Annotated in this window: 56 protein-coding genes and 1 pseudogene (1 of these 57 only partly in view); 25 read left to right on the top strand and 32 right to left on the bottom strand. The window is 71.7% G+C overall.

Going from position 1 to position 55,641, the window contains the following annotated elements; genetic code table 11:
* Positions 1-413 carry the 5' portion of a diacylglycerol/lipid kinase family protein gene (locus tag E1294_RS05835; RefSeq protein ID WP_132505319.1) on the bottom strand. It extends 484 nt beyond the left edge of the window, so the window shows 413 of its 897 coding nt (coding positions 1-413); it begins with the start codon at positions 411-413; its stop codon lies beyond the left edge, outside the window.
* Between the two features lie 129 nt (positions 414-542).
* Between E1294_RS05835 and E1294_RS05830 the strand changes: the two genes are divergently transcribed.
* The 4 genes and pseudogenes from E1294_RS05830 (at position 543) to E1294_RS55500 (ending at position 2,280) form a co-directional block, all read left to right on the top strand.
* Complete coding sequence (locus E1294_RS05830; protein ID WP_132505316.1) at positions 543-1,115, top strand: TetR/AcrR family transcriptional regulator; 573 nt, start codon at positions 543-545, stop codon at positions 1,113-1,115.
* Positions 1,116-1,172: 57 nt separating this feature from the next.
* A pseudogene (locus E1294_RS57945) lies at positions 1,173-1,295 on the top strand (TetR family transcriptional regulator); the annotation flags it as partial.
* 206 nt (positions 1,296-1,501) lie between these two features.
* On the top strand, positions 1,502-1,732 hold the full coding sequence (locus tag E1294_RS55505; protein WP_246082837.1) for a hypothetical protein: 231 nt from the start codon (positions 1,502-1,504) through the stop codon (positions 1,730-1,732).
* Positions 1,729-2,280 (top strand): hypothetical protein, encoded by a 552-nt coding sequence (locus E1294_RS55500; protein ID WP_132505313.1) that lies wholly within the window; start codon positions 1,729-1,731, stop codon positions 2,278-2,280. Before E1294_RS55505 ends, E1294_RS55500 begins: the two co-directional genes overlap by 4 nt.
* 52 nt (positions 2,281-2,332) lie before the next feature.
* On the opposite strand, the gene E1294_RS05815 is transcribed toward E1294_RS55500, so the two are convergent.
* From E1294_RS05815 to E1294_RS05800, 5 genes are all read right to left on the bottom strand, one after another.
* A complete protein-coding gene (locus E1294_RS05815; RefSeq protein WP_132505310.1) occupies positions 2,333-2,806 on the bottom strand; it encodes a carboxymuconolactone decarboxylase family protein in 474 nt (157 codons plus the stop codon).
* Positions 2,807-2,975: 169 nt separating this feature from the next.
* Entirely contained in the window at positions 2,976-3,326 is a 351-nt protein-coding gene (locus tag E1294_RS05810) for a DoxX family protein (protein WP_132505307.1), read from the bottom strand.
* 17 nt (positions 3,327-3,343) lie between these two features.
* Positions 3,344-3,475 carry a hypothetical protein gene (locus E1294_RS57045; RefSeq protein ID WP_281284373.1) on the bottom strand — a complete coding sequence of 44 codons (132 nt, stop codon included), beginning with the start codon at positions 3,473-3,475 and terminating at the stop codon, positions 3,344-3,346.
* 211 nt (positions 3,476-3,686) lie between these two features.
* Positions 3,687-4,955: an MFS transporter gene (locus tag E1294_RS05805; protein ID WP_246082836.1), complete on the bottom strand. Its 1,269-nt coding sequence runs from the start codon at positions 4,953-4,955 to the stop codon at positions 3,687-3,689.
* Between the two features lie 93 nt (positions 4,956-5,048).
* The gene (locus E1294_RS05800) at positions 5,049-5,831 is read right to left on the bottom strand and encodes an MBL fold metallo-hydrolase (RefSeq protein ID WP_132505304.1); all 783 of its coding nucleotides are present in this window, start codon (positions 5,829-5,831) and stop codon (positions 5,049-5,051) included.
* 84 nt (positions 5,832-5,915) lie between these two features.
* Here E1294_RS05800 and E1294_RS05795 point away from each other — a divergent pair, with 84 nt between their 5' ends.
* The 3 genes from E1294_RS05795 to E1294_RS05785 all read left to right on the top strand — a co-directional run bounded on the left by E1294_RS05795 (position 5,916) and on the right by E1294_RS05785 (position 10,117).
* Positions 5,916-6,512 carry a CGNR zinc finger domain-containing protein gene (locus E1294_RS05795; protein WP_132505301.1) on the top strand — a complete coding sequence of 199 codons (597 nt, stop codon included), beginning with the start codon at positions 5,916-5,918 and terminating at the stop codon, positions 6,510-6,512.
* A 1,232-nt stretch (positions 6,513-7,744) separates the two neighbouring features.
* Positions 7,745-8,968: an MFS transporter gene (locus E1294_RS05790; RefSeq protein ID WP_165977114.1), complete on the top strand. Its 1,224-nt coding sequence runs from the start codon at positions 7,745-7,747 to the stop codon at positions 8,966-8,968.
* Between the two features lie 153 nt (positions 8,969-9,121).
* The gene (locus E1294_RS05785; RefSeq protein WP_165977113.1) at positions 9,122-10,117 is read left to right on the top strand and encodes an alpha/beta fold hydrolase; all 996 of its coding nucleotides are present in this window, start codon (positions 9,122-9,124) and stop codon (positions 10,115-10,117) included.
* Between the two features lie 91 nt (positions 10,118-10,208).
* Here the strand turns inward: E1294_RS05785 and E1294_RS05780 are convergent, their stop codons facing one another.
* On the bottom strand, positions 10,209-11,135 hold the full coding sequence (locus E1294_RS05780; protein WP_181958458.1) for a LysR family transcriptional regulator: 927 nt from the start codon (positions 11,133-11,135) through the stop codon (positions 10,209-10,211).
* Between the two features lie 104 nt (positions 11,136-11,239).
* Between E1294_RS05780 and E1294_RS54340 the strand changes: the two genes are divergently transcribed.
* Entirely contained in the window at positions 11,240-11,596 is a 357-nt protein-coding gene (locus tag E1294_RS54340; protein WP_220447583.1) for an MFS transporter, read from the top strand.
* Entirely contained in the window at positions 11,587-12,450 is an 864-nt protein-coding gene (locus E1294_RS05775) for an MFS transporter (protein WP_220447582.1), read from the top strand. The genes E1294_RS54340 and E1294_RS05775 overlap by 10 nt, the downstream gene beginning before the upstream one ends.
* Here the strand turns inward: E1294_RS05775 and E1294_RS05770 are convergent.
* A complete protein-coding gene (locus E1294_RS05770; protein ID WP_132505292.1) occupies positions 12,410-12,703 on the bottom strand; it encodes an ArsR/SmtB family transcription factor in 294 nt (97 codons plus the stop codon). The two genes, E1294_RS05775 and E1294_RS05770, sit on opposite strands and share 41 nt — an antisense overlap.
* Before the next feature lie 20 nt (positions 12,704-12,723).
* Entirely contained in the window at positions 12,724-13,551 is an 828-nt protein-coding gene (locus tag E1294_RS05765) for a DUF5937 family protein (RefSeq protein ID WP_132505289.1), read from the bottom strand.
* A gap of 161 nt (positions 13,552-13,712) precedes the next feature.
* Here E1294_RS05765 and E1294_RS05760 point away from each other — a divergent pair, with 161 nt between their 5' ends.
* From E1294_RS05760 to E1294_RS57040, 3 genes are all read left to right on the top strand, one after another.
* Entirely contained in the window at positions 13,713-14,786 is a 1,074-nt protein-coding gene (locus E1294_RS05760) for a serine hydrolase domain-containing protein (protein WP_165977112.1), read from the top strand.
* Between the two features lie 354 nt (positions 14,787-15,140).
* On the top strand, positions 15,141-15,464 hold the full coding sequence (locus E1294_RS05755) for a hypothetical protein (protein ID WP_132505283.1): 324 nt from the start codon (positions 15,141-15,143) through the stop codon (positions 15,462-15,464).
* A gap of 285 nt (positions 15,465-15,749) precedes the next feature.
* On the top strand, positions 15,750-15,881 hold the full coding sequence (locus tag E1294_RS57040) for a hypothetical protein (protein WP_281284372.1): 132 nt from the start codon (positions 15,750-15,752) through the stop codon (positions 15,879-15,881).
* Between the two features lie 45 nt (positions 15,882-15,926).
* Here E1294_RS57040 and E1294_RS05750 read toward each other — a convergent pair whose 3' ends face one another.
* The 3 genes from E1294_RS05750 to E1294_RS05740 all read right to left on the bottom strand — a co-directional run bounded on the left by E1294_RS05750 (position 15,927) and on the right by E1294_RS05740 (position 21,753).
* Positions 15,927-17,153, bottom strand: a complete 1,227-nt coding sequence (locus E1294_RS05750; protein ID WP_132505280.1) for a cytochrome P450 — start codon at positions 17,151-17,153, stop codon at positions 15,927-15,929.
* Positions 17,154-17,302: 149 nt separating this feature from the next.
* Positions 17,303-18,508: an NAD(P)/FAD-dependent oxidoreductase gene (locus E1294_RS05745; protein ID WP_132505277.1), complete on the bottom strand. Its 1,206-nt coding sequence runs from the start codon at positions 18,506-18,508 to the stop codon at positions 17,303-17,305.
* An 80-nt stretch (positions 18,509-18,588) separates the two neighbouring features.
* Entirely contained in the window at positions 18,589-21,753 is a 3,165-nt protein-coding gene (locus E1294_RS05740) for an AfsR/SARP family transcriptional regulator (protein WP_132505274.1), read from the bottom strand.
* Positions 21,754-21,873: 120 nt separating this feature from the next.
* Here E1294_RS05740 and E1294_RS05735 point away from each other — a divergent pair, with 120 nt between their 5' ends.
* The 3 genes from E1294_RS05735 to E1294_RS05725 all read left to right on the top strand — a co-directional run bounded on the left by E1294_RS05735 (position 21,874) and on the right by E1294_RS05725 (position 25,024).
* Positions 21,874-22,761 (top strand): NAD(P)-dependent oxidoreductase, encoded by an 888-nt coding sequence (locus tag E1294_RS05735; RefSeq protein ID WP_132505271.1) that lies wholly within the window; start codon positions 21,874-21,876, stop codon positions 22,759-22,761.
* Complete coding sequence (locus E1294_RS05730; RefSeq protein ID WP_132505268.1) at positions 22,758-23,645, top strand: NAD(P)-dependent oxidoreductase; 888 nt, start codon at positions 22,758-22,760, stop codon at positions 23,643-23,645. Before E1294_RS05735 ends, E1294_RS05730 begins: the two co-directional genes overlap by 4 nt.
* A gap of 164 nt (positions 23,646-23,809) precedes the next feature.
* Positions 23,810-25,024, top strand: a complete 1,215-nt coding sequence (locus E1294_RS05725) for a M20 family metallopeptidase (protein WP_165977111.1) — start codon at positions 23,810-23,812, stop codon at positions 25,022-25,024.
* 12 nt (positions 25,025-25,036) lie between these two features.
* On the opposite strand, the gene E1294_RS05720 is transcribed toward E1294_RS05725, so the two are convergent.
* The 4 genes from E1294_RS05720 to E1294_RS05700 form a co-directional block, all read right to left on the bottom strand.
* The gene (locus tag E1294_RS05720; protein WP_132505262.1) at positions 25,037-25,951 is read right to left on the bottom strand and encodes a LysR family transcriptional regulator; all 915 of its coding nucleotides are present in this window, start codon (positions 25,949-25,951) and stop codon (positions 25,037-25,039) included.
* Positions 25,952-26,077: 126 nt separating this feature from the next.
* Entirely contained in the window at positions 26,078-26,746 is a 669-nt protein-coding gene (locus E1294_RS05715) for a response regulator (protein ID WP_132505259.1), read from the bottom strand.
* 4 nt (positions 26,747-26,750) lie between these two features.
* Positions 26,751-29,279, bottom strand: a complete 2,529-nt coding sequence (locus tag E1294_RS05710; protein ID WP_132505256.1) for a sensor histidine kinase — start codon at positions 29,277-29,279, stop codon at positions 26,751-26,753.
* A 391-nt stretch (positions 29,280-29,670) separates the two neighbouring features.
* Complete coding sequence (locus E1294_RS05700) at positions 29,671-30,261, bottom strand: TetR/AcrR family transcriptional regulator (RefSeq protein WP_132505253.1); 591 nt, start codon at positions 30,259-30,261, stop codon at positions 29,671-29,673.
* 68 nt (positions 30,262-30,329) lie between these two features.
* Between E1294_RS05700 and E1294_RS05695 the strand changes: the two genes are divergently transcribed.
* Positions 30,330-31,199: an alpha/beta fold hydrolase gene (locus E1294_RS05695; protein WP_165977109.1), complete on the top strand. Its 870-nt coding sequence runs from the start codon at positions 30,330-30,332 to the stop codon at positions 31,197-31,199.
* Between the two features lie 123 nt (positions 31,200-31,322).
* Complete coding sequence (locus E1294_RS05690) at positions 31,323-32,285, top strand: threonine ammonia-lyase (RefSeq protein ID WP_132505247.1); 963 nt, start codon at positions 31,323-31,325, stop codon at positions 32,283-32,285.
* A gap of 109 nt (positions 32,286-32,394) precedes the next feature.
* Here E1294_RS05690 and E1294_RS05685 read toward each other — a convergent pair whose 3' ends face one another.
* Positions 32,395-33,210: a class I SAM-dependent methyltransferase gene (locus tag E1294_RS05685; protein ID WP_132505244.1), complete on the bottom strand. Its 816-nt coding sequence runs from the start codon at positions 33,208-33,210 to the stop codon at positions 32,395-32,397.
* A gap of 310 nt (positions 33,211-33,520) precedes the next feature.
* On the bottom strand, positions 33,521-33,814 hold the full coding sequence (locus E1294_RS54335) for a nitroreductase family protein (RefSeq protein WP_246082838.1): 294 nt from the start codon (positions 33,812-33,814) through the stop codon (positions 33,521-33,523).
* A gap of 199 nt (positions 33,815-34,013) precedes the next feature.
* Here E1294_RS54335 and E1294_RS05675 point away from each other — a divergent pair, with 199 nt between their 5' ends.
* Positions 34,014-35,963 carry an aconitate hydratase gene (locus E1294_RS05675; protein ID WP_132505241.1) on the top strand — a complete coding sequence of 650 codons (1,950 nt, stop codon included), beginning with the start codon at positions 34,014-34,016 and terminating at the stop codon, positions 35,961-35,963.
* A gap of 113 nt (positions 35,964-36,076) precedes the next feature.
* Here the strand turns inward: E1294_RS05675 and E1294_RS05670 are convergent, their stop codons facing one another.
* The 5 genes from E1294_RS05670 to E1294_RS05650 are packed head-to-tail and all read right to left on the bottom strand — an operon-like array spanning position 36,077 to position 43,164.
* On the bottom strand, positions 36,077-38,830 hold the full coding sequence (locus E1294_RS05670; RefSeq protein WP_132505238.1) for a sugar-binding protein: 2,754 nt from the start codon (positions 38,828-38,830) through the stop codon (positions 36,077-36,079).
* A gap of 15 nt (positions 38,831-38,845) precedes the next feature.
* Positions 38,846-39,646: a carbohydrate ABC transporter permease gene (locus E1294_RS05665; protein WP_132505235.1), complete on the bottom strand. Its 801-nt coding sequence runs from the start codon at positions 39,644-39,646 to the stop codon at positions 38,846-38,848.
* Complete coding sequence (locus E1294_RS05660; RefSeq protein ID WP_132505232.1) at positions 39,643-40,539, bottom strand: carbohydrate ABC transporter permease; 897 nt, start codon at positions 40,537-40,539, stop codon at positions 39,643-39,645. The genes E1294_RS05665 and E1294_RS05660 overlap by 4 nt, the downstream gene beginning before the upstream one ends.
* Positions 40,536-41,933, bottom strand: coding sequence for an extracellular solute-binding protein (locus E1294_RS05655; RefSeq protein WP_132505229.1), 1,398 nt, complete (start codon positions 41,931-41,933; stop codon positions 40,536-40,538). Before E1294_RS05655 ends, E1294_RS05660 begins: the two co-directional genes overlap by 4 nt.
* A 4-nt stretch (positions 41,934-41,937) precedes the next feature.
* On the bottom strand, positions 41,938-43,164 hold the full coding sequence (locus E1294_RS05650; RefSeq protein WP_132505226.1) for a carbohydrate kinase family protein: 1,227 nt from the start codon (positions 43,162-43,164) through the stop codon (positions 41,938-41,940).
* 132 nt (positions 43,165-43,296) lie between these two features.
* On the opposite strand from E1294_RS05650, the gene E1294_RS05645 reads away from it, so the two are divergent.
* The gene (locus tag E1294_RS05645) at positions 43,297-44,049 is read left to right on the top strand and encodes a DeoR/GlpR family DNA-binding transcription regulator (RefSeq protein WP_132505223.1); all 753 of its coding nucleotides are present in this window, start codon (positions 43,297-43,299) and stop codon (positions 44,047-44,049) included.
* A gap of 10 nt (positions 44,050-44,059) precedes the next feature.
* Complete coding sequence (locus E1294_RS05640; RefSeq protein ID WP_132505220.1) at positions 44,060-45,403, top strand: 6-phospho-beta-glucosidase; 1,344 nt, start codon at positions 44,060-44,062, stop codon at positions 45,401-45,403.
* A gap of 100 nt (positions 45,404-45,503) precedes the next feature.
* On the opposite strand, the gene E1294_RS05635 is transcribed toward E1294_RS05640, so the two are convergent.
* A complete protein-coding gene (locus tag E1294_RS05635; RefSeq protein WP_132505217.1) occupies positions 45,504-46,904 on the bottom strand; it encodes an erythromycin esterase family protein in 1,401 nt (466 codons plus the stop codon).
* Between the two features lie 203 nt (positions 46,905-47,107).
* Positions 47,108-47,755, bottom strand: coding sequence for a TetR family transcriptional regulator (locus E1294_RS05630; protein ID WP_132505214.1), 648 nt, complete (start codon positions 47,753-47,755; stop codon positions 47,108-47,110).
* Positions 47,756-47,842: 87 nt separating this feature from the next.
* Here E1294_RS05630 and E1294_RS05625 point away from each other — a divergent pair, with 87 nt between their 5' ends.
* From E1294_RS05625 to E1294_RS05610, 4 genes are read left to right on the top strand one after another with little or no spacing between them, the layout of a single operon-like run.
* A complete protein-coding gene (locus E1294_RS05625; RefSeq protein WP_165977107.1) occupies positions 47,843-48,238 on the top strand; it encodes a nuclear transport factor 2 family protein in 396 nt (131 codons plus the stop codon).
* Between the two features lie 10 nt (positions 48,239-48,248).
* Positions 48,249-49,127, top strand: a complete 879-nt coding sequence (locus tag E1294_RS05620) for a TIGR03560 family F420-dependent LLM class oxidoreductase (protein ID WP_132505208.1) — start codon at positions 48,249-48,251, stop codon at positions 49,125-49,127.
* A 52-nt stretch (positions 49,128-49,179) separates the two neighbouring features.
* Positions 49,180-49,581 (top strand): helix-turn-helix domain-containing protein, encoded by a 402-nt coding sequence (locus tag E1294_RS05615; RefSeq protein ID WP_132505205.1) that lies wholly within the window; start codon positions 49,180-49,182, stop codon positions 49,579-49,581.
* Positions 49,582-49,629: 48 nt separating this feature from the next.
* Complete coding sequence (locus E1294_RS05610; protein WP_132505202.1) at positions 49,630-49,992, top strand: DUF4180 domain-containing protein; 363 nt, start codon at positions 49,630-49,632, stop codon at positions 49,990-49,992.
* Positions 49,993-50,013: 21 nt separating this feature from the next.
* Here the strand turns inward: E1294_RS05610 and E1294_RS05605 are convergent, their stop codons facing one another.
* The 6 genes from E1294_RS05605 to E1294_RS05580 all read right to left on the bottom strand — a co-directional run bounded on the left by E1294_RS05605 (position 50,014) and on the right by E1294_RS05580 (position 53,877).
* Positions 50,014-50,793, bottom strand: coding sequence for a TetR/AcrR family transcriptional regulator C-terminal domain-containing protein (locus tag E1294_RS05605; RefSeq protein WP_132505199.1), 780 nt, complete (start codon positions 50,791-50,793; stop codon positions 50,014-50,016).
* A 46-nt stretch (positions 50,794-50,839) separates the two neighbouring features.
* The gene (locus E1294_RS05600; protein ID WP_132505196.1) at positions 50,840-51,682 is read right to left on the bottom strand and encodes an LLM class flavin-dependent oxidoreductase; all 843 of its coding nucleotides are present in this window, start codon (positions 51,680-51,682) and stop codon (positions 50,840-50,842) included.
* Between the two features lie 101 nt (positions 51,683-51,783).
* A complete protein-coding gene (locus E1294_RS05595) occupies positions 51,784-52,050 on the bottom strand; it encodes a hypothetical protein (RefSeq protein ID WP_132505193.1) in 267 nt (88 codons plus the stop codon).
* A gap of 118 nt (positions 52,051-52,168) precedes the next feature.
* On the bottom strand, positions 52,169-52,807 hold the full coding sequence (locus tag E1294_RS05590; RefSeq protein WP_132505190.1) for a class I SAM-dependent methyltransferase: 639 nt from the start codon (positions 52,805-52,807) through the stop codon (positions 52,169-52,171).
* 52 nt (positions 52,808-52,859) lie between these two features.
* Positions 52,860-53,477, bottom strand: coding sequence for a GNAT family N-acetyltransferase (locus tag E1294_RS05585; protein WP_132505187.1), 618 nt, complete (start codon positions 53,475-53,477; stop codon positions 52,860-52,862).
* A gap of 28 nt (positions 53,478-53,505) precedes the next feature.
* Positions 53,506-53,877: a MerR family transcriptional regulator gene (locus tag E1294_RS05580; protein ID WP_132505184.1), complete on the bottom strand. Its 372-nt coding sequence runs from the start codon at positions 53,875-53,877 to the stop codon at positions 53,506-53,508.
* A gap of 80 nt (positions 53,878-53,957) precedes the next feature.
* On the opposite strand from E1294_RS05580, the gene E1294_RS05575 reads away from it, so the two are divergent.
* Complete coding sequence (locus E1294_RS05575; RefSeq protein WP_132505181.1) at positions 53,958-55,217, top strand: MFS transporter; 1,260 nt, start codon at positions 53,958-53,960, stop codon at positions 55,215-55,217.
* On the opposite strand, the gene E1294_RS05570 is transcribed toward E1294_RS05575, so the two are convergent.
* Positions 55,141-55,641, bottom strand: a 501-nt coding sequence (locus E1294_RS05570; RefSeq protein ID WP_132505178.1) for a hemerythrin domain-containing protein, incomplete at its 5' end; no start/stop codon positions are given. The genes E1294_RS05575 and E1294_RS05570 overlap by 77 nt on opposite strands.

The raw sequence follows: 55,641 nt of genomic DNA, 5'->3' as shown, positions 1-55,641 counted from the left end.
CCGACGTGCACGGCGTTCATCACGATCCCGCCCTCACCGTCGACCAGCAGGTCGAGCGGCCGCTCGGTGCCACGCAGCACCAGCAGCGCGGCCTTCTCCGGGTCGAGCGGGACGCCCAGGGAACGCGCCAGGTCGTTGCCGGTGCCCATCGGGACCAGTCCCACCGGCCGGTCGGCGAGCTCGCCGCGGGCGAAGAGGGCCGCCAGCACCGTGTGCAGGGTGCCGTCGCCGCCCAGCACCACGGGGTCGCGGTCGGGGTGCCCGGCCAGGACGCGGTCGACGCCCCCGTGCGCCGCCACGTCGGGGGCCACGACCTCGGCCTCGCTCTCCAGCGTGCGCAGCACCGCGTGCCGCGCCTCGTCGTCGTCGCCGCCCGCCGCCGGATTGCCGATCGCCACCAGCCTGCGCGCCATCGCGCCCGCCTCTCCATCGCCCTGGTCCGCCCCGGTTCCCCCGGCAGGCCCGGCGAAACTTCCCGGGGCTGGACGGTGAGGCGCACCCCGGCGGTGGACACATTATGTAGATCGATCTATTCTTTCCGTATGGCGATCAAGGGGGAGCAGACGCGGGCGCGGCTCATCGACGCCGCGCGCACGCTGGTCGAGGAGCGGGGCTACTACGGCACGGGCCTCAACGAGGTGATCGAGGCCGGCCGGGCGCCCAGGGGCTCGCTCTACCACCATTTCCCCGGCGGCAAGGACCAGCTGGCGGCCGAGGCCGTCGCCGCGTCCGGCCGGGAGGTCGACGCCCTCATCAGGAGCCTGGCGGACGAGGCCGCCAGCATCGGTGCGCTCATCAACGCCGTGCTGGACGCGCTGGCCGGCCGGATGGAGGCGGCCGGCTATGCGAAGGGGTGCCCGATCGCCACGGTCGCCCTGGAGGTGGCGGCCACCCACGACGCGCTCCAGCAGGTCTGCGCGGACGCCTACGACGGCTGGGAGCGGGCGTTGGCCGACCGCCTGGTCGCCGACGGTCACCCCCGGGGGGAGGCCGAGGGCCTGGCCTGCTCCCTGCTCGCTCTGATCGAGGGGGCCCTCGTCCTGGCCCGCACCCGGCGCAGCCTGGTGCCCGTCGAGCGGGCACGACGGTCGGCGGCGGTCCTGCTCGGTGCCTGAGCGGAGGGCGATGGCGAAAGGGTTGATTATGACTGACCAGTCAGTCATATCGGCCGGGTGACCCCGAAGAGAGTCGACAAGGCCGAGCGGCGGCAGCAGATCCTGGCCGCCGCCGTCCGGGTGTTCGCCCGCAAGGGTTTCGCAGCCACCCGCATCGACGACGTCGCCGCTGAGGCGGGCATCGCGAAGGGCAGCGTCTACCTGTACTTCGACAGCCGCGACGCGCTCCTGAAAGCCGCGTTCGAAGCGCACGCCGCCAGGGTCGCCGCGCTGCTGACCGCCGCGGGCGACGGCGGCGACCCGCTCGACCGGCTGGAGACGCTGATCGGTGCCACGCTGACGATGCTGGTCGCCGATGCCGACCTCGCCCGCGTCCAGCTGGACGTGTGGAACAGCCCTTTGGACATGGCGGGCCTCTACCGCGACTTCCGCACGACGGTCGCCGGCCTGCTGCGCCGGGCCACGATCCGTCCGGTCTCGACCCCGATCGCGCCGCCGCCGCCGCCATCGTCGGCGCGGTCGAGGGCTGCCTGGTGCAGTGCCTCGCCGACCCCGAGTTCGACCTGGGCGGCCTGGCCGAGCCGATTATCCAGATCTGCGTGCGGAGCCTGCGATGAGCCGTATCGACCACGTACTGATAGCGCCCGGCGCGCCCGGCGGCGATCGGCTCCTCTGCTACGGCGCCGCCTCGGCCGGTGCGGCGCTCGCGCTCCACCAGGCCTTACGCGCGGACTTGCCCTGGCGGGCGGTCGTGGTCGTCACGATCATCGCCCTCGACCTGTACGGCGGCGCCGTCGTCAACGCCACGGCGGCGGCCAAGCGCACATACCACGCGCCCGGCCGGACGGCCAGGCATCACCTGATCTTCGTCGGCATCCACGTCCAGCCCTTCCTCATGGCGTGGTTCGTCCCGGCGTTCACCTGGGACGCCGCCCTGACGATCTACCTGATCGCGTGGGGAGGGGCCGCCGCCCTGCAGTTCGCGCCGCCGGGCGTGCGCCGCCCGGCGGCCTTCGCGATCGCCGTGCTCGGCCTCACGCTCGTCACCGTCCCGCAGGCCGTCGCCTGGTTCACGCCGGTGCTCCTGATCAAGCTCCTGCTCTCCTACCTGCAGCCCGCCGAAGCGGCTTCGGCGCACCGGACCGCATGCGGTGCGCCACCGTGAACAAGGACGGCCTCGACCAGGACGTGCCCGCGCTGACGGGCTGCCCTTCTCCTTACCCGAACTGGCCGGGCTGGTAGTCGCCGGCCGGCTGCTGGGTGATGACGTTCAGGCGGTTGAAGGCGTTGATGGTGGCGATGAGCGTCACCAGGGCGCTGAGCTGCTCCTCGTCATAGTGCTTGGCGACGTTTGCCCAGACCTCGGCCGAGACACCGCCGGCCGCGTCCGCCATGCGGGTGCCCTCCTCCGCCAGCTCCAGGGCGGCGCGCTCGGCCTCGGTGAACACCGTGGCCTCCCGCCAGGCCGCGACCAGGTTGAGCCGCAACGAGGTCTCCCCGGCCTCCGCGGCATCCTTGGTGTGCATGTCGATGCAGAAGGCACAGCCGTTGATCTGACTGGCACGCAGCTGCACCAGTTCCCGCGTCGTGGCCGGCAGCGTCGAGTCCGCGACCACCTTGCTCACCGCGACGAAGTGCTTCATGGCCTTGGCCGCGAGCTGGTTGCCGAAAAGGTTCAGACGAGCATCCATGGTGGGCCCCTTGTCGTTATTGCTGGGCATACCCCACTGACGGGACAGCCCGGCGAAACGTGACAGGAACGCGTGTGACATGGGCCACCCCGCGCTTAACGCGTCGTCCAGGACCCCCGCGGGCGTGGTGTCCATGGGGTTTCGCGTTGGCCGATCAGCGGGAACATGGTCATTGCTGGAAGGCGAGGACGAGCGATGCGATGGCCAGCCCCAGGAACCAGCCCGGAATCAGCGTCTTCAGATAGACCCGAGCACGGAAGTGCACGACGATGGCGCCGACGAAGAACAGGACGAGGCCGATGGCGGCGGCAATGCCAACCCACGGGGCGCCCAGGAGCCCCAGCAGCAGCCCCACGGCTCCGGCTGCCTTGAGCGCTCCGAGCGTCGGCAGCCAGGATTGCGGGATACCAAGCTGGACTCCGTTGGCGAGCACGAAGTCGGCTTTGAGGAAGTCGGCGATCGCGGCCCAGGCGTTGAACACGATCGTGACGATGGTGACAGTCGCGTACGCAGTGAACATGGCGCGTTCTTCTCTGCTCAGCCGGACATCCGGTGGCTACCGAGGACGTCGAGGGGTTGCGGTGCCGCCGCGAAGGCCGTCCGAACCTCCGCGACACCCTTCCCGACACCTTCGTCGGCCACCTGGTGGCGGGTCGTCGTCACGGGCACGCCGGCTCCTTCCCCCTTGATCGGCCCTTTGAGCGTCCCAGCCTGGTGGAGCCGCCTAGTTGGTGTCCAATACCTGCTTCAATAACCGGTTGGCATGGATGTCGGCATCCGGCGCTCGTACGTGGTTTGCACCCGTTCCAGGGGGTCCATCAGAGCGGAGACACCAGAACGGTGACAGCGGCTCGCCCTGTGGCGCGAGGTCCGGAGGCGCTCATCGGCTGCGCGCTGCGGCGACGACCGCGGGCACGATGGCCAGGGCCAGGATGCCGCCGCCGATGGCCAGGAGGGGGAAACCGGAGGCGGCGACGACGAGGCCCGATGCCATGCCGCCGGTGGCGCCCGCGATGGCGATGGAGACGTCGACCAGGCCCTGCGTTCTGGCACGGGTGGCCAGCGGGACAGCGTCGGTGACGATCGTGGTGCCGGCGACGAGGCCGAGATTCCAGCCCAGTCCCAGCAGCGCGAGGGCCACGGCGAACAGGGCGACGGAGTCGCCCGGGGCGTTGGCGGCAACGATTCCGGCGGCCAGCAGGACCAGCGCGGAGGCCGCGGCGATCCTGAGAGGGCCGAAGCGGTCGACGAGCCAGCCGGTCAGAGGCGAGGGCAGGTACATCGCGCCGATGTGGATGGCGATAACGAGGCCGGACGCGGCGGTGCCGTGGCCGTGGTCCTGCATGTGGACGGGCGTCATCGTCATGATCGCGACCATGACCACCTGGGTGAACACCATGACCAGCGCACCGGCCGGCACGCCGGGCCGGCGCCTTCCGCCCGTCGGGCGCGACCGGCCGCCGGCACCGTCCGCTTGCGCGTGGGCCGCGGCGGTGCGTTCGGCCTCAAGGGCGCGGGCCAGCAGCAGGGGGTCAGGGCGCAGCCAGCCCGCCAGGACCACGGTGGCCATCGCGTAGGCGGCGCCGGCGAGAAGGAAGGGCCCGGCCAGATAGGGAATGCCGAGGGCATGGGCGAGGTCGCCCGTGGGCGCGGCCAGGTTGGGACCGAGCACCCCGCCCAGAGTGGTGGCGACCAGCACGGTGGACACGGCGTCGGCACGGCGCCCGGGGGCCGCCAGGTCGGCGCCGGCGTAGCGGGCCTGCAGGTTTGTGGCCGTGCCGGCGCCATAGACGAACATCGCGACGAACAGCAGGAGGGAATTGCCGGCGATGGCGGCAACGACGACGCCCGCGCTGCCGGCGGCGCCGGCCAGGTATCCGGCGGCGAGGCCGGGGCGGCGGCCGTACCCTTGAGAGATGCGCCCGACGGCGACGGCCGCCAGCGCCGAACCTGCGATGGACAGCGCACTGACCAGCCCGGCAAGACTGGTGGAGCCGAGCATGTCCTGCGCGAGCAGGGCGCCGACGGTCACGCCGGCCGCCAGCCCGGCGCCGCTGAGGATCTGAGCGGTGACCAAGGCGATCAGGACGCGGCGCTGCGCCTGAAGGCGCGGGAGGTCCTCGGGCCGGGCGGGCACGACGGTCTTCACGAGTGAGCTCTCTCGATAAGCATGAGTCTGATCACAACGAGCCGACTGGTCTCTCAGCGGTAGCGGTCGCTACCCGGAGTGCCGGCTACGGGGTCAGCCCCGGTCACCGAGGTTCAGGCGGTCGGCCAGCCCGGCGTCGGTGAAGGCGGTTACCAGTTCGTCACGGCCCTCGGTGAAGTGCGCCCAGCTGTCGTAGTGGACGGGGATCACCCGGCGGGCGCCGAGGATCTTGCCTGCCTCGGCGGCCTGCGCGCTGTCGAGGACGATCAGCGCGCCGTCGAAGAGGACGGGGAAGCGCGGAGCCCCGGCGAAGAGGATGGCGGTGTCCACCGGGCCGAAGCGTTCGGCGATCTGCTTGACCAGGTCGAGCGAGGCGTTGTCGCCGCTGACGTAGATCGTGGGCAGGCCCTCTCCGGTCAGGACGAATCCGACGACTTGGCCGGTGATCGGTTCGACGTCCTCGCGTGCGCCGGGTCCATGGATCGCAGGCACGCCCGTGACGGTGATCGTGCCGCCGCCGGGGCGGTCCAGCTCGATCGACTCCCAGTCGGCCAGCCCTTTGGCCCCAGGCCCCAGGCGCTCCCCGCCACCTGGCGTGGTGAGGGTGAGCGGGACGTCGGCGAGTAGCGCTCGGCCGGAGTCGTCGAGGTTGTCCGGATGCTCGTCGTGGGAGAGCAGGACCACGTCGATACGGCCGATGCCGGTGGGCGCGACGGCGGGGGGCGCCGTCTTGGTCAACCGGCCGCCCGGGACGTGGTAGTCGCCGGGAGCGTCGAACGTCGGGTCGGTCAAGAACCGCAGGCCACCGTACGCGAAAAGGGCGGTCGGCCCGCCGAAGACTCGGACGGGGACGTGCTCGTTGTTCGTACTGGCCATCCCGGCACCTCACGGATGAGTAGGGGTTTATCCGTGAAAGGTAGCGGTGCCTCACGGCTGAACGCAAGCCGTACCATGAGAGTCATGAGCGAGACCCTGACCGCACCGTCTGTGCTGCCGCCCGCGCCGGGAGCGGAGGACTACCTCGCCCTCGATTTCGTCAACAGCGCCATCGCGCTGCCTGGAGGGCAGGTCATCGATGCCCTCCGCACTCCTGGGGCGACGAATCAGTGGCTCACCGAACGCGGTCTCGCTCCGGCCGACGCCGGGGTGCAGGAGATGTGCACGATGCAGCTGCGCTCGCTGCGCGAGCACCTCAGGGCGTTGTTCGCCGCCCGCGTCGCCATGCTGCCCGCCTCGCCTGCGGCTTTGTCCGCCGTCAATGACGCCATGAGCAGGGTCCCCACGGCCGCCCGGCTGCACTGGGACGAGAACGGCCCCTACCGCGCGGTCCCGTGCCCCACCAACGAGGTCCTCGACCATGCTCTGGCGACTCTTGCGGCCAACACGGCCGATCTCCTCGCCGGCCCCGACGCCGAGCGCCTCACCGCCTGCGGATCCGCCCCCTGCAACCGCTACCTGCTGCGTCACGGCCGCCGCCACTGGTGCTCCACCCGCTGCGGTGACCGCGCCCGGGCCGCCCGCGCCTACGCCCGGCGCACTCAGCCCAAGGCAGGCTGACGAACCCCGCACCCCATCGGGCTGCCAGACCGCTGTCCGTGATGACGCCTGGTGAAGAGTCGCTGAGCGCCATCAGCCCGGGGAGCCGTTGCGAGCGGACCGGGCTCGATCGATCTCCGTAACCGGGGACGCACCACATCCGCGGTCTCCGTGTGCGTGACCTCCGCCTTGCCCCGGGCGCGCGACAGCGGGCGTAGCCCGATCATGGTGGTGTCCGCCCCCGGATGCCCTCCGCTGGAGGAACGTACCTCGTGAACTCGCAGGTCAAGGGGCCGGTGCGGCTCGGGTGGGGCGTACTCGTGCTGGTCGTGGTGGTGCTCCTGACGATGGCCATTCCCATGTGGAATGTCAGCAGGTATTGGTCACCGGGCCGGCGGCTCGGTCAAGATTCCGTCATGGGATGGCCCCAGAGTGATGATCGTGCGGCGCTCGCGTGGCAGACGTCAGGTCGGTCCGTGCAGGGGGACTCCCCGTCACAGCACGAGGCGCGCCAATGCTCCCTGTCGCGTGCACACCCCACCTATCTCCGGAAAGGAATGCGATGCAGAAGACGATGCGGGCGGTCGCCGGGGTACAGGGCCACTGCATGTCTCCGGTGGGCACCTCGTATAGCACCGCTTACCTTTGAATGCCGCAGCGCGGCCCTCTCGGGCAACCCACAGGAACGGTGGTAGGCAGGCGACCACACCGCGTCAACGGCAGGAGCCAGGCTGTCCGGTGTCGACGCCGAGGCCGCGGCCGATGCCACCTGAAAGACGTCGTATCGACGCGCTGAGAGATTTCGAACCGGGTGGCGTTCTCCCAACGGCACATACAGCCGTTTGAGCGGCACCGTATCGGCGCCGGCCCGCGTGCCGGAATTCCCCGTGGAGGCCGCGATCAGGCAGGGGCGCCGAACCCACTGGAACCCGTCCGCCCCGGAATTCAGTGCTGGGCCACACGGCGCGATGTGCGAAACATTCTCATCGCGCTGCCGGGTGAGATTCCCGGAATCCCCGGGGCCGGGTGAGACGACATAAAGGAGGTGACCATGCGCACATCCGGATGGGACTAATACGAGCCAGGTGAGGGCTCCGCGCCCACGCAAAGGAAGGGTACGACGCGACGACAAAGGAGGTGACTACGAGCATGAGCAGATGTAACTGATGCGAGGTTTATCGTGGCCGGGGCGGAGTGCACAAATGTGCCGCCCGCCCCGGCCGCCTGAGGATGAGAGTTCAGAGATCTCAAGAATGGTCACCTATACAAGCCTGTTCGCCGCACGCGAGTTCCGATACCTGTATGCGGGCTATGCGCTTTCGTATGCGGGGGATCAACTGGCCGCGGTGGCGGTGGCCGTGCTGGTGTTCGAGCGGACCGGATCGAGCATGCTCACCGCGATCGCGTTCGCCTCGGCGTTCCTGCCCTCGGCTCTGAGCCCTTGGCTGGCCACCTTTGCCGATCGGCTGCCGTGGCGGCGGCTGCTCATCGTGTGCGACCTGGCCAGGGCGGCGCTGGTGGCGGCACTCGCGATACCCGGTGTGCCGATCGGTGCCGCGATCGCGGTGCTGTACCTGGCCCATGCGTTCACCCCGCCGTTCAAGGCGGCCAGGGCCGCGCTGATGCCGCAGGTGCTCAGCGGCGAGGCCTACATCGCCGGCAACGGCTTGACCAACCTCACGTACCAGATCAGCCAGGTCGCGGGGTTCGCGATCGGCGGAGCCGTGGTGGCGGCGATCACGCCGGCGGGGGCGTTGCTCGTCAACGCGGCCACCTTCGCCCTCTCCGCGCTGCTGATCCACCGCGGTGTCACCCCTCGCCCGGCACCATCGAATGGCGGCACGGCCTGGGCGCCGTTTCGCGAGGCTCGGGACGGGCTGAGATACGTCTTCGCCGACCCCTGGCTACGCAGCTGCCTGTTGCTCGTGTGGACAGTCCCCGCCTTCGCCCTGGCCTTCGAGGCCATCGCCTACCCCTTCGCACGGGAGTTGGGCGGAGGGCCGCCGCTGGCCGGGGTGCTGCTGGCGATGGGCGCGCTGGGCTTCGCCGCCGGTGCGTTGCTGCTGACACGATGGGTGCGCCCGCCAAGGCGGGACCGGCTCCTGGTGCCGCTGGCGATGCTGGCCGGCGCCGCGCTGCTGCCGCTGCTGGCCGATCCGCCCGCCCCCGTGGTGCTGGCCGCGCTGTTCGCCTCCGGATTGGGTTGCTCGTTCTCCACGCCGCTGAATGCGGAGTTCATCCGGCGCGTGGCCGCCGGGTTCCGGGGCCGCGCCATGGGAGTGGCCATCGCGGGCATCGCCGTGGGGAACGGCGCGGGATTCCTGACGGCGGGCTGGATCCTCGAATTGGGGTTGTCAGCCTCGGTCACCGCGGGCCTGTGCGGACTCGCGGCGCTGGTGGCGGCTGTGGTCTTCGGCCGCACCTGGCAACGCGACGCACCTGACCAGCCCGGGAAGAGCACGGCGGATGAAGCCTAGCTGTGTCGTCGCCGTTCCACGGCGACCAGTTCGCCGCTGCGGGCGCTCTTCCGCGACAACGCCTCCCGCCCGTTCGGGCTCGAAGGGCCGCGCACTGATGTCAGGCCCCCTCCGCCCGCCATGTCGCTGAGACCAAGGATGATCATGGTTCGCTTGGACGACACACCTCACTCCTCTGCCGGGCGGCCGGCGCGCAAGAAGCGGCGCTGGCGCCGCTGGATGGCGGCGTCGATCGTGCTGGTGGTGGCCGCGCTGCTGTTCGGCGCGTACGGCTGGCAGCCGGCCGAGGACGGCCGCGCCTTCCGCTCGCCGTACCTGGCCCAGGTCGGCTCCCGCTACGCCGACACGCCCATCGCCCGCTTCCACTACGTCCAGGCTGGGTCCGGCACCCCGGTGATCCTGCTCTCGCCCGGCGGCACCTCGGTCATCGGCTGGAAGGACCAGCTCGATGCCCTGGGCCGCGACCACACCGTCTACGTGGTCGACCTGCCCGGCCAGGGGTATACCCGGCTCAAGGACCACGACTTCGCCTTCGACCTGGACGCCATGACCGCCGCCGTCGGCGCGTTCATGGACGCCGTCGGCGTACGGCAGGCCGCCCTGGCGGGCAATTCCTGGAGCGGCGGCTGGGCTTTGGCCTTCGCCCAGCGCCACCCTGACCGCGTCACCAGGCTCGCGCTGCTGGACGCCACCGGGCTGGATCTGCCGGGCACACCGATGTGGGAATCCCTGAAGATCCCGGTCGTCGGCGAGCTGGCCGTCAAGTTGTCCACCGGCAAGTCCACCGTCCGTGGCCTGGCCGAGGGCATGATGGTCAACAAGCGGCTGGTCACCGACCAGTTGCTGGAGGAGTGGTGGGCGCCGATGACGTTCCACGACAACATCCGCGCCACCTACCTGCTGGAACGCCGCCTGGACTGGGCGCCGACCGAACGCGCGCTCCCTGCCACCAAGACCCCGACCCTGGTGCTGTGGGGCAGGCAGGACACCATCCAACCTGTCGAGCGCGCCCATCGGTTCGCCGCGTTGCTGCCCAACGCCCAGCTCCAGATCCTGAACGGCTGCGGCCACGTCCCTCAACTTGACTGCCCCGAACCGGTCAACCGCCACCTCCAGGCATTCTTCGCCGACTCCCACGGAACGCGCTGAGACAGCCGAGGCCCGGCGGCCGGGTAACCCCTGATCAAGGAGATCGGGCTCTGTCCCCGCTTCGGTGTCGGGCCTGGCGATGGTGGGGCCCTCAGAAGCGGGTGGGGCCGCCGTTGGATTCGACGGCGTCGCGGGCGGCCTGCACGAAGGCGCGGATGCGGGCGGTGCCGGCGGCGGTGCGCCAGACGACTGCGACGTCGGTGTCCGGGGCGTCCTCGAACGGGACGAAGGCGATGTCGGGTCTGTTGTAGTAGCGCTCGACGGAGGCGGCTACGGGAGAGATGCCTTGGCCTGCGGCGATCAGTGCCAGCAGTTCCTGGAACGTGCTGATGTCCTGGCCGCGGGGGATGGGCCTTCCGCTTGGGGTGAAGCGGGGGACATGGAAGTCCCACCAGTAGCCGGGGGCGGGACCGGTGACGCCGAACACCGTGTCCCGGGCCAGGTCTTCCAGGGAGACGCTGGACCGGCGGGTGAACGGATGGCGTGCTGGCACGGCCAGGACGCGGGGTTCCGTCAGGACGACCGGGCCCACGGTCAGGTCGGGCTCGGTTACGGGTAGCCGGGTGAGCAGGACGTCGACGTCGCCGGCGCGCAGCGGCCCGAGAGGGTCGGAGAAGTGGGTCTCGCGCATCTGGACCTCGCAGCCGGGGTGCCGGGCCCGGAAGCCGTCCATGATCGTGGGGGTGAGCTCGCCCGCACCGACGCCCAGGAACCCGACGCGCAGTGTGCCGTGCACGCCGCGGGCGGTGGCCGTCGCCCGGTCCATCGCCGCGGTCAGGCCCTGGTACAGCGGTTGCAGGTCGTCACGCAGCTGGGCGCCCAGCCGGGTGAGCTCTACGCGGCGGCTGGTGCGCTCGAACAAGGGCGCGCCGATCCGGCGCTCCAGCTTCCTGATCGTCTGGCTGACTCGTGGCTGGGACAGACGCAGCCGCTCGGCAGTGCGGCCGAAGTGCATCTCGTCGGCCAGTACGAGGAAGGCCTCCAGTTCGTGCCGTTCGGGCAGGTGAGCACCGTCCATAAGCACCGATTATCGCTCGTTTCGTTCTTCGCCGTTGTTCGGGGGTTGCGCGCGAATCGATCGTGGACGGGGTCCCGGAAGCTGAGATCCAGGAGATGCTAGACGTGAGCGCAGGTATCGACACCGCGGCGGCCGAACAGGGCGCGAAGGCCCCGGATTCCGGCCGGTTGTCCAGGCGTGAGGTGTGGACGCTGGTGGTGGTGATGGCCGGCACGTTCATGGCGATCATGGATTCGTTCATCGTGAATGTGGCCGTGCCCTCGATCCGCGCCGAGTTGTCGGCGAGCTTCTCGCAGGTGGAGCTGGCGGTCAGCGGCTATGTGCTGGTGTACGGGCTGCTGCTGGTGACCGGGGGCCGGCTGGGTGACCTGTACGGTACGCGGCGGTTGTTCCTGGCCGGGACCTGGGTCTTCCTGCTCGGCTCCTTGGCGACCGGGCTGGCCCCGATCCGGTGTCGTTGATCGCGTTCCGCGCTGTCCAGGCGGTGGGGGCCGGCCTGTTCTATCCGCAGGTGCTGGCGGTGCTGCAGACCGTGTTCACCGGCCGGACGCGGGCGACGGCGTTCGCGGTGTTCGGCGCGACGATCCGGCTGCTGCCCTCCGGTCGCGCCTCGGGTATCCGTTCCGGCCTCGACCTGACCGGCGTCGGCCTGCTCAGCGGGGCGCTGCTCTTCCTGTCGGTTCCGCTGGTGGAAGGGCAGCACGCGGGATGGCCCGTCTGGACGTGGATCTCGCTGGGCGCCTCGGTCCCCACGCTGGCCGCCTTCGTGGCTTGGGAGCGGCGGCTGGCCGTACGCGGTGGCAGCCCGCTGGTCGACCCGGCCCTGTTCCGCCTGCGCGCCTTCGCCTCAGGGAACGCGATCGCGCTGGCCTTCTTCGCCGGGAACGCGGGCCTGTTCTTCGTCCTCACCCTCCAGTTGCAGAACGGGATGGGCTATTCGCCGCTGGCCGCCGGGCTCATCTTCGTCCCGCTCGCCGCGGCCTTCGCCGCCGCCTCGCTGCTGGGGCCGCGTATCCAGGCCGTGCTCGGGCACCACGCGCTCACCCTCGGCTACGCGATCAACGCCGCCGGTACCCTCGCGCTGCTCGTCACGGCCTGGGCCGCCGGAACCGGCGCGACGGGCTGGATCCTGCTGCCCGCCCTCGCCGTCATCGGCTTCGGCGAAGGTCTGGGCGTCAGCCCGCTGATCGGAACGGTGCTGACCGGTGTGCCCGCGGTCCTGCTGCCGCCTCTCTTCCGCGGGCGTGCCCTGCGCGACGGGCGAGGGCGGCGGTTCAACCGAGCAGCTGTTCCAGGCCGTGGGACAGCCCGGTGAGCGCTTCGCGGACCAGCCGGTAATAGATGTAGTAGCTGTGCCGTTGCCGTTCGACCCAGCCGGCGTCGTGCAGGAGTTTCATGTGCTTGGAGATGGCCGCTTCGGTGAGTCCGATGAGGCCGGCGATCTCCCGGGTGGAGCGGGGCCGTACGGCGAGCAGCTGGAGGATCTGCAGGCGGGTCGGATCGCCCGCCGAGCGCAGCAGTTTGAGCAGGTCGGCGGAGGGGATCGGGGCGCGTCCCTCCTGCTGCATCTCGGCGAGGGCATAGGTGATCAGTACGGTCGTCCCACGCCACCGCGGTGGGTTTGCCGGTTGACCACGGAGACCAGTTCGGGCCAGACGAAATGAGAGGGCACGAGCACGATCTGATCGTGCTCCGTCATGGTGAGGTTGAGGGGATCGCTGTTGTTCCGCCGCCGGGGCGGCTGGATCACGATCTCTCCGGAGCCCGGGTCCGGTCGCACATGGGGAGAGAGCTCCTCCAGCATCGGGGTGAGACCGCGGCGGGACAGCGCGCGCCCCCGGCGGGTGATGTCGGCGAGCAGGCGGGCCTCCAGGCGTGGCCAGTCCGGGGCGATGCAGGCGTCCCAATAGGACGACAGGAACGCGGCGAAGCGCTCGCGGACACGTTCGGGGTCGGTGGTCAGCTCGTGCATCACGGGCACGGAGGCGGGGTGGACCGCCTCGATCTGCGACAGCGCCCGCTCCCGCAGGTCCTCGTCGCGGGCAAAGGCGCCGTGTGAAATCCGCGGCCCGCGCCGATTGCTCAACAACGCGGCATGAATCAATGGGGCGGCGAATTGTTCGACGGGCGCTTCGCGTAACGCGGTCAATTCTTCCGGCCACGACGATGCGTCGGACACCGGCCAGATCTCCGGGAATGTCAGGGGCTTGTCCGTGTACCAGAACCCGTACTTGTGCGTCTCTTCCTTCAGCGCGGAGCTCATGCGCGCACGCGCCCGCAACGCCCACGAGATGTGCAGCGGATGGCGCTTGACATCCTGCAGGACGTTGAGGCTGCGCGTCATCTCGTGTGCCGGCGAGCAGCCAAAGGCCGCCAACTCGGTTTCCGTGTCAGGGAGTCGCAATCGTAGGGTCACCGGCCACGCCTTCCACTCCGTTCAACTGATCGGTTGAACAGTTGGTGCCGTCGGCAACGCTAACGTAGCGTCGCATCAAACGTAAAGAAGAGAAATTGCACGAGAGAAAGGAAACCGGTCTGATGACGATGAGCCGCCGGTCGATCCTGAGTGGCATAGCAGTGAGCCCGTTGCTCCTCACCAATTGCGGACGGGCGGCATCGGAATCCGGGCATGCCGCGGCGCCGACCCCCGAACCGGATTGGCGGGGGTTCCACGATTTCCTGCGCCGGCAGGCGGCGGACGGCCGGTTCTCCGGCGCCGTCGCGGTGGCGAAGGGCTGGAAGGGTGGCAAGCCCCTGCTGGAGGAGGGCTATGCCATGGCCGACAGGCGACGACGTGAGCCCAACACGGCGCGCACCACGTTCAACATCGCCTCCATGGGCAAGATGTTCACCGCTGTCGCCATCGCCCAGCTCGTCCAGCGGGGCAAGCTGTCGTTCGACGACCCGATGGGGGAGCATGTGCGGGGGTTTCCGAGGGAGATCGCCGGCGAGGTCACCCTTCATCACCTTCTCACGCACACCGCGGGCATGGGCGATGTCCTGCGGCGCGGCCCGGGCCATGAGCCGCCGCGCACCATCGGCGCCCTGATGAAGCTGATCGCCAAGGAGCCGCTCGCGTTCGAACCCGGCTCGCAGATGAGCTACAGCAACTCGGGGTTCATCGTGCTGGGCGCGATCGTCCAGCAGGTGAGCGGACAAGACTACGGCGACTATCTCTCCAAGCACGTCTTCAAGCCGGCCCGCATGACCGCCACCGCCATCCGCGCCTACCGGCCGGCCGATGTCCCCGGCATGGCCCACCCGTACGCAGAGAGTGGCGAGGACCTGGGCCGCGAGATCCGGGTGGCCACCCCCGCCGGCGGGGCCTCCTCGACCGTCGGTGACATGATCGGGTTCGCCCGGGCGCTGATGGCGCATCGGCTGCTCAACCGGAAGCTGACCGAGACGGTCATCACCGGCAAGGTGCAGGCATCGGGCCCCGGCCGAGGCCCCGATGACAAGTACGCGTACGGCTTCGGCGTCCGAAAGGTCAACGGTGCCCGGGTCATCGGACACAACGGTGGCAGCCCAGGATATGAGGCGAACCTCGACATCTACCCCGATCTCGGATATGCGGTTGTCATTCTTGCAAACCAGGACAGGGTGATCAGGCCCGCGAGCCGCAAGTCCGAAGAGATCATCACCGCCTGAGATGGCGCAGCCGCAAGGCCCGGGTCTTCCTTGGGGCAAGGGTCGGTGCGGCGCATCGATGGCAGGCGAAGAGGCCGGTCACGGCGCGGCCGGACAGTGACAGAGCAGGACACCGCCATCCATACCGGCAGGTTATAGACACAGATATTGGACGCCGGGCTCCTGCTACTACGAAGCTGGAAGCGCTCGATCGGGCCGATCGAAGAAAGAATTCGGCGTGCCCGTGATCGCCGCCGTCGTCACGACGGTCATCACCAAAGACCAGCCTCAGGAACAGAGTCCGGCACACGGCGAGCTCCCTAATCGCTGAAGGATGAAGTCTGTATGACTCCGCATTCTCGTCAGAGGAAGAGTATGACCCTGCTGATCGGTAAATTTCAGGCCTCGGTCGCAGCCGCTCTTGTGGCTGCCGCGGCCCTCACCGCACCACCGGCCTCCGCAACCCCTCTGCCGGGCACACCGGAACTCACCGCCAGCGCCTCGTGCAGCATTGCGGACCACGCGCAAACGATCGCCGATCATTACATTTCGAAATGCCGGAAGGCGGGCATCCGCAAGGTATTCCCAGCGCAATATCTTCCCAAGACCATCTACACCATCAAAAGAGACAAGTCCAGACCAGGCAAGACGGCGTGGAAGCTGCTGAACGCTAACCGTTGGAAGAAGTACCAAGGCTGATCGCCGGCAGCCGCCACCGTGGTGCCCCGGGGCCGGTCCGGCAGACCCCGCCGGACCGGCCGGTTTGCGGGGCTTTCGACCAGCCCGATGGTGGCCTCGCGTGGATCGCGGATCTCGGCGAGGGTGTGGCTGTCGCCCGCGCGGGCCCGGATCGTGACCGACTGGCTGGAACCGGCGAAGGCCAGATCGACGGCACACCTCCGGAGTGCTGCCGCATGCTGTGCGGCAGCACGCGGTCGAGCTCCACCACGATGCCGGAGGCCCTCACCGGCTGCGATCTGAACATTGAGACGGCCTGCGGGCGTTTCTCAGGCGGAGCCGGTGGCGTGCGGCGACCCGTCCGCCCCTGCCCCGTGGCTGCGCGACCTCGCCGAGCACGGCGACCTCTTCGCCACCGCGTTCACCCTGCCCGGGTAGCGGCCACCCCCGCGTCCCCGGGCTTGTGGCCGTATCATGTCCGGTTCACCAGGTGACAGGGAGCTCGTAGGCGCCGTAGATGATGGCGTCGGTCTTGAACGGCAGCTCCTCCACCGGCGCGGCCAGGCGCAGCGTGGGCATGCGGCGGAACAACGTGTCGAAGACGATCTGCAGCTCCATCCTGGCCAGGTTCTGCCCGAGGCACTGGTGGGGGCCGAAGCCGAACGCGAGGTGATGGCGGGCGCCGCGCTCGACGTCCAGGACGTCCGGATTCTCGAACACCGCGGGATCCCAGTTGGCCGACAGGCCCGAGACGACGACGCCCTCCCCTGCCTTGATGCTCACGCCGCCGACCTCCACGTCCTCGGTGGCCACCCGGGCGGTGACCGCGTCGGCGATGGCGAAGTAGCGCAGCAGTTCCTCCACCGCCGCGGGCGTCTTGGCGGGGTCGGTGGTGATCAGGGTGAGCTGGTCCGGGTGGGTGAGCAGCCCGAGCACGCCGAGTGAGATCATGCTCGCCGTGGTCTCGTGTCCCGCGGCCAGCAGCAGGAAGGCCAGGCTGACCAGAGCGGCGTGGTCGAGGGTGCCCTCCTGGCGGTGCCGGGCGATCTGCCGGCTGAACAGGTCATCGCCGGGTTCGGACTCCTTGCGGGTGATCAGCTCGTCGATGTAAGCGCGCAGTTCTGCGAAGGCGCGCAGGCGGTCCTCCGACGACGAGGTGCGGCGCACCGCCACGGCGGTACGGGTCTGGAAGAAGTCGTGGTCGGTGTAGGGCACCCCGAGCAGCTCGCAGATGACCAGGGACGGCACCGGCATCGACAGCGCCTGCACCAGGTCGACCGGGCGCTCGTCCGTGGCGATCAGGTCGTCGATGAACCGGTCGACGATGTCCTGGATCCGCGGGCGCAACGCCTCCAGCCGTTTCACGGTGAACTCGCCGATCAGCGGACGCCGGCTCGCGGCGTGTTCAGCGCCGTCCATGCCGACCATGAACGGCGGCTGGTCGCGCATCAGCTTCAGGGTCGCCGGATCGGAGACGAAGAACGGAAAGCCGTCCCTGCGCCGGTCCGAGGAGAAACGCCGGTCGGCGAGAACGGCCCGGCTTTCCTCGTGCCCGGACACCAGCCATCCCTCGGCCCCGGTCACCAGCCGGACCCTGCTGATCGGCGCCTGCTCGCGCAGCCGCTCGTAGCCGGTGGGCGGGGCGAACGGGCAGCCACGCTCGACCGGCAGTTCCAGGCCGGCGAGCTCGCCGGCGACGCTCTTCGTCATGAAAGCCTCCCAGTGATGGGTCATAGGTCTGTTCAGTGGGTGGACGTGGTGTGGCCGGTCGGGCGGGCTGTTCCGCCGCCGTCGGTCACCGGCACGACCTCGGAGGCGAGCACGTCCAGCGGCCGGCCGGCCAGGCAGTGCGGCGGGTGTCAGCGGGCGGCCAGCGACTCGTCGCTCCTGGCCCGCAGCACCTGCCGGCGCTGGCCGTCCTTGGCCCAGGCCGGGAAGTTGAGCGAGCCGGGCCTGCGTGCCTGGTTGGTCAGTGTCCACAGGATGCCCTGGCAGATGAACTCCTTGATCATCGCGCCAGGGCGGCCGGCGACGTGGCCCCACATCGCGACGTCGTTCTTGTGCGTCAACTGGAGAATGCCCGCCCCGCGTCCCAGGCTGACGCATTGGGCGACGAGCGCCAGCGCGAGAGGCGCGGGCTGCTCGCCGGCGATCCGGCTCAGCGCGGTGTCGGCGGCGTGCGGGCCCAACTGGACCGCGGCCTGGCAGCTCATCCGGAACGGCAGGTCCGAGGGCGCCGCCGAGTCTCCTGCCGCGATGATGCGCATGTCGTCCACGCTGGTCAGCGTCTCGTCGGTAAGCAGGCGGCCATGGGCGTCGGTGCTGAGCCCGCTGCGTGCGGCCAGATCCGGTACGCCGAACCCGGCGGTCCAGACGGTCACCGCGCTCGGCAGCTCGCGGCCGTCACCGAGCCGTACGGCATCGCCGGTCACGGCCGTCACCATCGTGTCCGGGCCGTCGAGCACGGTCACCCCGAGCCTGGCCAGTCGCGCGGCGACCGAGCGCCGGCCCCGGGCGTGTAGAGAAGGGCCGAGTGCCCCGCCGCACACCAGGGTCACGGCACGGCCGGCCTCGGCCAGTTCGGCGGCGGTCTCGATACCGGTCGGGCCGGCTCCGACCACCGTCACCGTGCCCGTCATCGTGCCCGTCGCCGGCGTGGCGTCAAGGACCTGCCGCAACCGCTGTGCCTCCTCCAAGGTGGCGATCGGGTAGGCGAACTCCGCCGCTCCGGGCACGCCCGAGTCGCCGCTGCCGCTGCCCACCGCGTAGATCAGGTAGTCGTAGCCGAGTGTGCCGCCGTCCGCCAGCTCCACGCCGCGCCCGGCCGGGTCGATCCGGGTCACGGTGGCGCCCACCAGGCGTACGCGCTCGGCCAGGACCTGTCCGTAGTCGACGACCGCGTCGTAGGACCCTCCCGCGTGCTGGTGCAGGCGGATGCGATCGACGAAGGCCGGGCGCGGGTTGATCAGGGTCACGGTCACGTCGTCGCGCTGGGTCAGGCGATTGGCCGCCATGACGCCGGCATATCCGCCGCCGATCACGACCACATCGATGTTCTCGGTCATGGAGTCTCCCCTTTCGCCGTGTTCTCCCTCAAGACACCGCGTGACCGCTCGTTGTTACAGCGTGTGAGGCAGATCACTCTCTAGGCGGAGGCTCCCTCGAACCCTGCGCCGTACTCGGCGTCGAACGCCTCCCGGCCCAGTGCGGCGACGGCCGTGGCCGTGGCGCGGTCGGCGTCGCCACGCTCGGCCGGCGGAAGGGGAGCGCCGGCGTCCGCGCGGAGCCTGGCCGCGGCGCCGAGCAGGCGGGCTGCCCGCTGCGGCCGTCCCGCGAGGGCGTGCGCGCCGGCCAGCCCTTCGTACGCGAGCGCGACCGCGCGTGGATCGCCGCCCGCTCGCGCGTGTTCGAGCCCTTCGCGGTGGCGAGCCAGGGCGGTGCCGGCGTCGCCGCGTTGCTCGGCGGCGAAGCCCAGCTCGGCCAGCAGCAGAGCGGGCCCCGGCCCGAACGCGACCCGGCGGTGCCATTCCAGCGCGTCGAGCAGGTGCCGCTCGGCGTTGTCCAGGTCGTGGGCGCGCCGGGCGACCAGCGCGAGCCCGATGAGAGCGTGGATCTCGCCGGCTCTGTAGGCGTGCTCGGCGGCCAGCCGCGCGGCCTGTTCGTGGAGCCGCCGGGAGCCGCCGAGGTCGCCGGCGAGCAGGGCGATCCGGCCGAGCCCGACGAGCCGGTCGGCGGCCTCGGTCCAGAACCCCAGCTCCTGGGCCAGGCGCAGGCCGTCGCGGTGCAGGAGCTCCGCCTGCTCGTAGTCACCGCTCACCTCGGCCAGCGCGGCGAGCGGGTAACCGGCCCGCAGCTCTCCCCAGCGGTCGCCGAGCGACCTGAAGAGCGCGTACGCCTGCTCGCCGTCGGCGCGCGCGGCCGCGAGATCGCCGCGCATGAGGCCCTGGACCGCCCGGGTGCTCCGCGCCGCGGCGCTGCCCCACGCGTCGCCCGCCCGCTCGAAGACCGCCAGCGCCCACTCGACCCAGCGCTCGCTCAGGCTGAGGTCCGCGCCGGTGCTGAGCAGGGCGTGCCCGAGGAACCAGGCGGCGCGACCGGCAGCCGCTCGGCTGCCGGCACCGGCCCGGCCTGCCGTGACGTCGCCGGAAGGAAGCGGCGGAAGGGGAGCGCCGGTGGAAGGGAGCGGCGGAACCGGCGGATCGCCGGAGGGGAGCGGCGGAAGGGGTGTGCCGCGGTCGCCGGCGAGCAGGGCGAAGGCCGCGTGCCAGATCGTGACCGTGTTCTGGAGCGATGCAGGCGCCGGGCCCGTCACGGCCAGGGCGTCCACCAGCGACCTGCGGGCCTCGCTCAGCCGGCCGAGCAGGAACCAGGGCCACGTCAGGGCCAGGACCAGCCGCAGCGCCCCGTCCGCGTCGCCGCCGCGGACGGCGTGGGCGAGGGCGGCCCGCAGGTTGGCCGTCTCCTCGTCGATCCGGCGCAGCCCGTGCGCCTGCCCGGGACCGTGCAGCCGGTCGGCGGCGCGTTCGGCCTGCTCGGTGTAGTGGTGCTGGTGCCGCCGGCGCACCGTCTCGGCGTCGCCCGCCTCCTCCAGGCGTTCCAGCGCGTACGCGGACACCGACTCCAGCAGGCGATAGCGAGGACCGTCGGTCACCGTCACCAGCGAGCGGTCCACCAGCCGCGTCAGCGGGCCGAGGGTGCCGCGGCCGCCTGGATCGCACACCGCCTCGGCCGCCTGAAGCGTGCAGCCACCGGCGTGCACGGCCAGGCGGCGCAGCACCACGCGCTCGTCGTCGGTCAGCAGCTCCCAGCTCCAGTCGATCACCGCGCGCAGCGTCCGATGCCGGGGCGGAGCCGTACGCCGGCCGCCGTCGAGCACCGCGAACCGGTCGTCGCCCAGGCGGGCCGCCAGCTCGTCCACGCCCAGGGCCCGGACCCGGGTGGCCGCCAGCTCCAGCGCGAGCGGGATCCGGTCGAGGCGCCGGCAGATCGCGGCGACCGCCGCCCCGCCGAGGTCGAGCGGCCCCGTGGCGCCGAGCGCGGCGCGGGCGCGTTCGGTGAAAAGGCGTTCGGCGTCGGCCTGCCGCAGCGGCGGCACCGTCCACACCGCCTCGCCGGCCAGCCCCAGGGGCTCCCTGCCGGTGGCGAGGACGCGCAGCTCCGGCGAGGCGGACAGCAGCCGTCCGGCGAGATCGGCCACCGAGCCGGCGATGTGCTCGCAGTTGTCCAGCACGAGCAGCATCCGGCGTGAGCGCAGGGTCTCCACCAGCCCGAGCGCGCCCTCCTCACGAACCCCCAGCGCCGCGCTCACCTGCTCCTCAGCGGAGGCGCGTCCGGTGAGCTCGACGAACCGTATGCCCTCCGGGTGCCGATCGCGGGCGACCTTGACCGCCAGCCGGGTCTTGCCCACGCCGCCCGCGCCGGTGAGGGTCACCAGGCGATGGGCGGCCAGCAGCTCGCGTACGGCGGCGACCGCGTCGTCCCTGCCGACCAGGCCGGTCAGCGGCTCCGGCAGCGGGGCCCGCGGCACCCCGCGCGACCGGCCCCGCGACCGGCCGGCCGGTGTCAGGGACGGATCGTGGGTGAGGATCGCCTGGTGCAGCGCGCGCACCTCCGCGCCGGGATCGACGCCCAGCTCCTCGGCCAGCCGCCCGCGCAGCTCGGCGTAGGCGGCCAGCGCCTCGGACTGCCGCCCCGCCGCGTACAGGGCTCGCATCCGGACGGCCCACAGCCGCTCGCGCAGCGGGTGGCGGGCGGTCAGCTCGGCCAGTTCGCCGCTGACCGCGTGTTGTTCGCCCAGCTCCAGCCGGGCCGCCGCCAGCGACTCCACGGCGGTCAGCCGCTGCTCCTCCAGCCGCTGGGCCGCCGCTCGTACGACGTCGAGGCCGGTGAGGCCGGCGTACGCGTCGCCGTGCCACAGGGCGAGCGCGTCAGCGAGCAGGCCGGCCCGGGTCGCGGGATCGGCGGTGGCGTACGCGGTGGTCGTCAGGTCGGCGAACCGGGCGGCATCCACCTCGTGCGGCGCCACGCGCAGCAGGTAACCAGGCGCCCGGGAGACCACCAGCTCCTGGGCGCTGGGCTCCGCCCCGGCCAGCGCGGCGCGCAGCCGGGAGACCTTCGTCTGCAGCGCGCCGGCCGGGTTGCGCGGCGGGGCATCGCCCCACAGGTCGTCCACCAGCCGCTCGGCCGCCACCGGCCGCCCGGCGTGCACGAGCAGGTCGGCCAGCAGCGCGCGGATCTTGGTCTCGGGCAGGCGGACCGGCCCGCCGTCCGTGGTCAGCACGGACAGCGGGCCGAGTACGCGGAAGTACACGCCGTCAGGCTAACCGAGTCCTGCCGGCCGCCGGCGTTCCGACAGAGGACCGACAGAGGACCGACAGAGCCGGTCGGCATGCTGGGGACCACTGCGAGATGACGGACGAAAGGTGCAGTGATGTCGTACGACGACAAGCCAGGACGACCGGCCGTGGCGGTGATCGGGCTGGGCCAGATGGGAGCCCGGCTGGCCCAGGCGTTTCTGGCCGCGGGCTACCGGACGACGGTGTGGAACCGTACGGTCGCCAAGGCCGATGCCCTGGTCGCCCAGGGGGCGGTGCGGGCCGCGAGCGCGGCGGAGGCGGTCGGCGCGGCGCCGCTGGCCGTGGTCTGCCTGACCGGCTACCACGCCGTCCGCGACGTGCTGGCGACCTCGACCCTTCAGGGCAGGACCGTGGTCAACCTCGCCTCCGGCGCCCCCGACGAGGCCCGCGACCTGGCCGCATGGGTGAGCGGGCACGGGGCCGCCTACCTCGACGGCGCCGCCATGAGCGGCACCCGGCTGGTCGGGCGGCGCGAGGCGCTGTTCATCTTCAGCGGCTCCGCGGACGCCTTCGCCGAGCACCAGGGGGTGCTGGCGAGCCTGGGCAACGCCGTACATCTCGGGGCAGATCCGGCGCTGGCATCCCTGTACGATGGTGCGCTGTTCGGCCTGGCGTGGGGCACGCTGGCGGGCTTCTACCACGCCGTGGCCCTGGTCGCCGCCGAGGGTGTGGTCGCCACCGGCTTCGTCTCGGTGGCGACGAGCCACATGCCGTTCGTGACCTCGCTCATGACCGAGCACGCCCGGCAGATCCAGGACGGCCGATACCCGGACGACGACGGCACCGTGGACGTGCACGCCGCCGCGATGGCCCACCTCCTCCACGCCAGCGCCGCCGCCGGCATCCGTACGGACGTGCCAGAGCTCTTCACGAACCTGCTGGAGCGCGCGTCCGCCGCCGGCCACGGCGCGGACGGCGTCGCCAGCACCATCACGACCCTGTCGAAGGGGGCGGCGGCATGACCGAGCACGAAGCACCCCGCGTAACCGTCCTGGGCCTGGGCCGGATGGGCACGGCCATCGCCGGCGCCTACCTGGCCGCCGGCTACCGCACGACCGTATGGAACCGCACGGCCGCACGCGGCGACGCCCTGGCCGCCCAGGGCGCCGTCCGGGCCGCCGACGTGGCCGAGGCCGTCGCCGCAGGCCCTCTGCTGGTCGTGCCGTTGCTCGACCCGGCCACGGTCCGGCGGACCCTGGAGCCCGCCGCCCCGTTACTGGCCGGCCGCACCCTGGTCAGCCTCGCCAACGGCACTTTGGAGCAGGCCAGGGACCTGGCCGCCTGGGCTGCCGGGCACGGCGCCCACCATCTGGCAGGCGCCATGATGGCCCTGCCCCACACCATCGGCGCACCCGAGGCCTTCTTCTTCTTCAGCGGTTCTGAGTCGGCGTTCGAGGAGCACCGGACGGCACTTGAGGTGATGGCCACCGGCCACTACCTGGGCGCCGACCCCGCCGCCGCCGAGACGCACAGCCTGGCCGTGCTCGGCACCGGCTACGCCGCCCTCACCGGATTCCTGCACGCCGCCGCCCTGCTGGAGACGTATGGCACCGGCCCCGAGAGGTTCGCCCCGCTGGCGGCCGCCTGGCTGCGCGACATGGCGGCGTTCCTGCCGCACCTGGCGAAGGAGGCCGCATCCGGCTCCTACGCGGACGCCGCCTCCACCATCGACCTGAACCGCCCCGCCGTGGACACCCTGATCGCCGCCAGCACTGAGCGCGGCGTCGACCCGCGCGTCCACCACCCGCTCAAGGCGCTGCTCGACCGGCGATCGGCGGACGGGTACGGCGACGACAGCTTCTCCAGCCTGTACGAACTCCTGAAACCCGCCCGTCCGCGCCCCTGAACCAGGGCGGAAGCTCCACCACCGCGTCGGCCCCGCGGGCGATCAGGTCGACGGGACGATCATTCCGATGTGGAATGGCCGCGGGTATTGGACATCACACCGGCCACCCGGCAAGGGTGGCGATCAGCCGGAACGTGACGGCGTCCGAGAAAGGGCCAAGCTCCATGACGAACCAAGCCGCACAGGTCGAGGCCTGGCTGGACGAACGGGCCGGGGAAATGGCGGACCTGCTCGAACGGCTCGTGGCCGTCGACTCCGAGAACCCGCCCGGCCGCGAGCTGCGCCGCTGCGCCGGCGTCCTGCGTGAGGCGATGGACCGGCTCGGGCTGGCACCGGAGGTCATCGACGTCGCCGACCCGTCCGGCGGCCTGGACGACCCGTGCGTCGTCCGCGGCACCGCAGGCGACGGCGGCAAGCTCATCTATTTCCACGGGCACTTCGACGTGGTGCCGGCTCAGAGCCGGGAGCAGTTCACGGCCGTACGCCGCGACGGGAGGATCATCGGGCGGGGAACGGCGGACATGAAGGGCGGCATCGTCAGCATGCTCTACGGCGCCGCGGCCGCCAAGGAGCTGGGCCTGCTCGGCGACGGCCGGATCGTCGTCCACCTGGTGTGCGACGAGGAGACCGGCAGCGTCGCAGGCGCCGGGCACCTGCGCGCCGCGGGCCTGATCGACCCCGGCGCGCTGGCTATGATCACCGCCGAGCCGAGCGGCGGGAGCATCTGGCACGCCGCCCGCGGCGCCGTCTCCCTCCGCGTCGACATCCAGGGCCGTGAGGCCCATGTCGGACAGGCGGATCGTGGGGTGAACGCCTTCCAGCACATGCTGCACATCGCCCGCCCCGCCGAGCGGTACGCGGCCGACCTGGCCGGGCGGCACACCGCGTATCCCATGAACCCCGGCGACGCCCGCGGCAGCATGCTCGTGGTCGGTGGCCTGTCCGGTGGCGGCTCCAACTTCAACGTCGTGCCCGGCTCGGCTTTCTTCACCGTCGACGGACGCTACAACCCGGAGGAGGACCTGGAGGGCGAGCTCAAGCGCCTGACGGGCCTCATCGAGGGGGCAGCCCGCGAGATCGGCGCCGACGTGTCGATCCGCACCACCCAGCTCCAGCCCTCCGCCGCCACCGACCAGGACCATCCCGCGGCCCGCGCGCTCGCCCGCGTCGTCGGCGAGGTCGAAGGCACGCCCGCCCGGTTCGAGATGTGCGCGGGCATCCTGGAGATCCGCTGGTACGCCCAGCTCGGCATCCCCGCCTTCGGCTACGGCGCGGGCCGCCTGGACGTCTCCCACGGCCCCCACGAGTACGTCGACGAAGCCGCCATGCGCCGCTGCGCGGCCGTGTACGCCCGCTACGCAGGCGACCTCCTGACCTGACTGGGAAGTGTTTCAGCGCTCGGGTGGCACCGGAGGGGAGGGCCTGGTGTCCAGGCAGCAGCGTACGAAGTCCTGGACGACGGGATTGGCGTCGTCAGCGGGAGCCCAGGCGATGCCGACCCGCGTAGGACTGACGCCGGTCACCGGCCGGTAGGTGACGCCAGGGCGGGCGTAGAAACGAGCGGCGGACTCGGGAGCGAGCGCAATGCCGTAACCGTTGGCGATGGCGCTGAGCCATTCGTCCGGATGGTCGGTGACGGCGCCGACACGGGCGGGGCGGCCTTCCCGCTCGTCGATGCCCAGCCAGAAGTCGCGCCACCGTCCGGTTTCCTCGGGGGCGGCCACGAACGGCTCATCCCACAGATCCCGGAAGGGGATTTCCTCGCGTACGGCGAAGGGGTGCGCGGTGGCCAGCGCGATCAAGCGGGGCTCGGAGAACAACTCTTCCACACGAAAGCTCTCCTGGCCGGGGAACGGCAGTCGCACCAGGGCGGCATCGACGTCTCCGTCGGCTAATCCGGCCGTCGGGTTCGCCCAGGACGCCTGTCGCAGGTCGGCTCGCCAGCCCGGCCGCAGGCGGGCGAACTCGGCGATGATGTGCGGGGTGGCTTCGTTCGCGGCGCTGGCCAGGAAGCCGACCCGCAGCACGCGGGCGGCCTGGGCGGCCGTGCTCTTGGCCGCGCGCAGTGCCTGGTCCAGCCCGGCCAGCAGCGCGGGCACGTGCTCGGCCAGCGAACGGCCAGGTTCGGTGAGGGCCATGCCGTTCCGGGAGCGGGCGAACAACGACACTCCGAGCCGGGCCTCGAGTTGCTTGATCTGCTTGGTCAGCGCCGGCTGGGAGACGAACAGTCGCTCCGCGGCACGGGTAAGGCTTCCTTCCTCCGCCACGACAGCGAAGTAGCGCAACAGCCGGGTGTCGACATCCATGCCGACAGGTTATTGGAGCAGGTATGGGAGGCCAATTCGCCTCCACCAGGCCGGTGGCGCCCAAACGTTGACCATTCTGCCGCTTGTCCGATGGGTGGCGGTCGAGGGCAGGGACGGCGCGGGGGATCAGGGGGTGTACCGGTAGCCCATGCCCGGTTCGGTGATCAGGTGTACGGGGTGGGCGGGGTCTCGTTCGAGTTTCTTGCGCAGTTGCGTCATGTACTGGCGCAGGTAGTGCGTCTCCTTGACGTAATTGCTGCCCCACACCTCGCTCAGCAGGTGGCGCTGGGTGATGAGCTTGCCGGGGTTGCTCAGCAGGATCTCCAGGATGCGCCATTCGGTGGGGGTCAGGCGCAGTTCCCCGGAGACGGTCTTGCGGTTCAGGTCCACCGTGTGCTCGCCGATCTGGACGGGGGTGAGCTCGGCCTCCTGCGTGCCGGCGCGGCGGGAGACGGCGCGGATGCGGGCGAGGAACTCCTCGATGCTGAACGGTTTGGTCACGTAGTCGTCGGCACCGGCGTCCAGGGCGTCGATCTTGTCCTGGCTGCCGGCGCGGCCGGAAAGGACCACGATGGGCGTCTGAGTCCAGCCACGCAGGCCGTGGATGACGTCCACGCCGTCCATGTCGGGCAGGCCGAGGTCGAGGACGACTAGGTCGGGATGCCATTCAGCGGCCTGCGTGAGGGCGGACGCGCCGTCGGCCGCGACCGCGACCTCGTAGCGGCGGGCGGCCAGGTTGATGCGCAAGGTGCGCAGCATCTGTGGTTCGTCGTCCACGACAAGGATCCTGGTCATGGTGTCACCGCCTTGGAGAGGTGGCCAGTCGGACGATCATCGTAAGGCCACCTCCGGGCGTCTCCTCGGGCACGAGCGCGCCGCCCATGGCCTCGGTGAGTCCGCGCGACAGCGCGAGCCCGAGGCCGACGCCGGTGTGGTTGTCGTGGTCGCCGAGCCGCTGGAACGGCTGGAAGACCCGGTCATGGGCCTCGGGCGGGATGCCGGGACCGCGGTCGATGACGCGGATCTCGACGACGTCGTCGTGCCGGCTGGCCGTGATGAGCACCTTCTGGCCCGGCGGGCTGTAGCGCACCGCGTTGGCCGTCAGGTTGACCAGGACCCGTTCCAGCAACGCCGGATCGGCCACGATCTCGGGCAGGTCCAAGGAGATGTCGCCGTGGACGCGGCCGCGCTGCGGGCCGAGGTCGTCGATGACGCGGGGGAGGACCTCTTCCAGGGCGACGGGCTGGAGCTCCAGCCCGAGCACGCCGGCCTGCAGGCGGCTCATGTCGAGCAGGTTCTCCACCAGCCGGTCGAGCCGGTCCAGCGACTCGGCGGCGGTGGCCAGCAGTTCCTCGCGGTCTTCGGCTGTCCAGGTGACGTCGTGGCTGAGCAGGCTTTCGACGGAGGCCTTGGCGGCCGACAGCGGAGTGCGCAGGTCATGGCTGACGGCCGCGAGCAGCGCGGTGCGCATCTTGTCGGCCTCGGCCAAGGGCTTGGCGCGTTCGGCCTCTTGCTGCAGGCGTTTCTGGCGCAGCGCGACGGCCGCCTCGGCGGCGAAGGCCTCCAGCACCCGCCGGTCGCTGGCGTCGAGCAGCCGGCCCCGGGCTGCCAGCACCAGCCGATCGTCGATGGCGACGTCGGTGTCGGCCACGGCAGGCGAGGTGCAGGGGGCGGCCCCGGAGGCGGCGACGACGCGCCAGGCTGCGGGATCGGAGGTGTCGTCCGGGGTGGGCTTGCCGAGGCGTTCGAGCAGGGTGACCGCGTCCAGAGCGAACGTCTCGCGCAGCCGCCCGAGCAGCGACGGCAGCGCGGCCTCACCGCGCAGCACGTGCCCGGCCAGGGTGGAGAGCACCTGGGCGTCCGCTCGGGCGCGAGCCGCCTCCCTGGCCCGGCGGGCCGCCAGATCGACGATCGTGCTGACCACCGTGGCGACCAGCACGAACACCACCAGGGAGAGGAAGTTCTCCGGGTCAGCGATGCTCCAGGTGTGCACGGGCGAGGTGAAGAACCAGTTGAGCAGCACCGACGCGCCGACCGCCGTGGTGATCGCCGGCCAGGTGCCGCCGATGACCGCGACGCCGACGACCAGGCACAGGAACAGCAGGATCTCGCTGGGCAGCGAGGTCGAATCCTGGAGCGGGGCGAGCACAGCGGTCAGCAGGGGCAGGCCGGCCACGGCGGCGACCCATCCGGCGAGCCTGCGTTTCCTGGTGAGGGCCGCCCGGGAGCGCTCGGGGCGCTCACGGCCCAGCTTGGCCCCCTCGTGCGTGACCAGGTGCACGTCAATGGGCCCGGCCCGGGCCGTGGTCTCCACGCCCACGCCCCGGGAGAGAACCTGCGCGAAACGGCCTCTTCTCGATGCTCCAAGGACGAGCTGGGTGGCGTTGACGCCGCGGGCGAAGTCGAGCAGCGCCTGCGGGATGTCGTCGCCCACGACCTGGTGGTAGGTGCCGCCCATGCTCTCGACCAGGGAGCGCTGCCGAGCCAGACTGGCCGGATCGGCCCCGGCCGGCCCGTCGACGCTGGTGATGTGCACGGCCAGCAGGTCGGCGCCCTTGGTGCGGGCGGCGATGCGGGCGGCTCGGCGCACCAGCGTCTCGCCCTCCGGGCCGCCGGTCAGCGCGACCACCACCCGCTCGCGCGTCTCCCATGTGCCGGCGATGCCGTGGTCGGCGCGGTAGCGGTCGAGCTGGTCGTCCACTTTGCCCGCCACCCACAGCAACGCCAGCTCGCGCAGCGCGGTCAGGTTGCCGACGCGGAAATAGTTCGACAGCGCCGCGTCCACCTTCTCCGCGGCGTACACGTTGCCATGGGCCATGCGACGGCGCAGCGCCTCGGGCGACATGTCGACCAGCTCGACCTGATCGGCCCGCCGTACCACCTCGTCGGGCACGGTCTCGCGCTGCGGCACCCCGGTGATCTCCTGGACCACGTCGTTGACGGACTCCAGATGCTGGATGTTCACGGTGGAGACGACGTCGATGCCGGCGTCGAGGATCTTCTCGATGTCCTGCCAGCGCTTGGCGTTCTTGGAGCCGGGCACGTTGGTGTGGGCCAGCTCGTCGATCAGCGCCACCTTGGGCGCCCGCTCGATGACCGCATCGACGTCCAGCTCGGTGAAGGTGGTCCCCCGGTACACGATGATCTGTGGGGGAACGATCTCCATGCCGTCCAGGAGGGCGGCGGTGCGGTGGCGGCCGTGGGGTTCGACGAAGCCCACGACCACGTCGCGGCCTCGTTCCAGGGCGCGCTGGCCCTCGCCGAGCATCGCGTACGTCTTGCCCACGCCGGGGGCCGCCCCGAGATAGACCCGCAGCCGCCCTCGCATGTCAGGCTCCGTCGAGAGCGAGGTTGGGTTCGAGCACGCTGACCGCGGGCTCGCCCATGAAGCCGAGCGCGCTGCCGACGGTCCTGCCGTCCTTCACGATCAGCGAGCCGTCGGTGCTCACAGCTGCTCGACCGCCTTGGCGACCAGCCCCAGGACCGCGAAGACCGCGATCGCCAGGGCGACGAAGATGACGTCGGCCATTCCGCTCCTCAATCTGGACAGATGTGCTCTGCCGCGCCTCCCCGGGAGGATATGAAGCAAGCAAACCCCGGTATTGAGGGGAGTCTGCCGGTCTTGACGGATTCCATACAGTTATAGTCCGAATGTTGACGGCATCCTTACGCGAAGACTTTCGCGGCCCGTGACGACGGCCCCGTCGACGTCGTGGCGGTCACCCCGGAAGCGCGTTCGGTTCGAGCCGATCGAGGACCCGATCCACCATGGCCACGATCGTGTCATCGCCGATCTCACCGAGGAGGCGCTGGGTGCGCAGGCCCTCGATGAGGCAGAGCAGTTCCCGGGCGTCGGCGTCGGCGTCCGGCACGCCGGCCCGGCCGAACTGATCGGCCACCAAGGTGTGCAGCAGCGCGTACTGCTCACGGAAGATCACCGCGAGCTCTGGGTTCGCAGCGGCGCGAATCGTGAAGGCCGCGGCCATCCTCGCCTCGACGGCACGCTCCTCGTCCAGGGGAAGCAGCTCCATCGCGATGGCACGCAGCACGCGGCGGGGCGGTGCGGGCTGCGGCGCACTGCCGGCACGGGCCGAGAGCCGCTCCACCAGGCGACGGCCGTGGTGCTCCAGCGTGAACAGCAGCATCCCGTCCTTCGTGGTGAAGTGATGCTGGATGGCTCCCGTGGTCACTCCGGCCTCCGCGGCGACCTCGCGCAGGCCGAGCGCGTCCGGCCCGCCACGGCTCAGCACCCGGCCGACCGCCTCCGCGATCGCGGCCCTGCGTCGTGACGGGTCGAGCCGAGTTCTCATGCGTTCTCCTCATTGCGTTACAGTCGTAATGTAGTGGATGATCGACGAACTGGGGGACCGAGGTGCGTTTGAGCGGGTTCGTGGACGACGAGGCGCGGGAGCGGTTCTTCGCCCTGTACGACGAGGCCATGCGGAAGTGGCCACAGCACACACGCCTGAACGTGGCGACCTCGTTCGGGCCTGCCGCCGTCCACCGCGCGCACGGCGGCACCGGGCCGCCGCTGCTGCTCCTGCACGGTGGAAACGCGACCTCGGCCTCCTGGGCGCCCATCATGCCGATGCTGACCCCGTACGGGACGGTCTTCGCCGTCGACACCCTCGGCGACGCCGGCGCCAGCGTCCAGGAGCGTCCCGTGGCCGACGCGCGGCAGCTCGCACAGTGGCTTGACGAGGTGCTGGCCGGGCTCGGCTGCGACCGCGTGCACCTGGTAGGCCTCTCCTACGGCGGCTGGATGGCGCTCAACCAGGCCTTGCACCGGCCGGGACGGGTCGCCTCGGTGACGGCGCTGGAACCGGCCAGGGCGCTCGCCCCCGTCCGCGCCGCCTTCGTGCTCCGGCTGCTCGTCGCGAGGCTCACTGGCTCCACCGCGGCCGCCGGCCGCTTCCTGGCCTGGTGCCGGGCAGGTCGGCTACCGGAGCCGCCGATGTACGACCTGCTGGTCTCGGCGATGCTGGATCACCGGCAGCGGGCCGTCACCGCGCCTCAAGCCCTGACCGACGACCAGCTACGCGCGATCACGGTGCCCACGCTGGTGCTCCTCGGAGAACGCAGCCCGGTCCACGACGTACGCCGTGCGGCGGAACGCGCGCGGCGACTGCTCCCCGGCAACCGCACGGAGATCGTGCCGGAGGCCGGTCACGGGTTGCCGGCCGACTCGCCCGAAACGGTAGGGCGGCTGATCCGGTCGTTCCTCGGCGACACGTCCCTGACCGCGTGACGGCGCAAGCCCTCTCGCGAAACTGGCGGCTGCCTCGCGAGCGGTGGTCCCGTCCCGGCGCGCGGGGGAGGTCCGACGGGACGGGCGCAGTAAGTGATGAAATATGAGGCTATGGACTCAGTCGTGCCCCACACGCGTCTTGACCTTGACCGGATCCGCGCGGCCCGCCAGGTGATCCACCCGCAATTCCTGGACACGCCGCTGTACGAGTGCGACGCGCTGGGACACCGGCTTGGCTGCACGATGAGCGTCAAGCTGGAAACGGCGAACCCGGTCCGCAGCTTCAAGGGGCGGGGCACCGAACTCGTCGCGAGCCGGCTGATCGCCCAGGGCCGGGCGGCCGTGGTGTGCGCCAGCGCCGGCAACCTGGGCCAGGCGCTCGGTTGGTCGGGCCGCCGCCGCGGCCTCGACGTGACGGTGGTGGCGTCACGCTGGGCGCCCGCTGCCAAGCTTGATCGGATCCGCGCCCTGGGTGCCGAGCTGGAGTTGGTGGAAGGCGACTTCGAAACGGCCCGCGAGCGGGCGGCGAGCATCGCGCAACGGCGCGGCGTGCGATTGGTCGAGGACAGCCTGGACATCGAGACCTGCGAGGGCGCGGCGACCATCGGCCTGGAACTGGCGAGCGGGGCGCCCTCGTTCGACGCCGTCCTGATCGCCTTGGGCGGCGGCGCGATGGCCACCGGCGTGGGCCACGTCCTGAAGACCCTGCTGCCGGCGGTTGAGGTGATCTGCGTGCAGCCCCTGGGCGCACCCGCGATGACCCGCTCGTGGCACGAGCGCCGGGTCGTCACCACCGAGTCGACCGACACCATCGCCGACGGCGTCGCCGGCCGGTACCCCATCCCCGTGGTCCTGGACGACCTCCTCGAGGTGGCCGACGACGCCGTCCTCGTCCAGGAGGCGTCGATCATCGCGGGCATGCGGATGTTCCTGGAGCACGCGGGGCTCGTCGTCGAGCCCTCGGCGGCCCTCGGTGTCGCCGCCGTTCTGGAAGACCGTGACCGGTTCGCCGGACGCCACGTGGTCACCATCGTCTGCGGCGGCAACGTCGACCTGGACGCCTACCACCGCTGGGTCCGCACGTAAAACCCCGCGAACCGCCTCACACATGAGCCGTCACCCGCAGGCACCGGCGTTGGAACAACAACGCCTCACCACGCTCACCAGCCGAAGCCCTGGGGCTCGTGGGGTTTACCTAGCCGTCCAGGCCCGCGGGCGACGGTGGTACCTCGACGACGAAGCACAGGAAGCTGAGTTTGCTCGAAAAGTCCTGGAAGTCGGAGTCGTCGGAGAACAGCTCACGGGCGGCCGGGTCGGTCTTCGGCTCGCCGATGACGGCAAGGCGGAAACCCGCGGCGGCGAAGGCATCGGTCATCGCGTGCAACGGCCGGCGCCAGAAGGTCATCGGGAAGGACCGCCCGTTGAACGTCCATGCGCCGGCGTAGCTGGTGGTCGCGCGATAGCTGGGCCGTGGATCCTGGAACAGATAGTCCACGAACGGGTGATGCACCGACGCGATCAGCCGGCCGCCGGGCCTGAGCACGCGCCGCATCTCGGCCAGCGTCGGCCCCCAGTCCTCCAGATAGTGGAGCACCAGCGACGCGACCACGTCGTCGAACGCGCCGTCGGCGAACGGCAGCGGATCACGCAGGTCGGCCACGTGCAGGTCCGCGTCGTCACCGAGCCGCCGCCTGGCCACCGCCAGCATCCCGGCGCTGGAGTCGATGCCGGTGACGACGGCGCCGCGCTCGCACAGCGCAGCGGACAGGGGGCCTGAGCCGCAGCCGGCGTCCAGGATCCGGCGGCCGGTCACGTCTCCGGCAAGAGCCATGATCGCGGGCCGCGCGACATACGCGTTAATGAGGCTGTTCTCGGTTTCCGCCGAGTACGCCTCGGCGAAGCTGTCGTAGTCATTCGCCTGGGCCGACGGATCTACTGGCTGGGTTGTGGTCGAAACCCAGTCAGGTGTCCATGGTTCGGGACTCTCGGGGACGTTGGTCACGCGGTCCATCGTCACAGCCTAGCGATCTTTGGTCGCGTTACTGGACGTTTGGTTTTCCTGTTTCCCGAAACCCGGACGCAGCGGTGCTCCACCGCCAGGAAGCCACCCACACGGCACAGTCAGGCTCTATGTCCGCAATCAGATGGCGCACTGACCGCGTAAACGTCGCTGTCACAACATGGGCCTGGATGACCGTCTCGTCGAGGGGCGCCCGCCCCGTACGGGCATGACTCACCGAGAGGTCCGCGAACCCGATCGACGCGCCGCAGAGCAGGATGAGATCGTCCGGCGGTGACACGATCTTCGCGACGGTCCTGCGCTACACCGACCACGCATCTGTGGGCAACTGCGCTGCCCTTCCGCGCGGAGCGGCAGCATCCCGGTCTGCAGTTACATGCCGACGTCGGACCACTGCGGCAGGCCCAGGCCGCGGTCGACGGAGCAGAACAGGGCGGCCGGCGCGCCGCAACGGTCCCGGTTCGCGGAAGCGGCCCGCCTGCGCGCTTCTTGAGCTCGGCACCAGCGGCTCGCAGGTCAGCACGTACGCGTGCCACGGCTGGAGGTTGGATCCGGAGGGCGCCCAGGCCGCGGCGGCCAGGACACGCTCCAGCACCGTGGCAGGGCCGCCGAAGTGGGCCGCGCCCAGGCCGAGCGCCTCGCCGGGGAGCGCTGAGGGGACGGCGGCGCCACCGCCGTGGAAATCTCCTGAACCCGCCTTGACGTCCACCGGCGTAGCGTCGGCTCATGGAGGGGAGAGCGGCCTTGAGCGGGGTTCTGGACACCAGCGGACACACAGAGCCGGGAGGCGCAGCATGGGCCACAACGTCGCGCAGAAACTGATCGCAGCACACCTCGTCGCCGGCGACATGACCGCGGGGGAGGAGATCGCCCTGCGGATCGACCAGACCCTCACCCAGGACGCGACGGGAACGCTGGTGATGCTCGAACTGGAAGCGCTCGACCTGGACCGGGCCCGCACGGAGGTGTCGGTGCAGTACGTCGACCACAACCTGCTGCAGACCGACAACAAGAACGCGGAGGACCACGCCTTCCTGCGCTCGGCCTGCCATCGGTTCGGGCTGTGGTACTCCAAGCCCGGCAACGGTGTCTCCCACCCGACCCACATGCAGCGTTTCGGTGTCCCCGGCAAGACGCTGGTCGGTTCTGACAGCCACACTCCGGCGGCGGGTTCGCTGGGGATGCTGGCCATCGGCGTGGGCGGTATCGAGGTGGCGATGGCGATCGCCGGCGAACCGATGTACCTGCGTATGCCCGAGATCTGGGGTGTACGGCTGACCGGCGACCTGCCCCCATGGGTGAGCGCCAAGGACGTCATCCTGGAGATGCTCCGCCGGCACGGCGTCAAAGGCGGCGTCAACCGGATCCTCGAATACCACGGCCCAGGGCTGGCGCACCTGTCCGCGATGGACCGGCATGTGATCGCGAACATGGGCGCCGAACTCGGCGCGACCACCACGGTGTTCCCGTCCGACGACCGGGTCCGGGAGTTCATGCGGGCGGAGCGGCGCGAGCACGACTTCGTCGAGCTCCTCGCTGATGCCGACGCCGCCTACGACGTCACCGAAGAGATCGATCTGTCGGCCCTCGAACCGCTGATCGCGCTGCCCGGCTCGCCGGGGAACGTGGTCGCGGTGCGCGAGGTGGCCGGTCGGCCGGTGGACCAGGTGGTGGTCGGTTCGTCGGCCAACCCGGGACTACGCGACTTCGCCATCGTCGCCGCCATCGTCTCCGGACGGCAGGCGCATCCAAGGGTGTCGCTGGACATCAACCCGAGCTCACGGCAGATCCTGCAGGACCTCACGAAGATGGGTGACACGTTCACGCTGGTCTCGGCGGGTGCGCGGCTGCACCAGTCCGGCTGCATGGGCTGCATCGGCATGGGCCAGGCGCCGGCCGGCGGGGGCAACAGCCTGCGCACCGTCCCGCGCAACTTTCCCGGGCGGTCGGGGACCCTCGATGACGCGGTCTTCCTCTGCTCTCCCGAGACCGCCGCAGCGGCCGCTCTCACCGGCCAGATCACCGACCCGCGCGACCTGCCGCACCTGCTCGGCATCGACTGTCCGCACGTGGAGCTACCGGCCGAGTCCAGCGTGAACACCGCCATGCTCGAACCGCCGCCGGCGGCGCACGCCGATCGGGCCGCGCTGGTCAAGGGGGCGAACATCTCCTCGCTGCCCGACTTCCCGCCACTGGCCGACCGCCTGGAGGCGCCGGTCGCGCTCAAGGTCGGCGATGACGTGTCCACCGATGAGATCCTTCCCGCCGGAGCCCGGGTGCTGCCCTACCGCAGCAACATCCCCAAGCTGGCCGAGTTCACGTTCGCGCAGATCGACGAGGGCTACGTCGGCCGGGCACGCGCCTGCCACGGCAGCGGGCACGTCGTGGTCGGCGGCGCCAACTACGGGCAGGGGTCCTCGCGCGAACACGCGGCCATCGCCCCCCGCCATCTCGGCCTGCGCGTCGTGCTGGCCGTGTCCTTCGCGCGCATTCACTGGCAGAACCTGGCCAACTTCGGCGTGCTCGCGCTCGAGTTCGCCGACCCCGGCGACTACCGGCGCGTCCGGCAGGGCGACGTTCTCGTGATGGACGGCCTGCGGCACGCGATCGGCTCCAGCGAGACCGGGATCACGGTGCGCAACACCACCCGGGACCAGCTGTACTCCACCCGGCACCGGCTGTCTGCCCGCCAGATCGAGATGCTGCTGGCAGGCGGGCTGATTCCCTGGCTCCGCGGGAGGTGAACTCGGCCGCCCGCCTCACACGACACCAGGGAGAACCTCCTGCCACCAGCCGCCGGGTGACGCCACCTGCGGGCGGCCACACCGATCGCGCCGAACCGTCGATCGCCTTTCCTTCAGCGCACGGGCACCTGCGAGACGGCCGTCCCGCCGCCGGTGGCCTCCCACCCGGCCACGACCTTCGGGCCGGCGCCCAGGGCCCGGTCCAGCGTGACCGTCACCGTCGTCGTCCCCTTGCCGGGCACGGTGACGACGTGGCTGCCCGCCGTGCCCTGGCCGTCGCGGACGAACAGATGCGCCCTGCCCGCCGCGCCGGCCCGCAGCCGCACCTTCACCGCGCCCTCACCGCCCGCCTTCGCGGGCGTCGCGGAGACGGCCTTGGCGCTCTGCGACGGCTCGGCTGCGGCGCCGCCGGCCGGCGGCACGTGCACGCGGAGCGCCTGCTCCAGCGACTGCGGCGAGTCCAGGCTGGACAGGGCCGTGTCGGGGATCACCGGGTCGGCCGGGGTGGTCGGCCGGTCCGCCGGCGGCTGGTATCCAGGCAGCGTCGCGACACCCCACCGGTACGGGTCGCCCTGCACCCCGCCCCACGTCGACCAGCCGATCCGGGTCTGGCCGGTCTTGTCCTGGGTGTCGGAGTCGTACACCAGGATGTTGAGCCCGAGGTGCTCCGGATCGACGGCGGCGGGCAGCACCTCCATCGGGATGGACATCTCCACGGTGTACTCGCCGGTGTACTCCCCTTCGGGCGCCGACGAGGCCACCCGCATGCCCGGAGCGGTCTCCTCGCCCGGCCCCTGGTGGTTGTCGGCGTCCCGCAGGAAGCACGGCGGGCCCTCGGTGGTCACCGGCAGCACCGCGGCCTTGAACGTCGTGGAGGTGTTCTCGGACGCGCCACGCGGATCGAGCGTGACCTCGACGGAGTCGGTGCGCCAGTGCCGCTTGCAGTCGGAGGCGGGCAGCCGCGTGCCCAGCACGTCGTCCTTCACGTGGACCAGGAGGTAGAGCGTGTCGTCGCGCCAGGCGACCTTGGCCGTGCCCGAGCAGTCGGCCGCCGACGAGCAGGCGTCGCCCTCCCACCTGCGGGAGACGTCGAGGGCGGTGCCGGAGTACTCGCCGTCGCCCTCGGCGCCGTCGACGGCCGGCGCGGAAGCGGCCCGCGAGACGGTGACCGCGGGCACGAGTTCGAGCGCCGGCCTGCTCGTGCTGGAGCCGTCCTCGCCGGTCGCGGTGGTGCGTGTGCTGGTGGTGATCGTGTAGGCGTAGTCGCCGCCCTCGTTGGAGGTCTTCAATGACGGGTCGGAGTTGGTGACGGTGAACGGCACGGTCGTCGACTCGCCCGCCGCCAGGTCGTCGAAGGCGGCCTCGGCGCGATCGGCGGTGAAGCCGTCGGGGAGGTCCAGGCGCACGGTGCCCGACCGGGTGGCCTCGCTCAGGTTCGTGACCACGACGCCGACCTGCCGGGAGCCGCCCGACGGCAGCGTGAGAACCGGGGTGACCAGGCCGCGCAGCTGCGCCACGCCCACCTTGGCCACCCAGGCGGCGAACTGGGCGACCTGGGGGAGCGGCTGCTGCTCACCGCGTACGGAGGGGCTGAGCTCGACCTGGCGGTCGGTGTAGCCGCGGCCCCGCTCGGTGGTCAGCGTGGCCGCGAGGCGGACACGCTCTCCCGCGCCGCCCTCGGGAGGCGTCACCGTGAACGTCGCCTCGCCGGTGCGCCCGGGGCCGAGCCTGCCGAGGGCGCCGGCCCCGCTGACCCGCCAGCCGTCCGGCACGCGCAGCTCCACGGACGAGCGGCCCAGCGGCGTGCGCGGGGGAGCGGTCGCGGTGATCTCGACCGTGAACGCGGTCCCGGGGCGCACGTCGAACGTGCCGGCCCGCAGGGCGAACAGCGTGCCGAGCGGCACGGTGCCCTCCGCCCTGGTCAGGGCGCCGTCGAGGATGGCCGTGGGCGCCGCCGCCGCGTCCGTGCCCGGCTCGGGGAATGGCACCCGCGCGTCCACCTGGGTGAAGAAGTCGCACCCGAGCTGGGCGGGGTCGGCCGGCACGTCGGGGAAGCCGGCCCAGCCCTGGGAGGCGTACGTACGCTGGGCCTCGCGCTCGATGGCGGCCCACGTGGCGCCCCGCGCCGCGGAGGCGCGCCCGCTCCACACGCCGTAGACGTTCTGCGCCGGGTTGTCCGGCCGGAACGTCGAAGCGCAGTCAGGTCCGTTCCGGGAGGTGCCGCGCCCGCCGCCGGTCAGCAGCCGGCCTGGCGCGAAGGGACGCAACCCCTCGCGGCTGATCTGCTCGGGGAACGCCTTGGGGTCGGCCGCCGCGTAGAACGCCTCCACGGCCAGCCGCGCGGCCAGCTGGTGGTTGCCGTGGTTGCCGGGCGTGGGAGCCGGATCCATGGTCAGCAGGATCTCGGGCCTGGTGCTGCGGACGGTCCTGACGACCTTCTCCAGCGTGTCGCCGCCCCACACCTGGTCCGTGAGCGGGGCGCTCACGGTGTAGAAGAAGTCGACGTCGTCGAGGTTGAACACCTCGCGCACGCCCGCCTTGCCCACGGCCGTGCGCTCCTCCGCCTCGCGCAGCAGGCCGAGCGCCGGGCCCTCCTCGGGCCCGACCGCGTTGCCGCCGCCCTCGCCCCTGGTCACGGTGACGACGCCGGTGCGCACGCCGTGTTCCTCGTTCCACTGCCCGAGTGTCGACAGGCTGAAGGCCTCGTCGTCGGGGTGGGCACCGACGAACAACGCGTCGAGGTCCACGGGGGAGGGGGCGGCGGCGACGGCGGGCCCAGTGGACAGAACAGTGGGCAGAACGGCGGACAGGACGGCGAGCACGACGGCCGCCGCCACGGCCGGCCGACCCACGGCTGTTGGACGCATGGAACCTCCGGATGACTACTCGCGGACCGCCCCTTGGAGCAGCCCGCGGACGAAATGGCGCTGGAGGAACAGGTAGAAGATCACGACCGGCGTCGCCACGATCACCGAGCCGGCCGCGAGGAGGGTGAAGCCGGAGGTGTACTGGCCCTGGAAGAAGGCCAGACCCAGCGGCGCGGTCCGCAACGACTCGCTGGTCACCATGATCAGCGGGATGAGGAACTCGTTCCAGGTCCACATGAAGACCAGGAGGGTCAGGGTGACGACGGCGGGACGGGCCGGCGGCAGCAGCACCCGCCACAGGATGCGCCAGCTCGACGCGCCGTCGATGCGCGCCGCCTCGACGATCGCCCGGTTGGACGCCCGGAAGTACGCCCGCATCCAGAACGTGCCGAACGCCACCGACAGCGCGACCTGCGGCAGCGTCACCGACCAGAACGTGTCGATCAGGCCGAGCGTGCGCAGGTCGAAGTAGAGCGGGACCGCGATGGCCTCGCTCGGCATCATGATCCCGACGAGGAACAGGTAGAACAGCGCCGACTGGCCGCGAAAGCGCATGGTGCCGAACGCGTACCCGCTCATGATCGACAGAACCACGCTCACGACCACGACGAACCCCGACACCAGCAGGCTGCTGCGCAGGTAGGTGCCGAAGTGCCCGATCTCCCAGGCCGCGGCGAAGTTGCCGAGCCCGGCCGTGCCACCGCTGTCGGCGGGGCCGAGCGCGGCTGACAGGATCGTCACGATGGGGAAGAGCGCGAACGCGGCGAACGCCGACAGGATGACGTAGTTGGCCACCCGCTCCCGGCGCGAGATCACGTGGTGCTCCTGTCCGCGAATTTGTTGATGCCGAACGAGATGGCGAAGATCACGACGGTGAGCGTCACGCCGATGGCCGCCGCGGAGCCGACCTGGCTGAGCCCGAAGGCCCGGTGGTAGACCTCGTACGACGGCACGGCCGTGGAGTCGCCGGGCCCGCCGCGCGTGGTGACGTACACCAGGTCGAACGTGCGCAGCGCGGCGATCACGGTCAGCGTCAGCGCCACCGCGATCTCCCCGCGCACCGACGGCAGCGTGACGGCGAAGAACTCCTTGACGGCCCCGGCGCCGTCGAGCCGCGCCGCCTCGTACAGCTCGCCGGGGATGCGGCTCATCCCGGCCAGCAGCAGCACGGTCACCAGCCCTGTCTCGAACCACGTTCCGACCACCCCGACCGCGGGCAGTGCGAACGTGTGGTCGCCCAGCCAGCCCCGCGTCAGCGAGTCGAGCCCGAGCGCGCCGAGCAGGCCGTTGAGCGTGCCGTCGGGGGCGTAGATGCGCCGCCAGGCGACGGCCACGACGACCATGGCGATCACCTGCGGCAGGAACACCACGGTGCGGAAGAACCCGAGCCCGCGGACCTTGGCGTGGTGGAGTATCGCCGCCAGCGCCAGCCCGATGGCCAGCGGCACGACCGCGTAGAACACGATGAGCACCAGGGCGTGCCCGAAGGCGGCCCGCAGCCCCTCGTCGGCGACGATCGCCACGTAGTTGTCCAGGCCGGCCCAGCGGCCGAGCGACAGCCCGTCCCAGTCGAAGAACGACAGGTGGACCGCGCGGCCGATCGGGTAGAGCAGGAACGTCGCGTAGATCACGAACGCCGGGAGCAGGTAGAGATAGGCGACGCGGCGCGGCTCCCCCGGAGACCGGGCCGCGTCCGTCCGCTGGGTCACCCGTTGCTCTCAGCGAAGGTCTTGTAGTCCTTCTCCAGCGTGGCCAGGAACTCCTGAGGGCTCGCCTTCCCGGCCAGCAGGTCCTGCAGCGCCGCACCCAGCGTGTCGGCGAACGTCGGGGTGGCGTAGTCGAGGTAGGGGACCAGCCCGTTCTCCGCGGTCACCGTGCCGAACGCGGTGAAGACGTCCTGCTGCGGGCCCTCGGGCACCTTCTGCGCGGCCGTGTCGGCGACGGGCAGGTTGCCGGTGTCGGTGAGCACCTTCATCGCGTCGGCGCTGGTGATGAAGTCGATGTACGCCGCCGCCGCGTCAGGATGCGGGCTCTTGGCCGTGATGGCGAACGGCAGGCCGGTGCCTCCGGTCGCGAGGGGCGCGGCGCCGGCCGTGGCGCCCGGCGGCAGGATGAAGCCGACGTCGTCGCCCAGCTTCTTCTGCAGGTCGGCGAGGAGCCACGTGCCGGCGATCATGAAGACGCCCTCGCCCTTGCCGAACGCCTGCCACGCCGGGTCGTAGCCCTGCCCGTTGAAGCCCTTGGAGAAGTAGCCCTTTCCGACCCAGTCGACGAGCTGCTGGGCGGCCCTGGTGTTCTCGGGGGTGTTCCACGAGGCGCCCTTGCGGCCGAAGGCCAGCGTGCGGATCTGGTCGGCGGGCACCTCGCGGCTCTGCACGGTGCCGAACACGTGCACGGCGGGCCACTTGTCGAGGTTGCCCAGCTGCATCGGCACCTCGCCGGCGGCCTTGGCCTCGCCCAGCGCCGCCTGGAACTCCTCCCAGGTCTTCGGCGGCTCCAGGCCCAGCTCGGTGAGCTTGGCGGCGTTGTAGAAGATGCCGACGACCTCACCGACCTGCGGCAGGCCGTACAGGTTGCCCTCGCCGAACAGCTTGCCGTCGGCGCTGTAGCGCGAGTAGCGCAGCACCGACTCCGGATAGCGCTCCTTCCACCCGTACGCCTCGGCGTAGGCGTCCAGCGGCAGCAGCTGGCCGGCCTTGACGAACGCGCCCATCGAGGGCCGGCCGTTGTTGGCCTCCACGACGTCGGGCGGCTCGTTGCCGCTGAGCGCCAGGCGCAGGGTGGTGTTGAGGTCGTCGAAGGAGCGGGACACCCGGTTGAGCTTGATGTTGGGGTATTTCGCCTCGAACGCGGCGTTGAGCTGTTTCATCTGGGCCGCCTGCCCGCCGCGTACCTCCTGGTCCCAGACCGTGAGAGTGACGTCGCCGAGGGTCGCGGCGTCGGTGCGGACCGCCGACGCGCTCGGCTGCGAGGGGGTGGCCGCCGGCGGGGCCGAGGAGCCGGGCGCGCACGCCGTGAGGGCCAGGGCCGCCGCCGCGAGCGCGGCGAGCGTCCTGGAAACCGGCGATCTCGTGCTCCGGCCTTCTCGCGTCGGGGCGATCATGGTGTTACTCCTTCTGCGCAGGCACGCGAGACGTGGCCGGGCCCTCGTCGCCGGGGCCGTCGGACGCCTCATGGGGGGTCTTGTGCGGCTGCGTACCCGTCGTTCCGGGCGGCATGCCCACGTCGGCGTAGCGGGCGATGGTGGCCGCCGCGCGGCGGACCGCGCCCACCGGGACGGTGGGCACCAGCCGGTCGAGGAAGGCGTAGCGGCGGGCCAGCGAGCTGCCGTAGGCGCCGCTGCGGTCGGCCGCCGCGCGCACCTCGTGCCACCAGTCGGCGATGTCGCCCCAGCCGGGGGCGGCCAGCGAGCCGCCGAACTGCTGCACCGCGAGCCCCGCGCAGACCTGCGCGAAGGCCAGCCGGTCGGCGAGCGGCCAGCGGCACAGCGTGCCGAGCACGAGCCCGGCGCCGAAGACGTCGCCCGCGCCGGTGGGATCGAGCGCCGTCACCCGTGGTGCGGGGACGAACGCCTCCTCGCCCGTCGTGGAGTCGATGGCCATGGCGCCGTTGGCCCCGTCGGTCACCACCGCGAGGGGGACCTTGTCGGCGATCACGTAGAGCGCGTCGCGCGGGGTGTCGGCGCCGGTGTAGGCCATCGCCTCGATCGCGTTGGGCATGAACGCGTGGCAGAAGGACAGCTGATCGAGCATCGACGTCGGCCAGGAGCCCGACGGGTCCCAGCCGACGTCCGCGAAGATGAGGGCGCCGTTCTGGTGGGCCGGCTCGGCCCAGTTGCTCGAGCTGCCGGGCGAGCCGAGCGGCTCGTCGGGGGAGAGCGTCACGATCACCGCCCGGGACCGGGGCGGGGAGCCGATCATCTCGGCGCTCGCCATGGGGGCGGGGTGGCCGTGCGTCACCATGCTGCGGTCGCGGTCGACCGCCATGGAGACCGTCACCGGGGAGTGCCAGTGCTCGAAGCGCCGCGACCTGGACAGGTCGACCGCCTCCTGCTCCTCGAGCGTGCGCCAGCAGAAGTCGCCGTAGTCGTCGTCGCCGAACGCGGCGGCCAGCGAGGTGCGCAGGCCCAGCCGGCTGGTCGCGATGGCCAGGTTGGCGATGCCGCCGGGGCACGAGCCCATCCCCTCGGCCCAGATCTCGGTGCCCGCGGCGGGCATGGCGGGCAGGCCGGTGAAGACGATGTCGAGGAAGACGGTGCCCGCCAGGAACACGTCGAACTGCGGACCCTCCGGGGTGCGCTCATCGGCGAGAGGGTCGTACGCCTGGGCAGACACGGGGATGGGGCCTCCTCGACACTCCGATTGTGCGCAATCTTGCATGTTTGCTCGCGTACTTCAAGTGCTTTGCCAGGTCTACTTGCTCAGTGTTGCTTACTCTTGCGCGAATTTGACTGATAGACTCGCGGCGTGCTTCAGCGCCTCAGGCATGCCGAGATCATGCGAAGGGTCCGGCTCTCCGGCGCGACCAGCGTCCGCGATCTCGCCAGCCAGCTCGGCGTGAGCCCGTCCACCATCCGCAGGGACCTCGAGGTGCTCGACCGCGACGGCACGCTCAGGCGGGTCCGCGGTGGCGCCCTTGCCGACGCCGACGACGACCGGCCCTTCTCCGAGGTGGCCGCGGTCGACGAGCAGGACAAGGAGGCCGTGGCCGCCCGGGCCGCGCAGCTCGTCGCCGACGGCGAGGTGCTGCTGCTCGACATCGGCACCACGACGATGCGGCTGGCCCGGCGGCTGCGCGGCCGGCGGGTCACGGTGGTCACCTCCAGCCTGGCCGTGCTCGACGCGCTCCGCTCCGATTCCGCGGTCGAGCTGCTGCTGCTCGGCGGCATGGTGCGCAGGACATACCACTCGCTGGTCGGGGTGCTCACCGAGGCGGCGCTGAGCCAGGTCGTCGCCGACCGGGTGTTCCTGGGGGCCAGCGGCGTGCGTCCCGACGGGCAGCTCGTCGACACCACGCTGGCCGAGGTCCCGCTGAAGCGCGCCATGATCGCGGCGGCCGAGCAGGTGGTGCTGCTCGTCGACCGGCACAAGTTCCCCGGCACCGGCGCCCTGCGGGTGTGCGGGCCCGAGGACATCGACGTGATCGTCACGAACGAGGGCGCCGACGAGCCGACGCTGCGCGCCTGCGCCGCCGCGGGAGCCCAGGTGCTTCTCACATGAAGGGGTGCGGATGAGACTGGCCGTCCTCGGCGGCGGAGGCTTCAGGGTCCCGCTCGTCTATGGCGCGCTCCTGCGCGACGCCGCCAAGCCGCGCGTGGAGGAGGTGGTGCTCCACGACGTGTCCGCCGAGCGGCTTGAGGCCGTCCTGCACGTGCTGCGCTCCCAGGCCGCCGGACACGACGACCCGCCCGAGGTGCGCGTCACCACCGACCTGGACACCGCGCTGCGCGACGCGGACTTCGTCTTCTCCGCCATCCGTGTCGGCGGGCTGGCGGGCCGCGTCGCCGACGAACGGGTCGCGCTGGACCTGGGCCTGCTCGGCCAGGAGACGACCGGCCCAGGCGGCATCGCCTTCGGCCTGCGCACCGTCCCGGTCGCGGTGCGGGTGGCCGAACGGGTGGCCGCCCTCGCCCCCCAGGCCTGGGTCATCAACTTCACCAACCCCGCCGGCATGATCACCGAGGCCATGCGCCAGGTGCTCGGCGACCGCGTGATCGGCATCTGCGACTCGCCGATCGGGCTGGTGCGCCGGGCCGCCGCCGCGCTCGGGCTCGCCCCGGCACGCGTGTCGCCCCGATATGTGGGGCTCAACCACCTCGGCTGGCTGTGCGGCCTGACCCACCAGGGCGAGGACGTCCTGCCCCGCCTGCTCGCCGACGACGCGGCGCTGCGGCAGGTGGAGGAGGCCCGCGTCTTCGGCGCCGACTGGGTGCGCACGCTGGGCGCGATCCCCAACGAATATCTCTACTACTACTACTTCACCCGCGAGTCGGTCGCCGCGATCTCCGGCCGCACCCGCGGCGAGACCCTGCTGGGGCAGCAGGACGACTTCTACGCGGCCGTGCGGGCCCGGCCGGGCGACGCGCTGGCCGTGTGGGAGAGGGCGCGCAGGGAGCGCGACGAGTCGTACATGGCCGAGGCCCGCGACGTGGCCGCGGCCGGGGAGCGTGACGACGCCGACCTGGAGGCGGGCGGCTATGAAGGCATCGCGCTCGCCCTCATGGCCGCCATCGCGCGCGGGGAGCCGTCCACCATGATCCTCAACGTGCGCAACAGCGGCGCGGTGCCCGGGCTGCCCGCCGAGGCGGTCGTGGAGATCCCGTGCACGGTGGGCGGCGGGGGAGCGCGGCCGCTGGCCGCCGGCCCGCTCCCCGGCCGTTTCCTCGGCCTGGTCCAGCAGGTGAAGGCGGTGGAGCAGACGGTCATCGAGGCGGCGCTGTCGGGGTCGCCGCGGCTGGCGGCGGCGGCGTTCGCGCTGCATCCGCTGGTCGACTCGGAGGCGGTGGCCCGCGAACTGCTCGACGGCTACCGGGCCCGCATCCCCGAGCTGGACGCGGTCTTCTCCCGCCCCTGATCCGTGCGTGCCCGCGATGCGGGCCGGCCGTTCGGGACGCCGCCGACGCCACCGTCCGTCTGGGCAGGATGCGGACGCCGCACCCCGGCCCGGCGACATGTCAGGCGATCGGATGGGGCGGGCTGATCTCCTGACGATGGACGATCACGTCGAACCAGCCGGCCGGCGAGCTTCCGCTCATGTAATGGCCCTCGGGCTCGGCCGGGTCGTACGCGGCCACGCAGCGCATCTTGGCCGGCGTCCGCAACCATGCGCGCACCGCGTCGGGCGCCCGCGACGCCTGGAGGTCGACGGCGTACTGGGCGTGCCGCACCGCGCCGAACGGCGCGTCGGCCCAGTCGCGCGGCGGCGCGGGCACCCGGGCCGGCCTTCCGTCGGCGCCTGCGAGGGTGCCCCGGGTGAAGGTGAACCCGATGGAGCGGTACTTCCTGCCGTACCAGCGCCGCAGGAGTGACCCGGCGCCGTCAAAGCGCAGGGGCGGCCCGCCGGGCGCGTGCACGGTCACGCCGGCCGCCTTGGCGGTGTGCGGCGAGGCCGCCCAGTAGGCGATCCTGTCGCCGGTACGGTCGCGCCACCAGCGCAGGTTCTCGGCCGCCCGCGCGTCGCGGTACTGGTAGACGTTCTTCTGGTCGAAGTACTCGTAGAAGGAGACGATCTGACGGGCGTGCTGCAGGGCCAGCTCGTACGCGCGGTCGCCGTCGTCGTGGGGCACCTTCCTGACCAGCTCGTACGCCTGGCGCGCGTGCCGGATGTAGGGCTTCTTGTCCTTCACCCCGTAGTACCACTGGACGTAGGCGCCCATGTCGGCCGTGTCTGGCCGGATCTTCCTCATGTGGCGCGCCAGCTCGGCCTTCCGGCCGGGGGCGGTCTCGGCGACGTACCGGGTGACGGCGTCGTAGGCCCGGGGCCCGGTGGCGAAGCACTCAACGCCGACGAACCGCACCTGCTCGTCGTGGGTGGCGTTGTACGCGCGCAGCCAGCCCAGCACGTCGGCCACCTCCCGTGTCCGCCACGTGCGGGCCATCTTCCGCACCAGCGTGTTCACGTCGCCCTTGCCGGTGCGCAGGTAGTCGTCGACCTCCAGGCCCACCGTCCAGTCCTCCTCCCAGGCGATGGAGCGGAAACCCAGCTCCTCGACCAGGTAGCGCAGCGTACGGTGCTTGAGCCTGGTCTCCTCGGCCGCCCCGTGGGTCGACTCGCCCAGCCCGACGACGGACGCATCGCCCAGCATGGGACGGAGCGCGGCCAGGTCGGTCAGCGGGGCCGCGGGGTCGATGCCGGCGAGGGGCGCGGCGTGCCGCCGGAGCCAGCCGGTCACGGCCGAGCCGTGCACAGCGGCGTGCGCTGCGCTGGATACGGCGGCGTGTGCTGGGACGTGCGCTCCGGCGTGTGCCGCGGCGCGCGTTGCGGGGGCCGCGACCACGGTGATCACGGTCGTTCCCGTCGCCACCAGTGTGAACGTCTTCCACGGCCATCGCGGGTGTGTGTGAGGGTGTCGCATGCGTGTCTCCTCCCTGGGCCCCGCCGCCGCCCGGCCGCGAGGTGTCGTTCGTGCCACGCGTCAACCCTGCTGGCGAAAGGCCCCTTTCCGCGTCGGCCGTGGAGAGGCGTGCGTGTTACGTCGCCGGGTGTAGGGGGGCCGCCGCGATCGGGGTGTTTCCGCGTGTCCCGCGTACACGCTCGTAGTCCGAGAGGCGGAGTCCGTCAGGCCGGTTTGACGGCGTAGTCGCTCAGCCCTCGCTCCAGGACGGCGAAGGCGCGGGCGCTCGTCTCCTCCACGTCGGCGCGGAGCGTCCGCGGGGTGTCATCGGCGGTGATCCGGCGACGGACGCGGGCGACCAGCGTGCGGTGCACGCCGACGAGCGCGTGCGCCGCCGCGGCGGCGGCCGGGTCGCCGGGAGGGGCGCCTGCCTCGGTGGCCAGCAGCTCCGCCAGGGCCGCGGTGCATCGGGCGAAGGACTGCTCTTCGCGTGCCTGCAGGGTGGGGCTGGCCGAGATGACGCGGTTGACCGTGCGCAACCGGTCGAGCGCCTCCTGGTCGCCGTCCTCGATCTGGGCGAGCAGGCCGCCGTTCGCGTCGAGGAGGAAGCGGCGGCAGGCGGACAGCGCCGGCTCCCCGGCAGGGCGCTCGGCGACGGCCGTGACCAGCCGCCCGCCGAAATCGTCGAGGCCGGAGTAGAACAGATCCTCCTTGGCCGGAAAGTACTTGAAGACGGTCGCCTCGGAAACCTGCGCCTCCCGCGCGATCTCGGTGACCCGTACCTGGTCGAAGCCGCGGTCGGCGAACAGCCGCCAGGCCGTCTCCATGAGCAGCCGCCGCGTCTGCTCCTTCTTGAGCTCCCGAAGCCCCATCGCACCTCGTTTCGTCATGCGGTAGCGTAGCAAAAAACGCAGAGCTGCTCTATATTCAAGGTTACCCTACGAATTATGGAGGTGGCGATGAGCGCCGCACAGGACGTGCTCGATTTGGTGAACCGGTGGGCCGCGGCGGAGGAGGCGAACGATCCCGCCCTCCTCGCCTCGCTGCTCGCCGACGACTTCGTGGGCGTGGGCCCGCTCGGGTTCGTGCTGACCCGCGAGCAGTGGCTGGCCCGCTTCGGTAACGGCCTGGTCAACAGCGCGTTCAAGGTAGAGGATCCGCAGGTGCACGAGCACGGCGCCGCGGCGGTCGTCGTCGGCGTGGACGCGCAGGAGACCAGCTTCGGGGAATGGGACAACTCCGGTCGGTTCCGGCTCACGCTCGCCGCCGTCCGTCCGGCCGATCGCTGGCTCGTCGCCAGCGTCCACCTCGGGCCGCTGCAGGCCCCCGCCGGCCCGCCGCCGGCCGCGGAATGAGGGTGCGATCATGCGGCTCAGCTTCAGCGTGACCAACTACTCCTGGCCGGGCGGCCCGGCGGCCCTGCGCGGGGAGCTGCCGCGCCTGGCGCGCGCCGCCGACGACGGCGGCTTCGACACCCTGTGGGTGCCCGACCATCTCCTCCAGGCCGACCCGCACGCGGCTCCGCACGAGAGCGAGATGTACGAGGCGTACACGACGCTCGGGTTCGTCGCCGCGCTGACCGAGCGCGTACGCGTCGGCGCCATGGTGAGCGCCGTGACCTTCCGCCCACCGGCCCTGCTGGTCAAGGCCGTCACCACGCTCGACGTCCTCACCGGCGGCCGGGCCTGGCTCGGTGTGGGCGCCGGCTACCACGAGGCCGAGGCGGCGGCCCTCGACCTGCCGCTGCCGCCGGTGAAGGAGCGCTTCGAACGCCTGGAGGAGACCCTGCGCATCGCCGCCCGCATGTGGGCCGGCGACGAGTCCCCTTACGAAGGGAGCCACTACCGGCTGGAGCACCCGGTCGCGAGCCCGCGCCCGGTACGCCGCCCGCCGATCCTGATCGGCGGCACCGGGGAGCGCAGGACCCTGCGGCTCGTGGCCGAGTACGGCGACGCGTGCAACGTCTTCGACATTCCCGACGGCGGAGGACTGGTCAGGCGGAAGCTGGACGTCCTGGCCCGGCACTGCGCGGACGTCGGCAGGCCGTACGAGGAGATCGAGAAGACGATGGGCACCCGTTTCGAGGACGGGGAGTCCGCGGACGCCTTCGTCAGGCGGTGCGCCGCGGCGGCCGAGCTCGGGATCGACCACATGATCGTCGTGACGACCGGCCCGTGGAGCGCCGCCAAGCTGGCCGTGCTCGCCGCCGCCATTCCGGCACTGCACGACCTCAATTCCTCCTGAACGTCCTGAACGTCCCTATCACTCCCTTGCGTGCGCCATAATAGGGAGTGTTATGGAGCATTACACCGTGGAGCAGGTGGCGGCCCAGCTGGGGCTGCACGTCAAGACCGTGCGTACCTACGTGCGTGACGGACGGCTGCCCGCCGTGCGGATCGGCAAGCAGTACCGCATCGCCAAGGAGGACCTGGCGGCGTTCACCGGCCGGCCGGTCGCCACGCCCGCTCCCGCGCGCCGCGCCGAGGTGTCGAGCATCGTGCAGATCGACGGCATCGCCAGGGGCGACATGGATCGTGTCAGCACGATGGTCCTGGGGGCCCTGGCGGGTGAGCCGCGCGGGCTGCGCGTGGAGTTCGTCCACGACGAGGAGCGCTCCCACCTGAAGATCATCGTGCTGGGCGGGCTCGAGGAGACCGCCCAGGTCCTGCGGATGGTCGACGCCCTGGTGCGGGACTGACCTCCCCGGCCGCCGCCGACCCGGATCACCAACGTTGTGGAGACTGCCATGCCCGACCCCTACGTCTGCGACCCGCACGGCGAACCCCTCCGCGAGGCGCGCGACGCGCTCGACCTGATCGGCGAGGCCTGGGGGCGGCAGGCCACCTGGGTGGCCGTCCCCGTGGAGCGCCTGCACGACGACTTCTTCGTCCTGCGCAGCGGCGTCGCCGGAGAGTTCGCGCAGAAGTTCGTCAACTACCGGATCGGCCTGGCGGTGGTCGGCGACGTCTCCCGTCACGCCCCTCCCGGCTCCGCGCTGGAGGCGTGGGTGACCGAGTCGAACCGGGGCGAGCACATCTGGTTCGTACGCGACCTCGACGAGCTGGCGGAACGGCGGTCGGGCCGCGATCACTCCGCCGACCCGCGCTGACCCGCGCCGAGACGCCGGGGCTCAGCCGGACTTCACGGCCGCCTCGATGCCGTCGAGGAGCACGGCCAGGCCGACGGCGAACGTCTCGCCGACCCGGCGTTGCAGGTAGGGCTCGTCCGTCGCGGGCTCGTCGTCCTCCGACTCCACCCACGTCACCATGGGGAACCGGGCGGCGAACCCGGGCGCCACCTCCTCCAGCAGCGACGAGCGGGCCTGCCACCACTCCTCGTCGGACACCCCGGTCGCCGACGGCGCCTGCCGCGACTCGGAGACCGTCCTCGCCGCACCTCGGACGAAGTCGGACAGCAGCGCCACGACCCCCCGCAGCCGGCGCGGTCGCAGGCCGGTCTCGCGCAGGGTCCGGACCAGGCCCTCCAGCATCGCGAACTCGTGGGGCCCCAGCACCGGCCGCGCCTGCGACACCTGCAGCACCCACGGATGCCGCAGGTAGAACGCCAGCACGTGCTCGGCCCACGACGTGACGGCCGCCCGCCACCCACCGCTCAGGTCGTGCTCGGTGGGCAACTCCGCGAGGGCCCGGTCGTACATCAGGTCGACCAGCTCGCCCTTGCTCGGCACGTAGGTGTAGAGGGCCATTCCGGTGCGGCCCAGCCGCTCGCCGACCCTGCGCATGGACAGCGCCGCCATGCCCTCGCTGTCGGCCACGGCGATGGCGGCATCGACGATCGCGTCGACGCTCAGCCCCGGCTTGGGGCCTGGCCGCACCTCGCCCGGCCCTCCCGTGCGCCACAGCAGTGCCATCGAGCGGCGCGCGTCACCCTGCCCGGCGAAGACGACCAACGCGGAACTCCCCACGCGGTAAAAACTCTTTACGTCATAAAGGCTATCAGCGGGCGCCTCTGCGGGCGGCCACCGCGGCGATCATCTCCCAGGCCGCCTCCGGGTGGAGCGTCTCGTCCGGGTCGCCGGAGAAGGGGTCGAGGACGACGGTCTCCGCGCCGAGCAGGCGCAGTTGCTCGAGGTCGTCGGTGATCTGCTCGATCGTGCCCTCGCCCGCGAGCCGGTCGGGGCCCGTGACGGGCGACGCGGTGATCCGCAGCAGAATCCTGGGCGCCAGGTCGGGCGCCGGCCGCCCCTGCGCGGCGGCGAGGTCTTTCAGCCGCGGCCATGTCTCCCGAAGGGAGGACAGGGTGTTCCTGAGCGGGTGCCAGGCCTCGCCGAACCGTGCCGCCCTGCGCAGCGCCGCGTCGCTGTTGCCGCCCACCCAGATCGGTATGCCGCCGGAGCGGTAGTCGTGCTCGCCGGCCCAGGCGGCGCGGATCGCCGCGAGATGCTCGTCGGTCAGCCGGCCGCGCCGCTCGTGCGCCACGCCGAGCGCCTCGAACTCCTGCCGCGCCCACCCGACCCCGACGCCCAGCACCAGCCGCCCGCCGCTGAGGTCGTTGAGGTTGGCCGCCATGCGGGCCACGAGCAGCGGATGCCGGTAGGGGACGATCAGCACGGTCGTGCCGAGGGCGATGCGGCTGGTGCACCCGGCGAGCCAGGCCAGGGTGGTGAAGGGCTCGTAGAAGGGCGCCGGATATTTCCGCGCCACGTCGGGGGTGATCACCACGTGGTCGGACACCATCAGCAGGTCGAACCCCAGCCCTTCGGCGGTCTGCGCCCACCGCCGCAGGATGCCGGGGTCGGTGCCGGGGCCGAAGTTGGGAACGTTCACGCCAAGTCGCACCGGGCCAGGCTACCGAATGCGGACGACCATGAGACGCGGCGGAGAAGCCGTGGTCCCGGCACCCGTGTGGCGGGGGCCGGGACCAGGCGGGTCGCGGGATGTCAGCGGGTGAGCCAGTCGAACACCCAGCTGCGACGGTTCCAGTGCGGGTTGCCGCGCCCGTGGTCGTGGCCAGGGGCGCAGACCTTGGCGTCGCGGGTGCCGGCGAACCTTCCGTGGTCCGTCACGTGGTGGTAGGTTGAGTCTTCGTTCACCGCGAGGTCACAGTGGCGCGGGTGCCGGCTGGAGTCGGCGGCGGCTGCGCCGGCCCCGAACACCACGGCCGCTGCGGCCAGTGCACCGCCGGTGGCGATGAGGGTACTTCTCATGATCTCCCCCTGTAATCACGAAGTGCCATCGGCTATCACTATACGTAGCGATCTTGTGAGGGCAGGAAGCGCCACGCCCTCTTTTGATCAACAGGGTGTCGCGGGCCCCGGTGCCGTCCTAGGGCTTGACCGCTCGCAGATAGCAGAGCAGTGGCCACAGGTCGCCTTCGGCCTGCACACGGAACCCGGCCGCCGGCACCAGGGCGGCCGGCGTCTCCCTGGGGTCGGGCTCCAGGGCGTGCCCGCTCACCAGGCCGGTCAGCCGGCGCGCGAGCGCCCGCCGCGGCGGGCGGAGCTCCGCGATCAGCAGCCTCCCGCCAGGACGCAGCACGCGGAACATCTCCCGGACGGCGGTCTCCCGCGCCCCGGCCGGGATGTGGTGCACGGCCAGGCTGGAGACCACCACGTCGAACGGCCCGCCGGGCAGGTCCAGCGCCTGCCCCTCACCCACCAGGTAGACGCAGTTCGCCGGGGCGCGGTGGCGGGCGTAGGCGATCATCCGCGGCGACGGGTCCACGCCGATGACCCGGCCTCCGGGTGCCACCAGCGGCGCCAGGCGGCGGGTGAGGAAGCCGGTGCCGCAGCCCACGTCCAGCACCCGGTCACCGGGTCCGGCGCCGGCCAGCGCGGCCAGCTGCGTGAACACCAGCCGCCTGCGCCCCGCGTAGCCGAGGCGGGAGAACAACTCGTAGGCGCGTGGATGGTCGATGGTGCCGGAATGCTCGTGGTGGTGGCGCAGGAGCTTTCCCTGGCCCATGCCGGTCACCTCCCTGCTCGGTCGGCACGTCATCAGCCTGCCCCGCCGGCGGTCAGGCAAGCAGAACCTCCGCCCCCACGGGCTGGTATCCCGCCGCGAGGAACGCCCGGACGGCGGCCGCGTTTCCCGGCGCGACCTGCGTCCACACCGGCTCGGGGACGAGGTGCCTGGCGCACGTGGCCAGCGTCCGTCCCGCTCCGCGGCCGCGGCGTCCCGGCTCGACCTCGACGGCGATCTCCCACCGTCCGGCCACTCCGCGTCCCACGGCGAGCAGGCCGCCCTGGCCGGTCCACACGCGTACGGCGTCGCGGAACCTGCGGGCCCGCGCCACCCGGGGGTGGTCGCTGCCGGTGACCTCGCTCAGTGGTACGGGCGGAGGGCCGCCGAGGGGCGGGGCCATGCCCAGCAGGTCGACGTTGCCGATCCGCCGGCCCGTTCTCCCCGCCATGGCCTGCAGGAACGGCGGGCAGAGCGGCGCGGACAGGTCGTCCGCCGGGAGCCGGTCACGGACCCAGCCCGGGTCGAGATCGGTGAAGACCACCGTGTGCGCGGTGAAGGCGATCACGCCGGCGTCGCGGGGTGACGGCTGGGGCACGATCGTCACGCCGCCGTCCGCCGCGGGCGGCCGGCCGTGCTGCACCTCCGCGAGCAGTTCCGTCAGCGATTCCATGATCTACATCGTAAAGGGGATGGCGGGGTCATGTCCGCAGGTCGCGTACGGCGGCCAGGTAGGCGTGGATGGCGTCGCGGTTGCGGGTGAGGCAGTCGATGCGCTGCTGGATGCGGGCCGCCTCGGCCTCCAGGAGGCCGGCGAGTTCGGGCGTGAGGCATTTCGGGTGCAGGTGGATCTTGCCGGGTCCGTCGAGGAACGGGAGGATGCGGCGGATGATCTCCGTCGTCAGCCCCGAGTCCAGCAGGCCGCGGATCTGCTGGACCCGGCGGACGGCCGAGGGCGGGTAGTCGCGATAGCCGTTGCCCGCGCGTTCCGGGTGGAGGAGGTCCTGCTCCTCGTAGTAGCGCAGCATGCGCGTGTGGACGCCGGTGCGCTGGGAGAGCTCCCCGATTCTCATGGCGGACCTCGGTTGGTGGGCGGGATGTTCCTGGCCGGGAATTGCCTTCACACCGATGTGAAGGTTTCAGCCTAGTCATCATGGCTGATGAGGTGCACGACGGCGCGGAGCGCGCCGGAAGAATGCCGTGGCCGGGACTGCTGGCGTTGTTCGCGGCGGCGTTCACGGCAGTGATGACGGAGCTGCTGCCCGCCGGGATGCTGCCGCAGATCGGAGCGGCGCTGGAGGTGCCGGAGGGGCGGGCCGGGTTCCTGGTGACGGCGTACGCGGTGGCGTCGTTCCTGGCGGCGATCCCGCTGACGGCGCTGCTGCGGCGCTTCGCCCGGCGGCCGGTGCTGGTGGGGACGCTGGTGGGGTTCGCCGCCTGCAACGCGGCGACCGCGCTGTCCTCATCCTACACGGTGACGTTCGGGGCCCGGGTGCTGGCCGGGACGATGGGCGGGATCCTGTGGGCGATGCTGGTCGGTTACGCGGCGCGGATGGTGCCGCCCGAGCGGCGGGGGCGGGCGATCGCGATCGTCTCCGCCGGGATCACGGTGGCGTTGTGCGCGGGCATCCCGGCGGGCGCGGCGCTGGCCGGGATGTTCGGCTGGCGGGCCGCGTTCGGCGCGCTCGCCGTCGCGGCGGTCGTCCTGGTGGGGTGGGTGCTGGCCACGGTTCCCGGCTTCCCCGGCGAGACGGCGGCAGGACGCGTGCCGTTGCGGCGGGTCGCCGCCGTTCCCGGGGTCGTGACGGTGCTGGGGGTGACGGTGCTGGTGCTGGTGGGGCACCAGGCGGTGTACACGTACCTGGCGCCGCTCGCCGCGCTGACCGGGGCCGGGCGGGCGAGTGTGGTGCTGCTGGTGTTCGGCGTGGGGACGGTCGCGGGCATCTGGGTGGTGGGCGCGGTCATCGACCGGGCCCTGCGCGTGACGCTCGTGGTGGTGCTGGCCGCGATGGCGGGGGCGATGGTCGCGCTGGGCGCGCTCGGGGGGCCGGTCTCCCTGATGGCGGTGGCGCAGTGGGGCGCGGCCTTCGGAGGCGTGCCGACGTTGCTGCAGACGGCGCTGGTGAACGCGTCAGGCCAGGAGAACGCCGACGTGGCCACCTCCATGCAGACCACGGTGTACAACGCCGGCATCGCGGGCGGGTCGCTGGCCGGCGGGCTGGTGCTGGAGGGCGCCGGCGCGGGCGCGCTGCCGTGGACGGCCCTGCCGCTGGTGGCGGTCGCCCTGGCGATCGTGGTCGCGGCGCGCCGGCACGCGTTCCCCGGCCGCCGGGCCGCTAGAGACCGTGCCTGGACAGGGGCTCGACGAGTTCGCGTTCCTCGTACGACAGGTGGGACATCAGGCTGTCGGTGAGCAGGTCCACGGCGGCACGCAGGTCGCCGAGGCCGCCCGGTTCGGCGACGAAGGCGACGAGGGCGCGGTCGATCCGCTCGATGATCTTGTGGATGGCGTGGTGCTCCTCCTCCAGGCGGTCGAGCACGGGGACGAGGCCGGGCTCCGCGTGACGCAGGCGGGGGAAGAGCGCGGTGTCCTCGGCCGAGTGGTGCAGGGTGAGGAGCCGGCAGTAGGACTCGCAGTAGGCGCCCAGGGTCCAGTTGTTCTGGCGCATGGTGAGGGTGCTGATCTTCGAGCGGGCGGAGCCGGCGTCGAGGGTCCCCGCGGCGACCCGGTCGACCAGGTCGCGCAGCTGGGCGAGCTCGGCGCGCAGGTGGTCGTGGACCTCGACGAGGTGCCGCCCGTCTGACTGGTGGCGCGGGGTGTGGCTCCCGGAGTGGGC

Source organism: Nonomuraea diastatica, from assembly GCF_004349015.1.
Classification (GTDB): Bacteria; Actinomycetota; Actinomycetes; order Streptosporangiales; family Streptosporangiaceae; genus Nonomuraea; species Nonomuraea diastatica.
This window is presented reverse-complemented; position numbering and strand designations above follow the sequence as displayed.

What these genes read in the sequence shown, in the direction of transcription:
- E1294_RS05625 (WP_165977107.1), top strand. Translation starts at nt 47,843, where the DNA reads ATGAGCGCCGCACAGGACGTGCTCGATTTGGTGAACCGGTGGGCCGCG.
- E1294_RS05630 (WP_132505214.1), bottom strand. Translation starts at nt 47,755, where the DNA reads ATGGGGCTTCGGGAGCTCAAGAAGGAGCAGACGCGGCGGCTGCTCATG.
- E1294_RS05655 (WP_132505229.1), bottom strand. Translation starts at nt 41,933, where the DNA reads ATGATCGCCCCGACGCGAGAAGGCCGGAGCACGAGATCGCCGGTTTCC.
- E1294_RS05675 (WP_132505241.1), top strand. Translation starts at nt 34,014, where the DNA reads ATGGGCCACAACGTCGCGCAGAAACTGATCGCAGCACACCTCGTCGCC.
- E1294_RS05730 (WP_132505268.1), top strand. Translation starts at nt 22,758, where the DNA reads ATGACCGAGCACGAAGCACCCCGCGTAACCGTCCTGGGCCTGGGCCGG.
- E1294_RS05780 (WP_181958458.1), bottom strand. Translation starts at nt 11,135, where the DNA reads ATGGACGGTGCTCACCTGCCCGAACGGCACGAACTGGAGGCCTTCCTC.
- E1294_RS05750 (WP_132505280.1), bottom strand. Translation starts at nt 17,153, where the DNA reads ATGACGAAGAGCGTCGCCGGCGAGCTCGCCGGCCTGGAACTGCCGGTC.
- E1294_RS05640 (WP_132505220.1), top strand. Translation starts at nt 44,060, where the DNA reads ATGAGACTGGCCGTCCTCGGCGGCGGAGGCTTCAGGGTCCCGCTCGTC.
- E1294_RS05590 (WP_132505190.1), bottom strand. Translation starts at nt 52,807, where the DNA reads ATGGGCCAGGGAAAGCTCCTGCGCCACCACCACGAGCATTCCGGCACC.
- E1294_RS05700 (WP_132505253.1), bottom strand. Translation starts at nt 30,261, where the DNA reads ATGAGAACTCGGCTCGACCCGTCACGACGCAGGGCCGCGATCGCGGAG.
- E1294_RS05575 (WP_132505181.1), top strand. Translation starts at nt 53,958, where the DNA reads ATGGCTGATGAGGTGCACGACGGCGCGGAGCGCGCCGGAAGAATGCCG.
- E1294_RS05595 (WP_132505193.1), bottom strand. Translation starts at nt 52,050, where the DNA reads ATGAGAAGTACCCTCATCGCCACCGGCGGTGCACTGGCCGCAGCGGCC.
- E1294_RS05620 (WP_132505208.1), top strand. Translation starts at nt 48,249, where the DNA reads ATGCGGCTCAGCTTCAGCGTGACCAACTACTCCTGGCCGGGCGGCCCG.
- E1294_RS05790 (WP_165977114.1), top strand. Translation starts at nt 7,745, where the DNA reads ATGGTCACCTATACAAGCCTGTTCGCCGCACGCGAGTTCCGATACCTG.
- E1294_RS05635 (WP_132505217.1), bottom strand. Translation starts at nt 46,904, where the DNA reads ATGCGACACCCTCACACACACCCGCGATGGCCGTGGAAGACGTTCACA.
- E1294_RS05670 (WP_132505238.1), bottom strand. Translation starts at nt 38,830, where the DNA reads ATGCGTCCAACAGCCGTGGGTCGGCCGGCCGTGGCGGCGGCCGTCGTG.
- E1294_RS05615 (WP_132505205.1), top strand. Translation starts at nt 49,180, where the DNA reads ATGGAGCATTACACCGTGGAGCAGGTGGCGGCCCAGCTGGGGCTGCAC.
- E1294_RS05580 (WP_132505184.1), bottom strand. Translation starts at nt 53,877, where the DNA reads ATGAGAATCGGGGAGCTCTCCCAGCGCACCGGCGTCCACACGCGCATG.
- E1294_RS05735 (WP_132505271.1), top strand. Translation starts at nt 21,874, where the DNA reads ATGTCGTACGACGACAAGCCAGGACGACCGGCCGTGGCGGTGATCGGG.
- E1294_RS05795 (WP_132505301.1), top strand. Translation starts at nt 5,916, where the DNA reads ATGAGCGAGACCCTGACCGCACCGTCTGTGCTGCCGCCCGCGCCGGGA.
- E1294_RS05715 (WP_132505259.1), bottom strand. Translation starts at nt 26,746, where the DNA reads ATGACCAGGATCCTTGTCGTGGACGACGAACCACAGATGCTGCGCACC.
- E1294_RS05720 (WP_132505262.1), bottom strand. Translation starts at nt 25,951, where the DNA reads ATGGATGTCGACACCCGGCTGTTGCGCTACTTCGCTGTCGTGGCGGAG.
- E1294_RS05585 (WP_132505187.1), bottom strand. Translation starts at nt 53,477, where the DNA reads ATGGAATCGCTGACGGAACTGCTCGCGGAGGTGCAGCACGGCCGGCCG.
- E1294_RS05770 (WP_132505292.1), bottom strand. Translation starts at nt 12,703, where the DNA reads ATGCAGCAGGAGGGACGCGCCCCGATCCCCTCCGCCGACCTGCTCAAA.
- E1294_RS55500 (WP_132505313.1), top strand. Translation starts at nt 1,729, where the DNA reads ATGAGCCGTATCGACCACGTACTGATAGCGCCCGGCGCGCCCGGCGGC.
- E1294_RS05610 (WP_132505202.1), top strand. Translation starts at nt 49,630, where the DNA reads ATGCCCGACCCCTACGTCTGCGACCCGCACGGCGAACCCCTCCGCGAG.
- E1294_RS05830 (WP_132505316.1), top strand. Translation starts at nt 543, where the DNA reads ATGGCGATCAAGGGGGAGCAGACGCGGGCGCGGCTCATCGACGCCGCG.
- E1294_RS05685 (WP_132505244.1), bottom strand. Translation starts at nt 33,210, where the DNA reads ATGGACCGCGTGACCAACGTCCCCGAGAGTCCCGAACCATGGACACCT.
- E1294_RS05745 (WP_132505277.1), bottom strand. Translation starts at nt 18,508, where the DNA reads ATGACCGAGAACATCGATGTGGTCGTGATCGGCGGCGGATATGCCGGC.
- E1294_RS05755 (WP_132505283.1), top strand. Translation starts at nt 15,141, where the DNA reads ATGACCCTGCTGATCGGTAAATTTCAGGCCTCGGTCGCAGCCGCTCTT.
- E1294_RS05810 (WP_132505307.1), bottom strand. Translation starts at nt 3,326, where the DNA reads ATGTTCACTGCGTACGCGACTGTCACCATCGTCACGATCGTGTTCAAC.
- E1294_RS05800 (WP_132505304.1), bottom strand. Translation starts at nt 5,831, where the DNA reads ATGGCCAGTACGAACAACGAGCACGTCCCCGTCCGAGTCTTCGGCGGG.
- E1294_RS05710 (WP_132505256.1), bottom strand. Translation starts at nt 29,279, where the DNA reads ATGCGAGGGCGGCTGCGGGTCTATCTCGGGGCGGCCCCCGGCGTGGGC.
- E1294_RS05725 (WP_165977111.1), top strand. Translation starts at nt 23,810, where the DNA reads ATGACGAACCAAGCCGCACAGGTCGAGGCCTGGCTGGACGAACGGGCC.
- E1294_RS05815 (WP_132505310.1), bottom strand. Translation starts at nt 2,806, where the DNA reads ATGGATGCTCGTCTGAACCTTTTCGGCAACCAGCTCGCGGCCAAGGCC.